General features: G+C 37.4%; 57 protein-coding genes, 2 tRNA genes, 1 other RNA gene and 2 pseudogenes (1 of these 62 running past the window's edge). 13 read left to right on the top strand and 49 right to left on the bottom strand.

What is annotated here, in order from left to right; translation table 11 throughout:
• The 3 genes in view from prmC to LMB57_RS03725 are tightly spaced (at most 21 nt apart) and all read right to left on the bottom strand, a layout consistent with a single transcriptional unit that may run on beyond the window.
• Nucleotides 1-638 carry the 5' portion of a peptide chain release factor N(5)-glutamine methyltransferase gene (prmC, locus tag LMB57_RS03735; RefSeq protein WP_229271168.1) on the bottom strand. 229 nt of this gene lie to the left of the window's left edge, so the window shows 638 of its 867 coding nt (coding positions 1-638); the start codon lies at nucleotides 636-638; its stop codon lies beyond the left edge, outside the window.
• Entirely contained in the window at nucleotides 631-1,713 is a 1,083-nt protein-coding gene (prfA, locus tag LMB57_RS03730) for a peptide chain release factor 1 (RefSeq protein WP_003676159.1), read from the bottom strand. The genes prmC and prfA overlap by 8 nt, the downstream gene beginning before the upstream one ends.
• Nucleotides 1,714-1,734: 21 nt before the next feature.
• Nucleotides 1,735-2,310 (bottom strand): thymidine kinase, encoded by a 576-nt coding sequence (locus tag LMB57_RS03725; protein ID WP_228341813.1) that lies wholly within the window; start codon nucleotides 2,308-2,310, stop codon nucleotides 1,735-1,737.
• Nucleotides 2,311-2,539: 229 nt separating this feature from the next.
• Here LMB57_RS03725 and LMB57_RS03720 point away from each other — a divergent pair, with 229 nt between their 5' ends.
• From LMB57_RS03720 to LMB57_RS03710, 3 genes are read left to right on the top strand one after another with little or no spacing between them, the layout of a single operon-like run.
• On the top strand, nucleotides 2,540-3,877 hold the full coding sequence (locus tag LMB57_RS03720; protein ID WP_229271169.1) for a Mur ligase family protein: 1,338 nt from the start codon (nucleotides 2,540-2,542) through the stop codon (nucleotides 3,875-3,877).
• On the top strand, nucleotides 3,877-4,584 hold the full coding sequence (locus tag LMB57_RS03715; RefSeq protein WP_229271170.1) for a type 1 glutamine amidotransferase: 708 nt from the start codon (nucleotides 3,877-3,879) through the stop codon (nucleotides 4,582-4,584). Before LMB57_RS03720 ends, LMB57_RS03715 begins: the two co-directional genes overlap by 1 nt.
• 15 nt (nucleotides 4,585-4,599) lie before the next feature.
• A complete protein-coding gene (locus LMB57_RS03710) occupies nucleotides 4,600-4,902 on the top strand; it encodes a hypothetical protein (RefSeq protein ID WP_229275846.1) in 303 nt (100 codons plus the stop codon).
• 62 nt (nucleotides 4,903-4,964) lie between these two features.
• On the opposite strand, the gene LMB57_RS03705 is transcribed toward LMB57_RS03710, so the two are convergent.
• From LMB57_RS03705 to LMB57_RS03685, 5 genes are all read right to left on the bottom strand, one after another.
• On the bottom strand, nucleotides 4,965-6,371 hold the full coding sequence (locus LMB57_RS03705; protein WP_324255224.1) for an amino acid permease: 1,407 nt from the start codon (nucleotides 6,369-6,371) through the stop codon (nucleotides 4,965-4,967).
• Between the two features lie 48 nt (nucleotides 6,372-6,419).
• The gene (locus LMB57_RS03700) at nucleotides 6,420-7,841 is read right to left on the bottom strand and encodes a basic amino acid/polyamine antiporter (protein ID WP_229271172.1); all 1,422 of its coding nucleotides are present in this window, start codon (nucleotides 7,839-7,841) and stop codon (nucleotides 6,420-6,422) included.
• 20 nt (nucleotides 7,842-7,861) lie between these two features.
• Nucleotides 7,862-8,323, bottom strand: a complete 462-nt coding sequence (locus tag LMB57_RS03695) for an arginine repressor (protein WP_113896700.1) — start codon at nucleotides 8,321-8,323, stop codon at nucleotides 7,862-7,864.
• 110 nt (nucleotides 8,324-8,433) lie between these two features.
• Nucleotides 8,434-9,666, bottom strand: coding sequence for an arginine deiminase (arcA, locus tag LMB57_RS03690; protein ID WP_066035444.1), 1,233 nt, complete (start codon nucleotides 9,664-9,666; stop codon nucleotides 8,434-8,436).
• A gap of 206 nt (nucleotides 9,667-9,872) precedes the next feature.
• Complete coding sequence (locus LMB57_RS03685; protein ID WP_229271173.1) at nucleotides 9,873-10,892, bottom strand: serine hydrolase domain-containing protein; 1,020 nt, start codon at nucleotides 10,890-10,892, stop codon at nucleotides 9,873-9,875.
• Between the two features lie 190 nt (nucleotides 10,893-11,082).
• On the opposite strand from LMB57_RS03685, the gene LMB57_RS03680 reads away from it, so the two are divergent.
• Nucleotides 11,083-11,682, top strand: coding sequence for a hypothetical protein (locus LMB57_RS03680; RefSeq protein WP_229271174.1), 600 nt, complete (start codon nucleotides 11,083-11,085; stop codon nucleotides 11,680-11,682).
• A gap of 79 nt (nucleotides 11,683-11,761) precedes the next feature.
• On the opposite strand, the gene LMB57_RS03675 is transcribed toward LMB57_RS03680, so the two are convergent.
• The 10 genes from LMB57_RS03675 to LMB57_RS03630 form a co-directional block, all read right to left on the bottom strand.
• Nucleotides 11,762-14,872 carry a mucin-binding protein gene (locus tag LMB57_RS03675; protein ID WP_229271175.1) on the bottom strand — a complete coding sequence of 1,037 codons (3,111 nt, stop codon included), beginning with the start codon at nucleotides 14,870-14,872 and terminating at the stop codon, nucleotides 11,762-11,764.
• A 274-nt stretch (nucleotides 14,873-15,146) separates the two neighbouring features.
• Nucleotides 15,147-16,007 (bottom strand): hypothetical protein, encoded by an 861-nt coding sequence (locus LMB57_RS03670; protein ID WP_229271176.1) that lies wholly within the window; start codon nucleotides 16,005-16,007, stop codon nucleotides 15,147-15,149.
• Nucleotides 16,008-16,152: 145 nt separating this feature from the next.
• Nucleotides 16,153-16,225 (bottom strand) — tRNA-Glu (locus tag LMB57_RS03665).
• Nucleotides 16,226-16,287: 62 nt separating this feature from the next.
• A complete protein-coding gene (locus LMB57_RS03660; protein WP_229271177.1) occupies nucleotides 16,288-16,536 on the bottom strand; it encodes a hypothetical protein in 249 nt (82 codons plus the stop codon).
• 230 nt (nucleotides 16,537-16,766) lie between these two features.
• Nucleotides 16,767-17,096: a hypothetical protein gene (locus LMB57_RS03655; RefSeq protein ID WP_229271178.1), complete on the bottom strand. Its 330-nt coding sequence runs from the start codon at nucleotides 17,094-17,096 to the stop codon at nucleotides 16,767-16,769.
• Between the two features lie 91 nt (nucleotides 17,097-17,187).
• Nucleotides 17,188-17,260: transfer RNA gene (locus LMB57_RS03650), tRNA-Gln, on the bottom strand.
• Between the two features lie 64 nt (nucleotides 17,261-17,324).
• A complete protein-coding gene (locus tag LMB57_RS03645; protein ID WP_229271179.1) occupies nucleotides 17,325-17,801 on the bottom strand; it encodes a DUF7679 family protein in 477 nt (158 codons plus the stop codon).
• A 116-nt stretch (nucleotides 17,802-17,917) separates the two neighbouring features.
• The gene (locus tag LMB57_RS03640) at nucleotides 17,918-19,855 is read right to left on the bottom strand and encodes a copper-translocating P-type ATPase (RefSeq protein ID WP_229271180.1); all 1,938 of its coding nucleotides are present in this window, start codon (nucleotides 19,853-19,855) and stop codon (nucleotides 17,918-17,920) included.
• On the bottom strand, nucleotides 19,855-20,142 hold the full coding sequence (locus LMB57_RS03635; RefSeq protein WP_229271181.1) for a cupredoxin domain-containing protein: 288 nt from the start codon (nucleotides 20,140-20,142) through the stop codon (nucleotides 19,855-19,857). The genes LMB57_RS03640 and LMB57_RS03635 overlap by 1 nt, the downstream gene beginning before the upstream one ends.
• A complete protein-coding gene (locus LMB57_RS03630; protein WP_229271182.1) occupies nucleotides 20,142-20,519 on the bottom strand; it encodes a cupredoxin domain-containing protein in 378 nt (125 codons plus the stop codon). The genes LMB57_RS03635 and LMB57_RS03630 overlap by 1 nt, the downstream gene beginning before the upstream one ends.
• A gap of 265 nt (nucleotides 20,520-20,784) precedes the next feature.
• Between LMB57_RS03630 and LMB57_RS03625 the strand changes: the two genes are divergently transcribed.
• Both LMB57_RS03625 and LMB57_RS03620 read left to right on the top strand, forming a co-directional pair.
• Nucleotides 20,785-21,366, top strand: a complete 582-nt coding sequence (locus LMB57_RS03625; protein WP_229271183.1) for a matrixin family metalloprotease — start codon at nucleotides 20,785-20,787, stop codon at nucleotides 21,364-21,366.
• Nucleotides 21,367-21,449: 83 nt separating this feature from the next.
• The gene (locus LMB57_RS03620; protein WP_229271184.1) at nucleotides 21,450-22,361 is read left to right on the top strand and encodes a DMT family transporter; all 912 of its coding nucleotides are present in this window, start codon (nucleotides 21,450-21,452) and stop codon (nucleotides 22,359-22,361) included.
• A 175-nt stretch (nucleotides 22,362-22,536) separates the two neighbouring features.
• Here the strand turns inward: LMB57_RS03620 and arcC are convergent, their stop codons facing one another.
• Nucleotides 22,537-23,469, bottom strand: a complete 933-nt coding sequence (gene arcC, locus LMB57_RS03615; protein ID WP_229271185.1) for a carbamate kinase — start codon at nucleotides 23,467-23,469, stop codon at nucleotides 22,537-22,539.
• A gap of 16 nt (nucleotides 23,470-23,485) precedes the next feature.
• Complete coding sequence (argF, locus tag LMB57_RS03610; protein WP_003670402.1) at nucleotides 23,486-24,493, bottom strand: ornithine carbamoyltransferase; 1,008 nt, start codon at nucleotides 24,491-24,493, stop codon at nucleotides 23,486-23,488.
• Nucleotides 24,494-24,748: 255 nt separating this feature from the next.
• On the opposite strand from argF, the gene LMB57_RS03605 reads away from it, so the two are divergent.
• Nucleotides 24,749-25,588: a DNA-binding domain-containing protein gene (locus LMB57_RS03605; RefSeq protein WP_019251320.1), complete on the top strand. Its 840-nt coding sequence runs from the start codon at nucleotides 24,749-24,751 to the stop codon at nucleotides 25,586-25,588.
• Between the two features lie 247 nt (nucleotides 25,589-25,835).
• Here LMB57_RS03605 and LMB57_RS03600 read toward each other — a convergent pair.
• Nucleotides 25,836-26,024 (bottom strand): annotated as a pseudogene (locus LMB57_RS03600) (FGGY family carbohydrate kinase); the annotation flags it as partial.
• A 144-nt stretch (nucleotides 26,025-26,168) separates the two neighbouring features.
• Here LMB57_RS03600 and LMB57_RS03595 point away from each other — a divergent pair.
• Nucleotides 26,169-26,468, top strand: a complete 300-nt coding sequence (locus LMB57_RS03595) for a hypothetical protein (RefSeq protein WP_229271186.1) — start codon at nucleotides 26,169-26,171, stop codon at nucleotides 26,466-26,468.
• A gap of 39 nt (nucleotides 26,469-26,507) precedes the next feature.
• On the opposite strand, the gene LMB57_RS03590 is transcribed toward LMB57_RS03595, so the two are convergent.
• Together LMB57_RS03590 and LMB57_RS03585 are read right to left on the bottom strand one after the other, a co-directional pair.
• Nucleotides 26,508-26,714, bottom strand: coding sequence for a hypothetical protein (locus LMB57_RS03590; protein WP_003667510.1), 207 nt, complete (start codon nucleotides 26,712-26,714; stop codon nucleotides 26,508-26,510).
• Between the two features lie 76 nt (nucleotides 26,715-26,790).
• The gene (locus LMB57_RS03585) at nucleotides 26,791-28,149 is read right to left on the bottom strand and encodes a glucose-6-phosphate isomerase (RefSeq protein WP_229271187.1); all 1,359 of its coding nucleotides are present in this window, start codon (nucleotides 28,147-28,149) and stop codon (nucleotides 26,791-26,793) included.
• A 180-nt stretch (nucleotides 28,150-28,329) separates the two neighbouring features.
• Here LMB57_RS03585 and LMB57_RS03580 point away from each other — a divergent pair, with 180 nt between their 5' ends.
• Nucleotides 28,330-28,944: a sugar O-acetyltransferase gene (locus LMB57_RS03580; RefSeq protein ID WP_229271188.1), complete on the top strand. Its 615-nt coding sequence runs from the start codon at nucleotides 28,330-28,332 to the stop codon at nucleotides 28,942-28,944.
• 69 nt (nucleotides 28,945-29,013) lie between these two features.
• Here LMB57_RS03580 and LMB57_RS03575 read toward each other — a convergent pair whose 3' ends face one another.
• The 17 genes from LMB57_RS03575 to murB all read right to left on the bottom strand — a co-directional run bounded on the left by LMB57_RS03575 (nucleotide 29,014) and on the right by murB (nucleotide 46,815).
• Nucleotides 29,014-29,874 (bottom strand): GRP family sugar transporter, encoded by an 861-nt coding sequence (locus LMB57_RS03575; protein ID WP_229271189.1) that lies wholly within the window; start codon nucleotides 29,872-29,874, stop codon nucleotides 29,014-29,016.
• 168 nt (nucleotides 29,875-30,042) lie between these two features.
• Entirely contained in the window at nucleotides 30,043-31,530 is a 1,488-nt protein-coding gene (locus LMB57_RS03570; protein WP_229271190.1) for a sensor histidine kinase, read from the bottom strand.
• A complete protein-coding gene (locus LMB57_RS03565) occupies nucleotides 31,530-32,249 on the bottom strand; it encodes a response regulator transcription factor (protein WP_229271191.1) in 720 nt (239 codons plus the stop codon). The genes LMB57_RS03570 and LMB57_RS03565 overlap by 1 nt, the downstream gene beginning before the upstream one ends.
• A gap of 144 nt (nucleotides 32,250-32,393) precedes the next feature.
• Nucleotides 32,394-32,767, bottom strand: a transfer-messenger RNA (tmRNA) gene (gene ssrA / locus LMB57_RS03560).
• 104 nt (nucleotides 32,768-32,871) lie between these two features.
• Nucleotides 32,872-33,489 (bottom strand): aggregation-promoting factor, encoded by a 618-nt coding sequence (apf, locus tag LMB57_RS03555; protein WP_153702693.1) that lies wholly within the window; start codon nucleotides 33,487-33,489, stop codon nucleotides 32,872-32,874.
• Nucleotides 33,490-33,811: 322 nt separating this feature from the next.
• On the bottom strand, nucleotides 33,812-34,618 hold the full coding sequence (locus LMB57_RS03550) for a Cof-type HAD-IIB family hydrolase (RefSeq protein ID WP_229271193.1): 807 nt from the start codon (nucleotides 34,616-34,618) through the stop codon (nucleotides 33,812-33,814).
• Nucleotides 34,619-34,621: 3 nt separating this feature from the next.
• Nucleotides 34,622-35,077: a MarR family winged helix-turn-helix transcriptional regulator gene (locus LMB57_RS03545; protein WP_229271194.1), complete on the bottom strand. Its 456-nt coding sequence runs from the start codon at nucleotides 35,075-35,077 to the stop codon at nucleotides 34,622-34,624.
• 10 nt (nucleotides 35,078-35,087) lie between these two features.
• The gene (locus tag LMB57_RS03540) at nucleotides 35,088-36,953 is read right to left on the bottom strand and encodes an acyltransferase family protein (RefSeq protein ID WP_229271196.1); all 1,866 of its coding nucleotides are present in this window, start codon (nucleotides 36,951-36,953) and stop codon (nucleotides 35,088-35,090) included.
• Between the two features lie 49 nt (nucleotides 36,954-37,002).
• A complete protein-coding gene (locus tag LMB57_RS03535) occupies nucleotides 37,003-37,314 on the bottom strand; it encodes a hypothetical protein (RefSeq protein ID WP_229271197.1) in 312 nt (103 codons plus the stop codon).
• Nucleotides 37,315-37,575: 261 nt separating this feature from the next.
• On the bottom strand, nucleotides 37,576-39,396 hold the full coding sequence (gene glmS, locus LMB57_RS03530) for a glutamine--fructose-6-phosphate transaminase (isomerizing) (protein WP_229271199.1): 1,821 nt from the start codon (nucleotides 39,394-39,396) through the stop codon (nucleotides 37,576-37,578).
• 207 nt (nucleotides 39,397-39,603) lie between these two features.
• Nucleotides 39,604-40,959 carry a phosphoglucosamine mutase gene (glmM, locus tag LMB57_RS03525; RefSeq protein WP_229271200.1) on the bottom strand — a complete coding sequence of 452 codons (1,356 nt, stop codon included), beginning with the start codon at nucleotides 40,957-40,959 and terminating at the stop codon, nucleotides 39,604-39,606.
• A gap of 28 nt (nucleotides 40,960-40,987) precedes the next feature.
• Entirely contained in the window at nucleotides 40,988-41,887 is a 900-nt protein-coding gene (locus tag LMB57_RS03520) for a CdaR family protein (protein WP_229271201.1), read from the bottom strand.
• Nucleotides 41,871-42,722, bottom strand: coding sequence for a diadenylate cyclase CdaA (gene cdaA / locus LMB57_RS03515; protein WP_229271202.1), 852 nt, complete (start codon nucleotides 42,720-42,722; stop codon nucleotides 41,871-41,873). The genes LMB57_RS03520 and cdaA overlap by 17 nt, the downstream gene beginning before the upstream one ends.
• Before the next feature lie 158 nt (nucleotides 42,723-42,880).
• On the bottom strand, nucleotides 42,881-44,236 hold the full coding sequence (fucP, locus tag LMB57_RS03510; protein WP_003667493.1) for an L-fucose:H+ symporter permease: 1,356 nt from the start codon (nucleotides 44,234-44,236) through the stop codon (nucleotides 42,881-42,883).
• 19 nt (nucleotides 44,237-44,255) lie between these two features.
• The gene (gene rbsD, locus LMB57_RS03505; RefSeq protein ID WP_229271203.1) at nucleotides 44,256-44,651 is read right to left on the bottom strand and encodes a D-ribose pyranase; all 396 of its coding nucleotides are present in this window, start codon (nucleotides 44,649-44,651) and stop codon (nucleotides 44,256-44,258) included.
• Between the two features lie 11 nt (nucleotides 44,652-44,662).
• Nucleotides 44,663-45,586 (bottom strand): ribokinase, encoded by a 924-nt coding sequence (gene rbsK / locus LMB57_RS03500; RefSeq protein WP_229271204.1) that lies wholly within the window; start codon nucleotides 45,584-45,586, stop codon nucleotides 44,663-44,665.
• Nucleotides 45,587-45,918: 332 nt separating this feature from the next.
• Complete coding sequence (gene murB / locus LMB57_RS03495) at nucleotides 45,919-46,815, bottom strand: UDP-N-acetylmuramate dehydrogenase (RefSeq protein ID WP_229271205.1); 897 nt, start codon at nucleotides 46,813-46,815, stop codon at nucleotides 45,919-45,921.
• Between the two features lie 124 nt (nucleotides 46,816-46,939).
• On the opposite strand from murB, the gene LMB57_RS03490 reads away from it, so the two are divergent.
• Both LMB57_RS03490 and LMB57_RS03485 read left to right on the top strand, forming a co-directional pair.
• A complete protein-coding gene (locus tag LMB57_RS03490; protein ID WP_229271206.1) occupies nucleotides 46,940-47,479 on the top strand; it encodes a 3'-5' exonuclease in 540 nt (179 codons plus the stop codon).
• An 11-nt stretch (nucleotides 47,480-47,490) separates the two neighbouring features.
• On the top strand, nucleotides 47,491-47,913 hold the full coding sequence (locus LMB57_RS03485) for a PAS domain-containing protein (protein ID WP_229271207.1): 423 nt from the start codon (nucleotides 47,491-47,493) through the stop codon (nucleotides 47,911-47,913).
• Between the two features lie 37 nt (nucleotides 47,914-47,950).
• Here the strand turns inward: LMB57_RS03485 and LMB57_RS03480 are convergent, their stop codons facing one another.
• From LMB57_RS03480 to LMB57_RS03465, 4 genes are all read right to left on the bottom strand, one after another.
• A complete protein-coding gene (locus tag LMB57_RS03480; RefSeq protein WP_229271208.1) occupies nucleotides 47,951-48,460 on the bottom strand; it encodes a GNAT family N-acetyltransferase in 510 nt (169 codons plus the stop codon).
• Nucleotides 48,460-48,918 carry a tRNA (adenosine(37)-N6)-threonylcarbamoyltransferase complex ATPase subunit type 1 TsaE gene (gene tsaE, locus LMB57_RS03475; protein WP_229271209.1) on the bottom strand — a complete coding sequence of 153 codons (459 nt, stop codon included), beginning with the start codon at nucleotides 48,916-48,918 and terminating at the stop codon, nucleotides 48,460-48,462. Before tsaE ends, LMB57_RS03480 begins: the two co-directional genes overlap by 1 nt.
• 147 nt (nucleotides 48,919-49,065) lie before the next feature.
• Entirely contained in the window at nucleotides 49,066-50,040 is a 975-nt protein-coding gene (gene pta / locus LMB57_RS03470; protein ID WP_229271210.1) for a phosphate acetyltransferase, read from the bottom strand.
• A gap of 60 nt (nucleotides 50,041-50,100) precedes the next feature.
• Entirely contained in the window at nucleotides 50,101-50,790 is a 690-nt protein-coding gene (locus LMB57_RS03465; RefSeq protein WP_003676241.1) for a uracil-DNA glycosylase, read from the bottom strand.
• A 150-nt stretch (nucleotides 50,791-50,940) separates the two neighbouring features.
• Here LMB57_RS03465 and LMB57_RS03460 point away from each other — a divergent pair, with 150 nt between their 5' ends.
• On the top strand, nucleotides 50,941-51,525 hold the full coding sequence (locus LMB57_RS03460; protein ID WP_229271211.1) for an LURP-one-related/scramblase family protein: 585 nt from the start codon (nucleotides 50,941-50,943) through the stop codon (nucleotides 51,523-51,525).
• Between the two features lie 56 nt (nucleotides 51,526-51,581).
• Here LMB57_RS03460 and smpB read toward each other — a convergent pair whose 3' ends face one another.
• The 5 genes from smpB to LMB57_RS03435 form a co-directional block, all read right to left on the bottom strand.
• On the bottom strand, nucleotides 51,582-52,055 hold the full coding sequence (gene smpB / locus LMB57_RS03455) for an SsrA-binding protein SmpB (RefSeq protein WP_229271212.1): 474 nt from the start codon (nucleotides 52,053-52,055) through the stop codon (nucleotides 51,582-51,584).
• Nucleotides 52,056-52,072: 17 nt separating this feature from the next.
• A complete protein-coding gene (gene rnr, locus LMB57_RS03450; protein ID WP_229271213.1) occupies nucleotides 52,073-54,478 on the bottom strand; it encodes a ribonuclease R in 2,406 nt (801 codons plus the stop codon).
• The gene (locus tag LMB57_RS03445; RefSeq protein ID WP_229271214.1) at nucleotides 54,465-55,241 is read right to left on the bottom strand and encodes an alpha/beta hydrolase; all 777 of its coding nucleotides are present in this window, start codon (nucleotides 55,239-55,241) and stop codon (nucleotides 54,465-54,467) included. The genes rnr and LMB57_RS03445 overlap by 14 nt, the downstream gene beginning before the upstream one ends.
• A 78-nt stretch (nucleotides 55,242-55,319) precedes the next feature.
• Nucleotides 55,320-55,559, bottom strand: a complete 240-nt coding sequence (gene secG, locus LMB57_RS03440) for a preprotein translocase subunit SecG (protein ID WP_003667480.1) — start codon at nucleotides 55,557-55,559, stop codon at nucleotides 55,320-55,322.
• A gap of 66 nt (nucleotides 55,560-55,625) precedes the next feature.
• Nucleotides 55,626-57,176 carry a ClC family H(+)/Cl(-) exchange transporter gene (locus tag LMB57_RS03435; protein WP_229271215.1) on the bottom strand — a complete coding sequence of 517 codons (1,551 nt, stop codon included), beginning with the start codon at nucleotides 57,174-57,176 and terminating at the stop codon, nucleotides 55,626-55,628.
• A 289-nt stretch (nucleotides 57,177-57,465) separates the two neighbouring features.
• Here LMB57_RS03435 and LMB57_RS03430 point away from each other — a divergent pair.
• A pseudogene (locus LMB57_RS03430) lies at nucleotides 57,466-57,671 on the top strand (ISL3 family transposase); the annotation flags it as partial.

The following is a 57,671-nucleotide window of genomic DNA, read 5'->3' as shown; positions in this document are numbered from 1 at the left end:
AATAAAGCCTGGGATGGTTCATTTTCAAGGACTGCTTGATCAATTTTATCAGTATCGTCTGGGTCAATATAAGGCGGATTAGTCACAATTAAATCATATTGCTGATCAATCTTTTCAAATAAATCACTTTTAATTAACGGTAACTCCAGATTAAACTTAGCCATATTTTCCTGAGCAACAGCAAGCGCAGTGGTTGAAATGTCACTTAAACTTACATTCCAGGCTGGCCGTTCAAGTGCAAGTGTAATGCCTATTACCCCACTCCCCGTTCCTAAATCAAGGACCTTTAATGGGCGAGCTGGCATTTCTTGCAATACCCAATCAATTAACTCTGCTGTCTCAGCTTCTGGAATCAAAACATTTTTATTAACCTTAAAAGTTCGTCCATAAAATGGGGCCTGCCCAACAATATATTGAGCAGGCTCATGATTAAGCAATCTTGTTATGGCATCCTTCCACCAGTCTACTTCGTCAGTTGGCATCTCATCACGATTATGTAAAAGTAAGTGAGTCGCATCCCAACCATGTGTTTGCTGAAGTAAAAACTGAGGGGCACTTGGATCAATATCTGTTCCTTGTAATTGTTCTTTTGCCCATCGCTGTGCCATAAAATAATTGGTCGGTACGAAACTACTCATTCCGTAATTGCTCCAACTTTTGTGTTTGGTCGGCAACAATCAATGCTTCAATAATTTCATCAAGGTCACCAGCCATAATCTTATCAAGCTTATTTAATGTTAACCCAATTCGGTGATCTGTTACCCGGTTTTGTGGGTAATTGTAGGTACGAATCCGTTCTGACCGATCACCTGTCCCAATCGCATCTTTCCGCTTTTGGTCATACGCGCTCTGTTCTTGTTGTTGGTAATAATCATAAACCCGTGACTTCAAAATCCGCATTGCCTTAGCCCGGTTCTGCTGTTGTGACCGTTCATCTTGCATTGCAACAACAATTCCTGTTGGTAAGTGGGTCATTCGAACAGCTGATGAAGTCTTGTTAACGTGCTGACCACCAGCACCACTTGAACGGTAAACATCAACCCGGATATCTTTAGGATCGATATCTACATCTACATCTTCAGCTTCTGGCATTACCCCAACAGTCGCTGTTGACGTATGAACACGGCCAGCAGATTCAGTAACAGGAACCCGTTGAACACGATGCGCACCGTTCTCAAACTTAAGCTTGGAATAAACTTTATCCCCAGTAATCATTAAGGCAATTTCCTTAAAGCCACCAACTTCAGTTTCATTTCGATCCACAACTTCTACTTTCCAGCCTTGCTTTTCAGCATAGCGAAGGTACATGTTATACAGATCAGCAGCAAATAGGCTTGCTTCATCCCCTCCGGCAGCTCCACGGATTTCCATGATAATATTTTTATCATCATTAGGGTCTTTAGGAATTAATAGAACTTCAAGCTCTTTTTCTAACTGCGCTTGTTCTTCCCGCGCTTCCGCTAACTCTTCCTTAGTTAAGGCTGTTAAGTCATCATCATTCGTTTCCCGTAATAGTTCTTCATCATCGCTAATCGTTTGTGTGACTTTTTTATATTGATTATATTTTTCAACTGTTTCACGTAAGCTTCCTTCTTCTTTTGAAAGCTTCATAAAACGTTGCGAGTCGGCAATTACTTCTGGATCACTGATTAATTCGTTTAATTCATCGTAACGATCAGCAACTGCTTGAAGTTTATCGAAAATTTCTTCCATTTCCATTCTTAATTATTCCTCCTATTGTTTTAATTTGGGATGAAAATAGTGCTTCCGGCATACTGGGTAATATGATTCATTTCCCCCTATCTGGACTTGTTCTCCCTCATATACTGGCTTGCCATTATGAATCCGTAAATTCATCGTAGCTTTATGAGGGCAGAACCAACAAATTGTCTTCATTTCTTCAATTTTGTCAGCATAGATTAGTAAATACTTTGAACCTTCAAATAATTCATTCCGAAAATCATTTTTTAGGCCAAAAGCCATTACCGGAATATTTAGCTCATCAACAATTTTGATTAATTGTAAGACATGCTCTTTCTTTAAAAACTGTGCTTCGTCGATCAATACACAATATATCTTACGGTCCATCTTATTAACGTAATCGTAAATGTTGGTATCATCCATAATTGGTTTTACCTTACGCTCTAGGCCGATCCGACTAGCAATGATGCCTCGACCAGAACGATCGTCAACACCACTCGTCATTAAGACAACCGGTTTCCCTTGTTCTTCATAGTTATGAGCAACCTTCAAAATATCGATTGACTTACCAGAATTCATCGCGCCATATTTAAAGAATAGTTGTGCCACTACAATTGCTCCTTTTTGTTTGCATAGTACTCTTCATTATATCCAAAAATTTGTGTCATTTAAATACTTCCACATTAGGAAAGAGTTTTTTACATTGAATAATTTTAATCTTATAATAATTTCAGTTTAATAACTTTCTTTTTGTTACCGTAAAGTTTAGAATTAAACGGTAATTTTAATCATCACTATTGTATCACTTACAATTGACACGAAAGGAATACATATATTCATGACAGTTCGAAGTTCATTTGCCGAATTTGCCGGGCGATCAAGTTATTGGTTCCTCCATACTTTTATGAACGGAGGAAGTTCCCTTCCAGGAAAATTAACCTTAAAGCTTGATCCAAATATTCTCCAAGCCTTTAGCAAAAAGTACGACCTTGTTATTGTAACAGGGACTAATGGGAAAACATTAACCACCGCATTAAGCGTACGAGTTTTACGGGAAAAGTATGACCAAGTTCTTACTAATCCAACTGGTTCCAACATGGAGCAGGGAATCGTAACCACCTTTATTACGGCTCCCCGTCCAAAGAAAAAAGGGCTGGCCGTCCTCGAAGTCGATGAAGCAAATGTAGTTAAAGTATGTAAATACATCACACCAATTGCCTTTGTCTTCACCAACATTTTCCGTGACCAAATGGATCGTTATGGTGAAATTTACACCACCTATAACAAGATCTTAAAGGGAATTAAATTAGCGCCGAAAGCAACCATCATTGCGAACGGAGATGAACAGCTATTTAATAGCAAAGACTTGCCTAATCCAATTATCTATTATGGCTTTAATCACGAAGAAAATGAACCATTTAATGCCCCAGCTAACACTGATGGTCTCCTTTGTCCTAAATGTCAACACATTCTAAAGTATCGAATGCGAACTTATGCAGGTTTAGGTAACTACTTCTGTCCAAATTGTGGTTTCCATCGTCCAGAATTAACGTATGCTGTTACTAAAATTGATAAACTTACCCCAACACACTCAACTTTTGAAATTGATGGGCAAAAATACACCATCGGAATTGGTGGGTTATATAACATCTATAATGCTCTTGCTGCATACTCTCTTGGCCGTTTTCTCGGCGTGAGCCAAGCACAAATTAAAGATGCTTTTGAATCAGACGAACGAGTATTTGGTCGCCAAGAAGTCATTAGTATCGATGGAAAACAGGTTACTTTGATCTTAGTTAAAAATCCAGTTGGCCTTAATCAAGTTTTAGATATGATTGAGACGGATGACAAGCCCTTTAGCTTTGCCTTTTTGCTAAATGCTAACTATGCTGATGGAATTGATACCAGCTGGATCTGGGACGGTGACTTTGAAAAACTTACCCAACATCAAATTCCACAATATATGACTGGAGGAGAACGCTATAAAGATATTACCACCAGATTAACAATGGCCGGCGTAAAAGATATGTGGCATGAACCAGACCTTACTCAGGTAATTGATAAAATTAAGGAAATGCCAACTGAACATGTCTATATTCTGGCAACATATACAGCCGTTCTGCAATTGCGGAAACAACTAGCAGAAAAGGGCTATATTAAAGGAGGAATGGACTAATGGCAAAATATCACTTACACCTCGCCCACCTCTACGGCGATTTATTAAATACTTACAGTGATGTCGGTAATATTATTGCCCTCCAATATTACGCTAAGCAAATGGATGCCGATATTGATGTAAAAGTCATTAGTATCGACAACGACTTTAATCCACAAGAGTTTGACTTAGCTCTTTTTGGCGGTGGTCAAGATTACGAACAACTTGTCGTTTCCAAAGATCTTCCAAACAAAAAAGCGGGGATTGACCAATTTATTAACGATGGCAAACCGCTTCTTGCTATTTGTGGAGGATACCAGCTTCTTGGTCACTACTATATTGGTGCTGATGGTGAAAAGATTCCGGGACTTGGAATCCTTGATCACTATACTTTAAGTCAGGATAATCACCGCTTCATTGGGGATATTACCATCAAAAATGAAGAAAGCAATCAAGAGTATCATGGCTTTGAAAACCACAATGGCCGCACATTCTTAGGAAAAGGTGAGCGTCCGCTTGGTAAAGTGATTTCTGGTAATGGGAATAACGGTGAAGACCATACTGAAGGAGCAATCTATAAAAACACTTATTGCTCTTATTTCCACGGTCCCATTCTTACAAGAAATGGTGAGATTGCTAAAAAGATTCTTTTAGCAGCTCTTGAACATAAGTATCCCGATGCCGACTTAAGCAGTCAAAAAGCACTAAAAATTAAGCCTACATTTTAATTAAGGTGACAAACAGTGGATCAAACTATAACATTTGTATTTACCATTATTTTTTTACTGGAAAGTTTTTGGGAAGTTCGTCTGTTCTCCCAACTTCAAGCACTAGCCATTCAAAATCCAACTAGGATCCCACCACGCTTTGTAAAAGTTATCCGTCTGGAGCGTCGTTGGAACTGGATATCCTGGATCTTAATCATCTTATTGTTTCTTACCTCATCGAATTTCACGATTTTATGGGTAAGTCTAATCACGTTGATTGAAACCTATGTTGTCTGGCGAATGGATAACATGAAAAGCAAAATGACTAGTGAAGACTAGGATGTAAAAAGGGATGAGATTGAAGGAAAGTAAATTCCTTCTAACCTCATCCCTTTTAATTTTTAAAAATTAATCTTGCCAGTAATAATCAACACAAGCGCAATTACAGCTGCTAAGGCGATAATCTTTGCTAACCATTTCTCTTTCTTACTCATTTTATTAGGAGCTCCGGCAAATAATGGTATTCCTAGTGCAAAAATAATCGCACTGGCAAATACATATTCAAGGCCCGAAGCAACTAACATATAGACAGAATAAAGGGAGGCTAACGTAGCAATAATCTTAAAGCCAAGGCCCATTTTTTCACTAATTGCTAATTTTAATCCATATAACGCAGAGAGCAAATAAGCAACTAAGGTCATCGTCGCAGCCAAAGTATATGCAATTGTATAGGCCATTTGAAGCTGTGGAAGCAGTAAAACAAGTAAACATACTTGCATAATAATTGTATATACAATTAATGCAAAACCAGGAACACCATGGCGGTTAACGATTTTAAATGCTCGCGGCATATCCCGATCATAACCGGTTACGTATGCAATTTCTGGCCCAATCATAAACCAACTCAATAACGCCCCTAATAGAGAGATCAGTAGACCAATTTTAATAATAAGACTTCCTACTATTCCTAATGCCGTATGACTAAGAGCTGCTGCCAGCGGAACCGAAGTCAGACTAAGTTCTTTAGCAGGTAGAATCCCCATTGGAATAATAGAGATTGAAATATAGAGAACTAATACAATTACAAAGCTAATAATCGTTGCTAATCCAACATCACGTGGTTGCTTTGCCCGGCGTGACATAGAAACAGCTGCTTCAATTCCAACAAAGCACCACACAATAGTACTCATTGCACCACTAATTTGGTCTTTAAAGGCTACGTGCGTTTGATTAACAGCAAGAATGCTTGTCCAATCAGGAACATTAAAAATATGTGGCTGAAATGCAAAAACACCAACAATAACAACTAATAGAAGCGGTAAGATCTTAATAATCGTAATGACGGCATTAAGAATACTTGCCTCACGGACACCAAACCATGTAATTGCGGTGTATCCCCACAGAATAATTGAACCTCCAATAAAGCACATTAATGGCGAAAGTTGATGCGTCCCAAGCATACTATTTAAGGTCTTAAAGAAGAGCGAGATAAAGGCAATATTACCAAAGACTGCTCCCATCCAATATCCCCAAAAGGAATTAAAACCAATATAGTTGCCAAAGCCTTCCTTTGCATAAGTATAAATCCCACCGTTCATCTCCGGTTTGATAATAGAGAGCTTGTAAAAGACTAATACTAACATCAAAATTCCGAATCCACCAATTAACCATGCAATTAATGCAGCCATTGGATTTGCTTTCAAAATCAAATCGGTTGGACTATTAAAAATCCCACCACCAATAATCGTTCCTACAATTAAGGTGATTAAGAGGAAGAGATTTAACTTCTTTTCCTTCACCTTAATCACCTCACTTATAAATATTCTTAAAATGTGGAATAATTATACATTATTTACCTAGCCAATGGCAATAGTTCCATTAACAACAAGCCAAATTGCAATGATACTTAAGATTAAAATCAACGCCATTGTCCACTTTTCAGCAGTTGTAACTTTACGATCATTTTCTTTACATGCTAAGTAGTAAATGTAGAATCCAGGAATAAAACTAATTGAAACTAATAATACTTCTTGCCATCCAGCAAGGAACATACATGCGAACATGAATGCAGCAGAAAGCAAACCAATTGTAAATTGTCCCCATTCTTGGTGTGCAGAACTGTATTTCATTTGGTAAAGTCCAACAAATAAGTATGAGAATAAAATTGCTGCACTACATAAGGAATATGCAAATTCATAGGCTTTATCAGTGAAAAGCAATGAGAACAAGAAGATGGTTTGCAATACGGCCGTAATCATCAAGGAAGCAGTTGGAGCCTTTTTAGCATTAACTTTTCCCCAGATCTTTGGCATTGCTTTATCATCGGCAACTAACATTGTTGTTTCGGCTGGAAGCATTGTCCAAGAAAGCCAGGAAACAATGGTTGAAATGATTAAACCAACATTGATTAAAATTGAGCCCCAATTACCAACTGTTGCTTGAAGAACATGACCAATAGCTGGTTGACCCATGCTAGCTAATTCTGCCCGAGTTAATGCACCATAAGGCAAAATCGAAATTAATACATAAATAACTACTAAAAGGCCAAAACTAATAAGAGAAGCTTCCCGAGCGGCTGTAAGTGACTTTGCCCGACTTGCCATAACTGAAGCACCTTCAACACCGATAAATACCCAAATTAGTGTCATAAGGGTACCTTTCATTTGTTCCCAGACAGAACCAGTTGCAGTACCGCGAGAGGCATTATTAGCAACCCGGCCCCAGAAATCTGCAGTGAACATGCCGGCCTTAAAGCATACAATCATCATAATAATAAAGATAACTAATGGTAAGACCTTGCAAATTGTTCCAATCATGTTAACAAAAGATGCGCTTTCAACACCATTATTAACTAGGATTGTTAATAGCCAACAAAAGACAACCGCAACTAGAATTGATGGTAAATTTTGTCCCCCTTTAAATGTCGGGAAAAAGGTACCAATCGAACTCATTAACATTGTAGCAAAGGCAATATTCCCTAACCAGGCCGATAGCCAGTAAGACCAGCCAGAAATAAATTCACCTAATGGCCCAAAACCAGCTTCTGCATAAGCAAAAATACCTGAAGTAAGATCTGGTCGCTTTTCAGATAGATTATTTAGTGAGAGAACCAGCATTAAAAAGCCGATTCCAACAAAGATCCAGGCTAATAGTGCAGGACCTGGGGCCGCTGCCGCTGCTACATCACTAGTAATACCAAATATCCCGGTACCGATACATGAACTTACAATTAAGGCGATTAATTCGCCTCTACCGATACCTTTCTTTTGTTCATCCATAAATATCCCTCCTATGCAGTTTATGAATGCATGTGTTGAATGATTAAATCATAGATCATTTTAGCATCATCATTATCTTTACTAATGATAATCAAGGTGTCGTTTCCAGCAAGTGTGCCCACAACTTCCGGAATATCAAGTTCATCAAACATTCCAGCTAAAATCGTCGCATAACTAGAATTTAGTGCAGTTTTAATTACGTTCATAAATTGAACAGTTTCAATTGTTCGCACATTATCATGAATCCCCTGATATAATCGCTCAAAATTATGTTCGGGTGTCACATGAAGTTGAACATAATGGGTATGACCATCGCCATCATTTGCTTTAACAATATTCAACGCATGAATATCTCTTGAAATTGTTGCTTGTGTTGTTTCGAAACCCGCCTCAGTTAACAACTTAAGCAATTCTTCTTGTGTCTCAATTTTACGATCATTAACCACTTGCTCAATATATTTTCTTCTTGCCTTTCGATCCATTCGTGTTCCCTTCTTATCATGTTAATTACACTAAAATGATACAAGAAAAAGCAGCAAAATTATACCCTTTCTAGATTACTCAGATAAATTTGCTGCTTTTATTAGCTTATTTATTTCTTGAGATCTTCACGAACAATTGGACATGACATGCACCGTGGACCACCACGACCCCGTGATAATTCGCTTGAACGAACCTCGTGAACGAGAATACCATGCTTACGCAGCAAATCGTTTGAGACATAGTTCCGATCATAAGTTACAACTACACCAGGGGCAATTGCTAGCGTGTTAGAACCGTCATTCCACTGTTCACGTGGGGCAATAATTGGGTCACCGCCACCAGTAGGAATCAAATCAATTTCCGGCTTATCAAGTGCCTTCTTCAAAATTTCTTTAAGATTTGTTTCATGGGTAATTGAAATTTCACCATTATTACCTGGGTGCATAATATATGCATCAACATGTCCACCATCACGTAAGATTGCTGGATGAACTGTAAATTGATCATAGTTAATCATTGTAAATACAGTATCAAGGTGCATCATTGCGTGATTGTGAGGAATATGGATAGCAATTACTGTATCATAATCAGACTTTTCGAAGAGACTTTCAGCTAATTCTGTAATAGCCTTTGCAGATGTTCGTTGAGAAATACCAATTGCTAATACATGATCACTGAGAACTAATTCGTCTCCACCTTCAATCCGGCCTTCAGGATAACGGTTTCGCCATACTTCAACACCCTTGTCAGCAAAACGCTTATTGTGCTTAATGATGTACTCAGTAAAGAGAGATTCACGTTGACGTGCCTTAAAAGTCATGCGATTAATGGTAATTCCATCCCCGATACATGCTTGTTGGTCACGAGTAAAGTATGCATTTGGCATTGGATCCATATAGAACGGGTAATCCTTGTCTTCTGCTAATTCTGCAAGAGAAGCATACTTAGTTTTAATCTCATCTTTACGTACACCGGCAATAATCTTATTAACCATGTCCTTAGTACTGAAACTAAGCAAGAATTCCTTTAAGCCGTCATGGATTGCTCCAGCAGCATAACCAGATTCAGCAATGATCTTTTCAAGGAATTCATCTTTGATATTATCATCTGCTAGTGCGTCTGTTAATAAATCTTCAAGATACAATACCTCAGCGCCGTTATCGCGTAACGTTTGGGCGAAAAGGTCATGTTCTTCTTGAGCGATCGGTAAGTATGGAATGTCATCTACGAGCATCCGGTGAAGAATTTCAGGATAAACATTTTCAATTTCCTTACCTGGTCGATGCAACATAACTGTCTTAAGCTTTCCAATTTCTGATGTAACGTGAATTGGACTTTGCATACAATATCACTCCTTTTTGAAGTATCACTTGACTACAACTACATCATATTAGTTTATGTAAACGTTGTCAAATGCCGTCAAATCAATATTTAGTGAATTATATAAAAAGAAGTTATTAATATAAATTATCAACAGTTTTTATACATTTTTCACCCATAAAGCGCATATTCTGTGAAAGCGGTTATTCAATTAATTGCATATAAATTTCACAAAGTTTTTTCTTTTTCTTTTAAATAAATTGCAAAAAGTTGATCACGAGCATCTAAATATTCTTGATTTTTAGCACTGGGATGAACACGATTTGTCAATACAATAAAACCTTGGTCAGTTTGACGATCTAACACCATCCAAGTTCCTGTAAACCCAGTGTGACTAATCAAAAGATGACGATCTTTAGCGTGAAACAGTTTCCATCCAAGAGAGCGACTATGTGGACCAGAAATTCGTGTTTGGTCTGTAAAAAGAAGCTTAGTTGTTTCAGAAGTAAGAAGGCCATTTAAATTATTTTCAATAAGCGCATGACTAAAAATCTCTAAATCTTTTAATGATGCAAAGAGGCCAGCACATCCACAATTTTCTCCCAAAATATACCCTTTAGGATCGTGAGTTTCTCCTCTAATTAAGCCCCGTTTTTCTTGTACTTCTGTTGGGACACAGTTAGCTGGTTGAGGCCTAAATGTCGCAGTTGGCATTTTTAATGGTTTAAGAACCTGTTCTGCAATAACCTTTTGAACTGGTTGATTATAAATTCGTTCGATAATCCATCCTAAATATAAATAGTTTACATCCGCATATTTGATTTGACGATTCAAACTATCCTCCACATGCATTTTCGTCAAAAAAGCCTTCTTTAGCTCAACGGCATCCAACTCATTACGATGTGGAATATAACCAGCAATCCCAGAAGTATGGGTAAGAAGATTGCGAATAGTTGGTCGGTCATCATTAAATTTTGGCAAAAACTTCTTTATCGGATCATCTAAAGCCAATGCTCCTTTCTGAATAAGCATGGCAATAACTGGAACTGTTCCTATTACTTTTGTTAATGAAGCAACATCATAGAGCATGTCGGGTTTTAATCTTTCAGTTTCAGGGTACACTTGAGCCATCCCTGTTACTTCTTTAATTGTATGTTGACGGTCAAAAATCAAATAGCTAACTCCCGGAACAATCCCTTCTTTAACCATTTGATGTAATTTGGTAATTGTTAAATCGTATTTATTCATCGTTTAATTCACTTCCTCAATAAAGTTTATTTTAACGTAACTCAGGCAAAGGAAAAATATCTAAGAAATTATTAAACATAATTGGTTGATTATGACAAATAAGTTAAAAATATTACAAAATCATTTCAAAAGACGGTATAATATAGTTATAAGAATTTTATAAAAAAGAGAAGTTGAGGGGGTCATTAAAATGATGAAGATGACAAATAAAGTTTTAGCAAGTTCGTTAGTAATTTTAGCCGCCCTAGGACTAGCCGGGTGTACGAATAGTGCAGCAGCTCCAACAAAAACATCTACTTCCGCGACAAAAGTAAGTCAACAAACAGGCAAGAAGGCAGTCTCCTCTACTAGTAGCGAAAAAGCAAAGGATCAAGCCTCCACATCTACTAGTGTACAATCTACTTCTTCAATAAATACAAACCCAACAATTGCAAGTTCAAAGGCCACAGCAGCTAACAGTTCAGAAAAGCCAACTAATCAAACGATAAAAGCTCCTAGTTCATCCATAACTAGTAGTTCTAGCAGCCAATTAGCAACTACTAATTCCACTTCCTCATCACAAAACGATCAACAAGTCCTAACGAGTTTTGTCAAGACAAGTGGCGTTCAACAAGATGGCAATCATTATTACATGACTAAGAATAATCAAAATAATAATTATCAAATTGAAGTTCGCAATAATCAAGGCGGCGATCCAAATGTAGCTCATCTTACTGGTACCTATCAATATGATCCCGCTACAAATCAAATCCATGAAATGAACCCAATCACTGGCAATTATGATAATTAATATTTTTAACTCAAAAAGGAGTACAGAAGAAATTTACCATTAGTGGTTTATTCCTTCTGTACTCCTTTATTAATTTCATTTATTTAAAATAGCCTTTAAATGCAGCAAAGATTCCCCTTTTATCTCCAGTTGTATCATCATCGATCGACTTAATTTGTTCAATTGATGATTCCGTCTTACTATTACCATGAGGAGTCACTGCCATTAATTTCTTTAAGGTAATAGTATAGGTTTGTGTCCCGGCTGCAAAATGATGATCAGCTGGAAAACTATTCTCATCAAGGACATAGCCCTCATCCTCAAATGATTTAATTTGAAGAGTTGGATCATAGTTAAATTCTTCACCGGTTACCCCAGTAAGCTCCTCGGATGTTAATTCTGCACCAGTTTGGTCAATAAATTTAACTAGAATTTTAGCTGGTTGTGGAGTGTAACTGATCTTTTCATTTCGAGCGCTCGCATTTTCATCAACCTGTTCAGCAGGAATAGCAGGTGCATCATACCCCGCGATGGGTGCTGGAATATATTCAGGGATCACTCCCTTGCTCCATGCTTGCCAAATATCGCTCCCAAGCACCTCGTCATGAACACCAAAACGAGTAACAATTGCTTCTTGAGTTACAACTTGTTGGGTTTTATCAGGCATAGTAATCTGAATAGTTCGCGTTACATGATGCTCCTTCTTTAGAGGAGTAGTTTGGTGTGTAAGATAAACATAATATTGTTGTTCTGGACTACCAGCAAAGTACTCCCCCTTTAATGCCCCTTTGTCAGCCTTAAACAATTCATACCCGGCATCTGCAAAATCCCATAGTTCATTACTATACGTTTGTCCTTCTGTAACATTTAATCTTTGGGTCTGATTATCAATAATCCGCCCAGAAGAAGGTTTGACAATTGGTAATCGATTATCAGGGACATCAACATAAAAAACAGTAATTTGTTGGGTTTGTAGATCTTGTTTACTAACAATAATCTTGTATTCTTTTTCTTGATCACCGTCTTCAGCCATTAAGCGGGCATTTTGCGGTAGTTCATTGTCAATAATCACATAACCTTCATCAGCAAGCCGATCCGTTTCAACCGTTGGTTTATGACTGATCAAATCGCCAGCAAGTCCAGAAATTATTTGTTCATCAATTTCATTTCCAGCTTCATCGACGTATTTAATCTTGACACTAACTTGCTTGGGATGGTAGATAACGTTAATATTGCTATCTTTTGAAGTTAATGAAATTGCTTCAGCATCAACATTTTTACCCGTATATCCGGGAATACGTGGTGCGGCAACTGCGGGGAGAGTAGCTTTACTCCAATCACTCCATGTTTTTTCATCGGTTGTGTTATCTATAATTCCAAAACGCTGAATTTTTCCAGTTTGCTTAATGACCTGCTTAGAGCCATCTGGCATATTAAAAGTAATAGTTCTGGTTACTTGGTGATCTTCATCGATTTTTTCAATTTTATGAATAAGATAAACATAGTAATCTTTAGTTGGCTGTCCACCCACATATGTTCCTAATTTAGCGCCTTGTTCATATTTATAAATCTCAAAACCATTTTCTTCACCCCAGAGTTGGTTATGATAATCTTCATCACCTTTACCGGTAAAAGTTTGGGTTTGATTTTCGAGAATTTTTCCGTCACTTGGTTGTAAATCATCTTTGGCTTTATCGGGGATATTAATCAAGTCAACATAGTAAACATTAATTGTCTGTTTATTTTCAACTATCCTTACCTTTGCTGGTGAGGTGATTAACATATCATTATCCTCACTCCCGTTAAGAAAATAACCAATAATAACATTATAATCACCAGGTGTTGCACCTACTAATTCAGAATCATCAACAATAAATGTTTGCTCAGGACTAACCGGAAGCTCCTCATTAGTTGAAGAGAGACCACAAACTTTTTCAATTCCGCCAAATGAAGTCCAATCATCTTTTGCCTCTGCCTTAAGAGTAAATGATTTAGTAATAAGGAGTTGATGAATAACGACATAGGGAACAAAGTCAAAGCTTTCAAAATCAAGATAAGTAGGTTGAACCATGAATGCGGAAGCACCCATTAACTTTCGTCCTGTTATATCAACATTTACTGAAAAGCCCTTTTCCTGAATTGCACTTTGAATAGTGGCCAGCTTAAAGAAGTATTGACCGCCCTGCCACATTACCTTATCCCCATCAACGTCAAATGAAACATCATTATTAAAGTTACTGATTGCATACGGTACTTCACCCAACGTTGGCATCATTGCTTGAACATCTTCTGAAAATACTTGATCACCATCTTCAGTCCGGTTAAGTGCCATAAATGGGATATTTTGATAGGCATCATGAGCAAAAATAGGCGTACTTAAGCGGAAGTTTAATTGTGACGTTGTGTGCTTATTAACTGTTAAATCGTAAAAGGCATATTCATTTAAATTAAATTGCTCTTGAGTATTAATGTTTTCTAGATTTGTAATCTTAAAAGGAAATTCAACACGGTAAGAACTGTTTGGCAATAAAGAACCAAATACCATAACCGCTGTTACCTTTTCCCAACTAAAATCATCACGCTGCTTAAGAGTATCAATCGTCGAATACTCTCCTTCGTGTCCTTGATAACTATAGGTAATATCAAATCCAGGAATTACATTTCCCTTTTCATCCTTATATTCAAGGCCGTCAAATTCATTAATCCGCGCCCCATCAAGTACAATTTGTGCTGTACCTTGCTTCACTTCAAATGTAGGCAGCGTATAGACAACTTCAACTGATTTGGTAGTTTCTGTATTATTTTTCAAATGACCATATCCACTAAAGTCAGTAGCTGCGCGATAATTAACTAATGATGCCGTTTCACTCATTGAATTACGACTTACAATCGAACGACCTTTATCCTGACTATCACTATTAGTTGCCTGTAAGTAAGTCCCATGCATTAAGCCACCTAAATCATCAATTAGTTGATATTCACCTAATGCTGGATTATTTTTTATTACCGGTTCTTGGCCGTTCAATTTTTGTTGTTGAGCCGCAAAATTGGGCGCTGCTTTAAGCATTTTTTCCAATAATGGCGTTCTATTGAGTGAAGCAACGCTTGAAGCAGATTCCCCCCCTAATTTTACTTGTCCGCCAACAGTTTCAACTGGGGCAAGCTCAACACCAAGTACCTCATTTTTTTTGATCTCATCTGTATCAAGCATCTTTTTTTCTCCCCCTTAAAGACTTTTATAATTCGATAACTATTATTTAGTAATGAGTATAATATACTTCATTCTTATTTCAATACTGATAAATTATTTAGTAATATCTTTTTTAATATTTTTCGCTTTTCATCCTTGATATATCAATAATTTTTCGCCGTTGATGATAATAGAAAAAGAACAAAAGAATAATTTTTCATATGAAAAAATTATCTTTTGTTCCTTTAAAAATAGTTTATTCTTTTATCATTAGATATTTGATTATGATTAGAAATTAATATTGCGGACTATCACCATCGTTTTCTTGACTATAGGCAGGAGTACTTGGTTCTTGCGCAGGAGCAGTTGGCGTACTGCTACCAGAGGTCCTATTTCCACCGCCATTGCCACTATATCGTGGACGAGAAGTATTGTAGTTTCTTGAGCTTCCTCCATTATTCGATGAAGCTGCTGTCGTGCTGCTTGAACTTGCGCTGTTACTTTGCACCGTGGAAGCAGTCGAGCTTGAAGACGAGGAAACTGTACTACTACTTGCTGAGGAAGCGACTGAAGAAGAACTAGAACTTACTGAACTGCTACTTGATGAACTTTCTTGGGTATTATCATTGTCCTTAACCTTTAACTGCTTAGTTACCTTTTGATCACCACGTTCTGCAATAATATCATAAGTGCCCGCTACATCAAATGTATAAGTATGGTTAACTAATGATTCGCCCTTACTTGCTTTGAACATCTTAACAATCTCTTTGCTCTTATGTCCCCGGATTGTCAAAGTAGTTTGTGGAGAAACCTTAAACTTAACTTTCGCTTCTCCATTATCATTTAAAGTAACTTTCCGATCAAACTGAACTGAGACTTTTCCCAAATTATCACTGTCAGAAGCAGTATATTCAACATTTTCGGTCTTATCAGTTTGGGCTGGCTTTGCTTCTTGGCGATGTGAATGAATGCTACCAAAAATTATTCCCCCAACACAAATTACCAAGATAGCGACCAACGTCCAGTTAAAAAAGACACGGCCCCCACTTACGAAATTATTACCGTTGCGGTTTTTCCGTAACTGAGAAAAATATTGAGCAGCTAAAATAATAATCACAATAACTGCTAATACTATCATTAAATTCATTACTCGCATAATTAACTCACCAAATCCATCCTATTCTTTTTCTATCTACATAAATCCATCATAGCATCAATTAAGCCTTTTCTTAACGCTTTTACTAAATTTGTAATATAAATAAAAAAGTCTGTTACTAAATGAGTAACAGACTCAATCATATTCACCCGCACGGGGATCGAACCCGTAACTCCGCCTTGAGAGGGCGACGTCTTAACCAATTTGACCAGCGGGCAATAACGTACAAGTAAAAGTATACGTTAATTTCAATTTTTCGTCAACTTAAAATCAAATTAATTTAATATTCATTTTCAATGTCAAGTAAAATTGACTCAGTTGCAGTAGCATCAGTTGGTGTGCTTAAAGCGTCCATCAGAAATGCCAGGGCTAGTGGAATTACCAAAAGCGATACACTAAAATCTGCAAATACCGTTCCGACAATTACTAAAAGAACAGCCATTTCAAGGATTTGTCGTAATCTTTTTCCAATCAGATTAATTCTCGTTGCTTGCCCCTCAAAATAAATCAACGGAGCTACTATATACATAAATATCTCTGTGTGGAAGGGAGCAATATGACCATTCAAAAAAAGGAACTAAGCCAATAATTAAGCCGACGAAAAGCCTAACATAATCAATTCAGAAGTGCAGAAAGAAGCTGGAAAGAATACTACTTAAAACTGCCGCTACCATTAAAGTAATCGTTGAAACCAGCACTCCAAAACTCTTCCTTTATAGCAAATAAGCTTTGGCACCTTTTGTCGCAGCTTAAATTGTGTTATTCAAATGATAATTCTAATAAATATACTTTCTTTTCTGGAATATGACAGGTCGTTGCCCAAACATCATGGTAATTTTTCTTCGTTCCATTGGTCATTAAAAAATAACTATCAAGAAGATCACCATTCTTTGCCACAAAATCATTTGACAAACGATTGACCATAAAACGATCAACCGGAAAATAAAATGAAGCATCAGCTATTTTTAAGGAGTCAGCAAAAAGAATCAGAACCGTATTAGTATAACGTGGTCTAATACTTTTGATTAACGATGGATGATGCTTTAGTTTTGTTAAAACATAATAAATTGAATCAGAATTACTAGCCATATTCGTCCCCTCACTTGACTGTAATTATAACAAATAACTTTCTTATCAACAAAAGACCTGCTAGATTAGCTAGCAGGTCTTTTGTTAGAAGTTGGGCATACTGGTCTCGAACCAGTAAATTATGGATTCAGAGTCCACTGCCTTACCAGTTTGGCGAATGCCCAATAAAATAAACTTACAACGATATATACTATACATGGAAGTGACTTAATAGTCAACTCTTTTTTATCATTTCTCTTCAGCACGTAATCGTTGGTATTGACGGGCGCAACGCCATTTTGTAATCAAATCGATAACAGGATGTTTTTTAGAGTCACACCAATAATCAACATCGGCCCAAATTTGCTTTTGCGTCCATTTGTCATAATCATGATGTAAGAAATTATAGTTTTTTAAGACTGACTGCTTTTTCCAGATGGTTGCCATTATAAATTGACTTCGTGTCCGTTGCACAGTTTTTTTAACCTGTGCCGGATCAACTGCTTCCACCCCTAGTACTTTTGCCGTTCCAATTGGCGGAATGGGCTGACCACTTGGCAAATATGGAGCTAAGGGAACATTGATCAATGCATCAAGAATGACTTCTTGCCAATCTTCTCGTGTCTCATAACGATGCATTAACCCCTGCTCAACATCATTAGCGATTAAATAATCGCACGTTTTTCCCCAGCTTAGTTGAGTATGAACTAAAAATGCTGTTGCCATTTTAAATACTCCTCCATCATTTTTATTAATATTTTACCGCAAAACCCTTTCACTTTGTGCAAAATATAACAAAAAAGAAGCTAAGGATTATATTTCTTAACTCCTTATCATCTTATTTAAACTTGAACAACATGCTCTCCCGCAATCTTAGTTTTATTTAACAGCAAAGAAGAACTAACAACAGAGACAGAACTAAAGGCCATTGCTAGGCCGGCAAGCTCAGGACTAAGAGTAAAGCCCACAAATGCAAATAATCCTGCAGCGATTGGAATACCAATGACATTGTAAATGAGCGCCCAGAAAAGATTTAATTTAATCCTGTTAAAGGTCTTCTTAGAAATATCAAGTGCCCGGACAACTCCTCGCAAATCATTTTGAACGAGAACAATTCCACCAGAGTCAATTGCGATATCGGTTCCAGATCCCATCGCAATTCCAACATCAGCTGTCGACAAAGCAGGGGCATCATTAATTCCATCACCAACAAAGGCAACTTTCTTACCATTGTCTTGAAGTTTTTTAATTTGTTGAGCTTTGTCATTTGGCATCACTTCAGCAATTACCCTATCGATACCGACTTCATCAGCTATTGCTTGAGCTACCCGTTTATTATCACCAGTTAACATCACAGTCATTAATCCACGTGCTTTTAACTCCGTAATTGCATCTTTGGAACTCGACTTCGGAACATCTTGAATGGCAACTAAGCCGATTACTTCCCCATCAAGACCAACATAAACAACTGTTTTAGCTTCATTCTGTAATTTTTCCGCACGTGATGCCATTTCCCGGGAAATATTTACATCAACCAGAAGCCGATTGCTACCAACAAATGCTACTTGCCCATTATAATCTGCACGCACACCCTTACCTTCAATTGCTTTAAATTTATCTACCTTTACTGGTGAGGTCCCTTTATCTTTCGCCTTTTGAAGGATTGCGGATGCCAATGGATGCTCAGACGATTCCTCAAGACTAGCAGCTATTGTTAATACTTTTTTAGCATCGCCAACAATATCAGTTACAACTGGTTTGCCGACCGTAATTGTCCCTGTTTTATCAAACACAACAGTATCAATATTACTTACTTCTTGAAGGACTTCACCATTCTTAATAAGGACACCCATCTTAGCACTTCTTGCAGTACCAACCATTAATGCTGTTGGAGTTGCTAAACCTAATGCGCACGGACAAGCAATAACAATTACTGAAACAGCAAATAATAATGCTTGAACAAATGTTGCGCCAACAAAGGAATACCAAATCATAAATGTCAAAATAGCAATAATCATTACTGCTGGGACAAACACATTTGAAATCTTATCTGTTAAGTTCTGGATAGGAGCATGACTGGTTTGCGCTTTTTTTACTAGGTCAACAATTTGGGCAAGCATTGTATCCGCTCCAACCTTTGTGGCTTTAAAAGTAATCGTCCCATTATTATTAATTGTTGAACCAACAACAGTATCGCCAACTTTTTTCATTACCGGCATACTTTCACCAGTAACCATCGACTCATCCAGAGAAGTTACCCCTTCCAGAATTGTTCCGTCTACAGGTACTTTTTCACCCGGCTTGACCCGAATAAGGTCGCCAACTTGAACTTGATCGAGTGGTACTTTGACAAATTTGCCATCTTTTAAGACTTCAGCATCTTTTGCTTGAAGTCCCATCAACTTACCAAGAGCATTGGAAGCATTGTTATGCATTTTCTCTTCCATCGCATCCCCCAGTAAAACAAAGACAGTAACAAAGGCAGCACTTTCAAAATAAACTGCCCTATCAGTTATCATTGCAAAAATACTATAAAAATAAGCGACAGCTGTTCCTGTAGCGACTAGGGTATTCATATTTGCACTATGTTTTTTAAATGCAGCGATCGCACTTTTCCAATATGGAAATGCTGAAATTGCCATAATAATAGTAGTAGTAATTAATGCTATCCAATTATAGGCAGGCATCATCCAGTGAAAAGGCATCGCAAACATTTGTATTAACATCGGAACTGATAATACAAATGAAATCCAAAATCGCTGAATGTTTGTAAGCTTCATTACTTTACAACAACCTTTCCATGAAACATATCCATTCCACAAGCATAGTTATAAGTTCCCGGCTTGTCAGTTGGAATATCAACAGTAACTTCTTTTTTACCGTCTAGCTTCTCATCAATACCAAGTTCCTTAAATACGACTTCATTCATACACCCCATATTATCAGAGGGGATAAATTTTAATTGCGCTGGCTTTCCTTGTTTGAAAGTAACCATTTCTGGTTTGTAGCCATGATTTTCTGCATTAACAACAACTTTTTTAGTTTGATCTTTTGAAAAAATACTCATTATTTAACAATCACCTTTCCATGAAACATATCCATTCCACAAGCAAAATTAAAAGTCTGGGCTTTATCTGTTGGAATATTAATCGTCGTAATCTTTTGCTTTGTTAAGTCCTTATTAACTCCTAGCTGTTCAAATACTACATGTGATAAACAAGCCGTCGAGTCATGCATATCAAAGTTAACTTGAGCCGGAATTCCCTTTTTCAAGATAACTGTTGATGGAGAATAACCACCATTAACGACAATCGTTGCAGTTTGTTCATCATTAACAATAGTTGATTTTCCCGCCGCCTCTGTATGCTTTCCGAAGAACCACCAAACAATAAATGCAATCAAAAGCAGGGCAATAATTATAACGGCAATTCTCAATATTTCCACCTTCTTTTAGTTTACAACTGTAATCATATTATAGGTACAGCATACTATCAAAGTTTACAGTTGTCAACAATAAAGAAAAATATTAAATAATGGACGTTTTACTCTTTTTTAATTAGAATTTGAATATTAGGGGGTGTGACCGATTAAGAAGTCCAATTTCTTATTAACCTTATTTTATTTATTACTCTTTGGCGGAATTATTTGGTTTTATCAAAATAATTCTACCTTTCAAGAACAATTTAATATTGGCATTCATAATGCTCAGGTGCTTACTCAATCGTGGCTACACCGAATAACCGGTAAAGAGATTACAACCCCAACTAAACAAAACGCTGACCAGCAAACTGGAACACGAGATACACCTGCTGATGCACGCTGGGAACAAAACTCTGCAACGATCTATATTAATATCAGCAATCCAGTATTAAAGAATGCAACAGAAACCGCAATTACCCAATGGAATAGCACGAAGGCATTCACATTTAAAATCGTTAATGATAAGAATGCAAATATTAGTGTTTCCGCTGTTAACGATCCAAACAACGGGGCAGCAGGGCTCACCAATACAAGTATGAATTCCGCAACTGGATATTATCTGCACGCAACAGTAGAGCTAAATTCTTATTACCTATTAAATCCTGCCTTTGGCTACTCACAAGAACGAATCGTAAATACTGCTGAGCATGAATTAGGGCATGCAATTGGTCTACAGCACACGAACAAGATTTCTGTGATGCAGCCAGCTGGATCATATTATCCCATTCAATCACGAGACATACAGGCTGTGAAGGCTTTATATTCACGAACTCCACAACCAATCATCACTGAAGATAATTCCAACAGATAGTCATAATTAAAAGGACGAGCTCACGCTTCACAAAATTGGTATGGTAAAATAAAGTAGCAAATCTAATTGGAAAGAGTATTTTTATGTCAAATAAAAAAGTTTTAGGTACAGCGATGATTATTACCGCCTGTACCTTTTGGGGTATTTCAGGGCTTTTTGCGAAAGCTCTTTTTAATGTTAGTAGTTCGATTACATCGATGTGGTTAACGCAGGTTCGAATGGTTTCAGCTGGAATTATTTTAGTCTTATTAAGTCAAATTCGTGGCGAGCATCCCTTTCAAATTTTTAAGGACCTTCATTCTGCATGGATTATCTTTGCATATGGTGTTTTTGGGTTAGTTCCAGTTCAGTATGCTTATTTTATGGCTGTCCAATATGGGAATGCTTCGATCGCAACCATTCTTCAATTCATCGGTCCCTTTTTTATCATTGCTTATCAAGCTATGTTTCGACACTTGCCACCACGACGAATTGAAATTATTAGTGCAATTATCGCCTTTTTAGGGGTTTTTATTATCGCAACTCATGGTCAATTTAATCATTTAGCAATGACGCTTAGTGTTTTAATATGGGGACTAATTTCTGCGATTGGCGTTGCAACGAATACATTAATTCCACAAAATATGCTTCGCGAGGGTCGAGTTCCCTCGTTAATTATTACGGGGTGGGGTCTATTATTTGCCGGATTAACCTTAGTGCTTATTCATCCTAGTCAGCCACATATTCCAAATGTTCCCTCAGTTTGGTTATATGTGTTAGGTATTCTAGTAATTGGGACCCTAATTCCCTTTCAACTAGCTAATAATTCATTAAAATATATCGATGCAACTACATTTAGTTTAATGGACGCATTTGAACCTTTATCAGCGACAATTGGTTCAGTCTTGATTTTTCATTTACAAATGACGGGGGCAGACATTCTTGGGTCGATTTTAGTTATCGTTGCGGTGCTTGCGATTAATATTCGCATTCCACAGAAAAAAATTAAAGAGTAACTAAAAAAAGAAGGTAGGGACTGTGACATAAGTTAAGTTACTTTCATAAAAAGCAAATACGCAGTACAACAATGGCCTCCAACGTCCGGCAAAACCGAACATTGGAGGCCTATTGTTGCTTGCGGGGGCTCGAAAACGAAGTCACAAGCGACTTCTGTCTCGCTCCCTCTTCTTTTTAGTTATCACGAATAACTGTCCCGACTTTACCAGCGAGAGCGTCATCAAGACCATCTAAAGAAGTAATTAATGCTTCTCGTTCTGGATGACCTTCAACAAAGGAAAGACATGCTTCAATCTTAGGTAGCATACTACCAGCAGCAAATTGCCCTTCTTTCATGTATTTCTGAGCTTCTGTAACGTTTAATGTCTTAAGGGCTTTTTCATCTGGCTTTCCATAGTTAACATAAACATGATCAACGGCAGTTAAAATAATCAACTTATCGGCATCAATCTTGTCGGCTAACAATGCACTTGAACGGTCCTTATCAATAACCGCTGGAACTCCTTCAAGTCCCTTATCAGTGATGATTACAGGTACACCACCACCACCACCGGCAATAACAAGCTTGTCAGCATCAATCAATGTTTTAATGCTATCAAGTTCCATAATCTTCATTGGTAGTGGAGAAGGAACGACTTGACGATATCCACGTCCCGCATCTTCTTTAAAAGTGTAGCCCTTTTCTTTGGCAATTTCATCAGCTTGTTCTTTAGTGTAGAAGTCACCAACTGGCTTTGATGGATTTTCAAAAGCTGGATCGTTAGGGTCAACTGCAATTTGCGTTACAATTGTTGCCACACTCTTATTCATCCAACGGTGGTGTAATTCATTTTCTAAACTTTGTTGTAAATGGTAGCCAATATAACCTTGACTCATTGCACCACACTCTGGGAAAGGAAAAGCAGCAGTTTTGCCGTGTTCAGCAGCAAAATTCATCCCTAAATTAATGGCACCCACTTGTGGACCATTACCGTGACTAATAACCACTTGGTTTCCTGCAGCAATTAACCCAATTAATGAGGAAGCAGTATTTTTTACTAACTTTAATTGTTCTTCAGGTGATTTGCCTAATGCATTTCCCCCTAAAGCAACGACTACTTTAGCCATGGCAAATGCCTCCTAATTAGTTTTGTTCACCCAAAGTTGCAACCATTACAGCCTTGATAGTGTGCATCCGGTTTTCGGCTTCACGGAAGACAACTGAATGTTCACTTTCGAATACTTCGTCAGTAACTTCCATTTCCTTTAAGCCAAACTTCTTTTCAATTTCCTTACCAACTTCAGTATCGAGGTTGTGGAATGCAGGAAGACAGTGTTCAAAGAGAACATTAGGGTTTTCAGTAGCCTTCATAACATCCATTGTTACTTGGTAAGGCTTAAGAAGGTTAATCCGCTTTTCCCACATATCATCAGATTCACCCATTGATACCCAAACATCAGCATAGATTACGTCCATACCTTTGACACCTTCTTTGATGTCATTAGTAACAACAATCTTAGCACCAGTCTTGGCAGCAATTTCATTAGCCTTATCTAGGGTTTCCTTAGTTGGTTCCAATTCCTTAGGAGTAACAACGTGGTATTCCATCCCCATTACAGCGGCACCAAGCATTAATGCATTTGAAACATTGTCTTGACCGTCACCGACAAAGGCAAACTTGATATCCTTGTAAGGCTTCTTCAATACTTCGTGAGCTGTTAAGAAGTCAGCAAGTACTTGTGTTGGGTGGTCTTCGTCAGTCAAACCATTCCAAACCGGTACACCAGAGTACTTAGCTAAAATTTCAACATTGCGTTGTGAGAATCCACGGTATTCGATACCATCAAACATTCCACCAAGAACTCGTGCAGTATCCTTAACAGATTCTTTGTGACCGATGTGTGAACCTGATGGGCCAAGGTAAGTTACATGAGCTCCTTCATCCTTAGCACCAACTTCAAAAGAACAACGAGTACGAGTAGAACTCTTTTCAAAAATTAAAGCAATGTTCTTACCTTCAAGATTCTTACCTTCATAACCAGCATATTTTGCCTTCTTTAAATCTTCAGCAAGATCAAGCATATATTCCATTTCCCGAGTGTTAAAATCGGCAAGAGTTAAGAAACTACGATTACGTAAATTAAAAGCCATTTTTATTTCCTCCTAAGGTCTTAATACAAGTACTATAATAGGATGAAGTTTCACAATACTTCAAATAAATTCCATAAATAACAGAAAAAAATTCAACTATTTTTTTTGCAACAATTTCTTTATTCACAAGGATGTAAGCGGAAACAGCTACACATTTGTAAAACAGCAGCTCTATTGTCTATTATCTTCACAAAGAGTAAAATTAAATAGTGTTTCAAGATACTTCAAACAACATCAAGAAATCGGTGAAAATACATGAATTTTTATATTTTAGATAATGATAGTAAAATTATTCATTTATTATCCAATATTATTGAAAATGATTTCAACAATACCGTCGTCGGAACAACCTCTAATCCGCAACAGGCCTATGATGATGCAATGCGCCTAGGAATTGACATCATGTTTATTGATTATGCAATGCCAGCAATGGATGGAGTTCAACTTATTCAAAAAATTCAGGACAGTCATCATTATCCACACTTCATTATGACTGCTCAAGCAATTCTGCCTTCTGTAAAAACAAGTGCATATCAACATGGGATTGATTTTTTTATTGAAAAACCATTAAACATTGCAGAAGTTAAGTCCGTTATTAAACTAGCAGCACAAAATATTAATATGTCTAACCGCCTTCTTCAAGTTTTGGACCTTGTGAGTGGTGCTGCTACGAACAATAATACGGTTACGATTAGTGGAAAAAACAAGAAAAAAGAAAACGCCCAATCTATCTTACGTTTTCTCGGTATTACAGCTGGAAATGGCGCCCCTGCAATTAACAAACTTATTAATACAATGATTGAACGAGAGATTAGTTTTGATGAAGTTAATTTTGAAGAATTTTTCCAATGTGATGAACATGGTAAAAAGATAATTTTCCAACGAATTCGGCGCGATATAAAAACTGGTCTTAATAATCTCGCCCATATGTGTATGGATTATCCAGAAAACGATATTATTCTGGAATATGCAAATAACTTATATGAATATAAAAATGTCCACAATGAAATTTCATTTCTCAAAGGCGAACGTACTAATGGTGGTCAAGTGTCACTAAAACACTTCTTTAATGGATTGATTCAAGAAATAAATTAACAATAAAATAACGGAGAAAATGACCTTAAGACGGTTGTTTTCTCCGTTATTTACATTATCTAAGTTCTTGTAAAAAGGCTTCACACTTCTCTTCATCTACCCCTGCAGCAGTTAGCGATCGCAATGGCATATTCGCAGAAATCACTACCCATGCGGCATCAGCCATCATTGGTTTTAAAGCATCATATAAGCCAGATTGTTTAAGTGCTTCTTGAATTTTAGGATTATTACTATTCCAAACTTCGCCAATGTAGGTATCCGCTGTAATCGTTGTTCCACAAAGCCAATCTCGCGGGTCTTGTTCGCTGTAGCCAGGACGAGGCTGATGGAGATCATAGCCCTAGCTTTGTTGCGCAACAATCTTGCCATCACGATCCATCGCTGAAACCTTAACTGCACTTGTCCCTAGGTCGACCCCAATTACATATTCGTTCATTATAATTTCATTCCCTTCTTAACCAATTTTATTTTTAAGTATCTTTTTTCTTACCATTCTTCTCTTCATAATTTACAATCATCGAGTATAACTTAAATTATGTTATACTAACAATAATATTAATAATAAGAAAGGATGACCATTATGATTGCATATAAAAATTGTATTCCTAACGACCTTGACTACACAGTTGGTAAGGGTGGTAAAACAACAATTCGTGTTAATGGTAAGGATATTGTTCTCACTTTTAAAGATGTTCCCGCCAAAAATCCTAAATATATGAACATTAAAATATTTTCTGTTCCTAAACATGTAATGGCTTCAATCATAATTAATGCCTATCTTAAAGATGATACTAATAATTTAGATATAAATAAAAAGGTTAAAGAGAAATTAGCAAACTGTATTAATACAGCTGTAAGAAATCGTTTTGGTCTTATTTAATAAAAAGGAAGAAGGCATCGGTCCTTCTTTTTTATTAAATTATTTTAAATGTAAAATTTTAAATTCTAAATAACACCACAAGATAATTAGTAAAATACTATAAGCGGCAGAAAGCCATACTACATATTTTAAAAATGCCAAGATATGAAAAACAGTTAATATTTGCAGACAAATCGTTAAAACAATCCATACTACTAAATGATCTTTTACCCGATCCCGATGTTCAATTAATTCTTCTTTTTTCATAAAAATACTCCAGATAAAAGGAGAGAATAGCTATGTCGTAACAGCTATTCCCCTTCTTGATTATATTTAATTTATACTAATCATTCTTATCCATCTTAGCTCGTAATTCTTTACCAATTTCTTCATAGCCTGGCTTACCAAGCAATCCAAACATGTTAGTCTTATAAGCTTCAACACCCGGTTGGTTAAATGGATTAATACCGTTTAAGTAACCTGAAATTCCCATCGCAACCTCAAAGAAGTAAATAAGGTAACCTAACGTATATTCATCTTCTTGTGGGATATGAACAGTCATCACTGGTACTCCACCATCAGTATGAGCAGCAACCACTGCTTCATAAGCCTTGGTGTTAACGTAATCCATTGTCTTACCTTCCAAGTAGCCTAAACCATCAAGATTATCTGGCTCAGTTGGAATTTCCATGTCATAATTTGGCTTATCAAGCTTAACAACGGTTTCCATTAAGAAACGGCGACCTTCTTGGATGTATTGACCAAGTGAGTGAAGGTCGGTTGTGAAGTTAGCTGAAGAAGGATATATTCCTTTTTGATCTTTTCCTTCTGATTCCCCAGCTAATTGTTTCCACCATTCCGCAAACATCCGCATGTTAGGCTCGTAGTTTTCGAGTAATTCTGTTTCATAGCCCTTACGATAAAGAATGTTCCGGTAAGCAGCGTATTGGTAGGCTTCGTTCTTGGTTAGATCAGGATCAACATAATCCTTTTCCGCTTGTGCAGCTCCTTCCATCAGCTTATCAATGTCCGCACCAGAAGCAGCGATTGGCAAAAGACCTACCGCAGAAAGAACTGAATAACGTCCTCCAACCCCATCAGGAATAACAAAGGTTTCATAGCCATGAGCATCTGCTTCAGTCTTTAAGGCACCCTTAGCCTTATCAGTAGTAGCATAAATCCGCTTATTAGCTTCATTTTCACCATACTTCTTAATTAAAAGGTCCTTAAAGATTCGGAAGGCAATTGATGGTTCAGTGGTTGTTCCTGACTTTGAAACAACATTGATGGAAAAGTCTTTATCACCAATTAATTGGATCAAGTCGTGAACATAGGTTGAACTCAAGGAGTTACCAGCAAAGACGACCAATGGAGCTTTCCGGTCTTTTGCCTTTTGAGCTTGATAGAAAGTATTGTGTAAGAAGTCGATCGCCATTTGGGCACCAAGGTAAGAACCACCAATTCCAATAACAACTAAGACATCTGAATCACGTTGAATCTTATCAGCGGCCTTTTTAATACGAGTAAATTCTTCTTTGTCATATTCGGTTGGTAAATGGAGCCAATCACGGAAGTCGGCACCAGCACCAGTTCCATTCCGTAATTCATCATTAGCGGCGTTAACCATTGCTTGCATTTCGCCAAGTTCGTTTTCATGAACAAATTGCTTTAATGCGCTACTGTCAAATTTAATGTGTGTCATTCCAATAGCTTCTTTCTATTTTTATTTTTTAGACATTTAAATGATAGCGGATAATGAAGTCGGTTTCAATCAGAACTAGCAAATTTTTCTCATTAATGAAAATTGACAATTTAAGGTTAATTAAGCATACTGGAAACACGCAGCGTATCCGCTTACATAATTTGAAAGGAAGAATTATTCATGGATAAAAATACTGAAAATATGTTAGCTGGAAAGTCTTATCGTCCTGGAACACCGGAACTGAATAAGTTTTCTCACCTTGCTCATCGTCTTTGTCGTGACTATAACTTAACAACTGATGAAGATACTGTTGAACGAGGAATGATTATTGATCGCCTATTTCCTCATCATGCTGACGGAATATATCTTCAAGGACCTATTCATATTGATTACGGTCGGTTTACTAAAATAGGTAAGAATTTCTATGCTAATTTTAACTTTACCATTTTAGATACATGTCCTGTTACTATTGGAGATAATGTAATGTGCGGCCCAAACGTCTCGATCATTACAGCCATGCATCCTCTCATGTATCAGCAACGTAATATTCGTCAACAAGCAGACGGTCAGTTCGATGACGTTGAATATGGCAAACCAGTTACAATTGGCGATAACTGTTGGCTTGCAAGCAATGTAACAGTTTGTCCAGGCGTAACAATCGGCAATGGTTGCGTTATCGGAGCAGGTACTGTCGTTACTAAAGATATTCCTGATAACTCCCTTGTTCTTGGTGTCCCAGGCAAAGTAATTCGTCCTATTACTGAAAAAGACCGCTTGGAAAATTTCCCTTATTAAATAATAATTCATACATTAAAAGACCTTCATCAAAAATCCGATGAAGGTCTTTTTTAGTTTTAATATAATTTAAGCAAAAATAGTTAAAATACTTCCGGCAACAATAAAGATGATTCCGGCAATTGTAAATGACATTTCCCGCCGAGTCTTGTGTTCATGAAGAACTAAGATACCACCAATTGTTGCAATAATAACGTTCATTTGCGTGAAGACAAAGGCTGTATTAATTCCTAATGCTCGTCCAGCAAAGATATAAGCTAAAGCAGCAATCCCCCAAGAAATACCACCCCAGATATTGAGGTATTGCTTCTTTTGCTTAAAGGAGTCAATATTTCCTGAACAAATAGCATAAATAACAGATCCAAGTAAAATACCAAGCATTTCTGGAAGGAAGATACCTAAAGAACTATCATTAGCAACCATTGGCATCTTTGGGAACGCTGAGTAAACCCAGTAACCAATAGAAGTAATTAATAGAAAAAGGAAATTCTGAACAGTAATTTTCTTTCCGCTGCTCTGATCAGTAACAGAGGTCATCAAAGCACCAACAATAACAATTGCTAAGGCGATGAAACCAATAGTAAGAGCACGTGCTCCACGCCATTCTCCAAAGATAATAACCCCAATCAAAGAATTACCAACTAATTGAAGTACTGTTGATAGGGGAATCGTATTTGAAACACCCATCCGCTTAAATGAAACAAATTGTCCAATTTGACCAATTGTCCATAAAGCACCACACAATACAGAGAACCAGAATCCAGTCGTTGTAACAGTTGGATGACCAATAATAAATGCAACCAACCCAACAATCGTAGCACCGGCACCAATACCAAACATTTGGTTAATCGTTGAACCACCAATCTTACCAGTGATCAGTGGCATAATTCCCCAACCAATCGCAGGGATTAAAGCAAGTAAGTAGTTCATAAAAAATTCTCTCCTATCAATCCGTAATATTATTACGAGATATAAGTGTATCATATGGTAAACGCTTCCACAAGCGCTTTCTTTAAATTTATTTGGATTATAAAAATTGATCTACAAAAAAGAAACGCTTCACTATCACAGTTAAAGCGTTTCACTTAAAACATTGGTTTACTTTTTATCTTTACTATTTGTAGGTTGAATATTGTGAGGAGCATATTCCCGATCAGGGAAAAAGATTGTAAATGTCGTCCCCTTGCCATACTGACTTTTTACGTCAATTTTTCCTCCATGAAGGAGAACTAACTGCCGCACAATCGCTAGCCCTAAGCCGGATTCCCCGTACTTAGTATTCATCCGTGAACGATCAGCCTTATAGTATCGTTCCCAGATATTTTCAAGCTGTTCGGGAGTCATCCCAATCCCGTTATCTTGAACTTCAAATTTACTTCCCTTTTCCACACGTCTTCCTCGAATATCAATAATTCCGTTATCAGTGAATTGGATAGCGTTTTGAATAATATTGAACATAATCTGCACAAACCGATCATAGTCTGCATATACTCGTAAATTCTTTTCTACATCCAAGTGCAAAATATCCTTCTTTTCTTTTGCCTTTTTCGCTAACTGCTCTCGTAAGTTTTCGAGTACTGCTGATGCATCAAATACTTTCCGTTCCATCGCAATTTGGTTAGTGCGAATCTTTTCATAATCCAAATTATCATTAACTAAACGAATTAAACGACGAGTATCGTTCTGCATTAATTGAATACTATGCTTTTTATCCTCTTCTGGAATCGCATCATACTGTAACCCTTCAAGAATTCCATTAATAGTTGTTAATGGCGTCCGCATTTCATGAGCTGCATTGGCCATAAATTGGCGTCTTCGCTCTTCTTGCCGGCGAATTTCTTGTTGTGATTCACGTAATGAAGCGGTCATTTGGTTAAAACTTCGACCAAGATCGGCCACTTCATCACGCCCATTATCGTCCACTTCAACATTGTAATTTCCTTGCGCAATTTGGTGAGTGGCCATTCGCAATCGATCAATTCGTTTGGTAATCGACCGTGCCAAGAAGTAGCTAACCGCAAGTGTTACAAGGCTAGCAGTCAGTAATGCCATTATTAAGTTAATCTTTATTTGATGCATATTTTGCTCAATCGTCGAGACAAAGGTTGCAATTGAAACTACCGCAATCATCTTCCCTTTATAGAAATATGGTCGTGAAACTTCGGTCATTCTTGGAGAGACACCCTTTGATACTCGTGAATTAATTTTAGGAGTAATTAGTTTAGTACAAACGGTTTCTCCCTTTTTTAACTTTTTCCAATCACTTTTACTCATACTCGGAGCAAAGCCGTTACTGGCAAAGATTTTCCGGTGAGTTGTATCATAAATTGCAAAGTGAACATTTTGACGTGTTAAAAGATTGGCATTGCTATTTAACGATTCTGTAGCAAACCCTTCAAAACTTTGGGTTGCCATATTGTAACGAATAGAATCCTGAATTAAACTATCAGAATAACTTTTCAATTGTTGCCACGTATTATGATACATAGTGTTATTAGTTACATTTATAAATGAAATACTAACAATCACCATTAGCGTCAGAATAATCGCAAAAAATGAAAGCATCAACCGATACATTAATTTCATTAGTCGTTACCCTCGTCATCAAACTTATAGCCGACCCCCCATACAGTCTTAATTACTTGAGGTCCAATATTTTCTAACTTTTGCCGTAACTTTTTAATATGAGCATCAACAGTTCGTTCATCACCATAATATTCATAATCCCATACTAATTGTAAAAGTTGTGAACGGGTGAATACTTGACGTGGTTTAGAAGCAAGTGTCTTTAATAAGTCAAATTCTTTAGGTGTCAAGTCGCCGACAAGTTTTCCGTATAAGAATACTTCTCTTGTCTTAGTATTCATCTTAAAGTTCTTTGTTTGAATATCGAATGTATCATCACTATCGGTATCTTGAACATCCTCAAGCTTGTTTAAATGTGTTCGCCGATAAAGAGCCTTGATCCGCGCAATCAAAGTAATTGTACTAAATGGTTTGGTTACATAATCATCAGCACCAATTTCTAATCCTAATACCTGATCACTTTCAGTATCACGAGCTGTTAACATAATTAAAGGAACTGTTGGTGATACGCGCCGAATATCAGCTGCTACTTGCATCCCATCCTTCTTAGGAAGATTAAGGTCTAGCAAAATAATATCCCATTTATGAGGATCAGCATTAAACTTTTCTTCTGCTTCAACGCCATCATAAGCAAATTCATATTGCCATTTTTCTTTCTTGAAAAACATTGCCATCATTTCACAGACAGAATGGTTATCCTCAATCATTAATATTTCCATTTAATTCATTCCTTTATATTTTATCTGAACACTATTTACTAATTTTTACATGGGAATCCCTTCTTATGAACCCCCACTAATTATCCTAATATTCTTAGCATTAAAAAAGACTGCCATAAACCAATGGCAGTCCTTATAGGCATATAGTGGAGATGACGGGAGTCGAACCCGTGTCCAAGCATATCGCCATTTCAATCTCTACGTTCGTATCTCAACTATTTAGATTTCACTAACCAAAACGCCGTTGATCAGGGCAAACATGGTTAGCTAGCTTGATTAATCTCTTCTTATTACTTCAAACGGGAGTAACAAGCGTAGTCCACTAATTATAAAACCCATTGCCGCATCATGGACGAACCCGGAATGGATCTACGCGCGCTACTTGTTAGGCAGCGTATGCGTAAGAGTTTGAATTATTGTTTGCAGTTATAATTTAAAACTGAGCGTTTTTACGAAGACGCAACCTTCGAAACGCAATTGAAACTCGACCTATACCTGTCGAATCCATAAACATCCCCATAAGAGATATCCTTATTATACCACATTTGTACAAAAAAGCGAGACTATGAAGATTACCTTCTTAGTCTCGCTTTTGCTTTGTCCTAATAATTCAATTTAAATTTTAGTACCAACCATTTGCTTGCCAGTGAGCCTGAGCATTTTGCCATGAACCGTAACGACTTGCAACATATTGGTCAGCAACCCGTTCTTGATTAGCTGCTGAGTAGTCACCGTTAAGGTATGATGCTGATAATTGGTACTTACCAATGTATTGACCGTTAGTAGCACCGTAGTTACCACCAGATTCACGAGCAGCAATCCAAGCCTTAGCAGCAGCTTCTGAACCTGAAGCATTTGAAGTATAGCTTTGGCTAGCTTGACTTTGAGCTTGTTGAGGTTGTGCTTGTGCAGCTTGTTGTTGAGTAGCTTGAGTATTGTTGTCAGCTACATTTGCATTAGCTGCGTTTTGAGCGTTGTATTCTTGAATTTCACCATCGCTCTTGATGATTAACTTTTGACCAACGTAAATCTTGTTAATATCTTGAATATTATTCTTCTTAGCAAGATCATTGACCATACTGTTGTCTTTTGCGAATTTGTAAGAAATACCTGAAAGTGTGTCACCACTTTGTACGGTGTAGATAGTGTCGGCATTAGCAGCAGTAGCCGTTGCACTAACACCTAAGGCCACTGCACCAAGAGTAGCAGATACTTTAGCAAAGTTTTTCTTAGAAATCATAAATTAAACAACCATCCTTTATTATTTAGCAAATTATCTTTTCCGTTTCAACACCCTATATATTACACTCTTAATATTACTAAGCTGTAACAGCACCATTTCTATTTACTACTCTCCGTTGGCTTTTTGTAATATTTTGTAATATAAGTTGTCAATTAATATGATTATAAAATTTGCAATCCCTTGTGCTAGTTAGCTTTTAGGGAGCCATAACTTTTATCGAAAATTCATTAAATAATAAATAAAAAAGAGTATTTTTTTAGCAAAAAATTCATATTTGCACCAAAAATACTCTTTATTTTACTTTTTATAACAATCTTTATTACAAAAGTGTTGCAAAATAACGTTCACAATACCTTGCAACTCCATCATTATCATTTGTATCTGTGATTGCTGTCGCCACTGCCTTAACGTTAGGAAGACCATTTTCCATTACAATTCCTTGAGCCGCGGCTTCGATCATTTCAAGATCATTATCAGCATCCCCAAATGTCATTAAATTACTAAAGTCATCACCAAAATGATCCAGTAAGGCCTTCAATCCAACCGCCTTATTTAATTTTTTAGGTAAGAATTCCATTATCATTGGTTGGGATTGAACTGCGTGATAATGTGCTTTAAGCTCAGCTGGAAGTTCTTTTATAAGAGGGGATAATTTTTCAGGTGTAATCGCCATTACAGCTTTACTATAAGTTGTTTCCGGCACATCGCTCATTGACAAAGATTGGAATTCAATATTCTTTAACACTGTCCGATAAATGGAGCCTGAATAATCATTCAATTCGTATACTCGTTCAAAGTCTAAAATATTGAGGGGAATCTTTTTCCTTTTAACATAAGAAAATAATGGCAGTAAATCACTCTTCTTCATTCCTAATTCAAAAAGATGTTCGCGCGATTCATTGTTAATAACTAGTCCGCCATTAAATGTAATTGTGTAATCGTCTGGATCAGTTAAGCCAAGCTGTTCAATATATGGCCAAATTGCATTGATAGGCCGACCCGTACAAAGCACTACCTTAATTCCCTCTTGATGTAATTGCTTTAGAACACATTCATTACGTTGACTAATTTCTTTATTACTATTTAATAGCGTATTATCTAGGTCTAACGCAACCATTTTAATCATTTTTTATTCCCTCTTTCGGATTTTTCCCTGAATTATTTGTTGATTAAAGTCTTCAAAAAGTGTTAAAAACTTATCAGCACGATCCTCACCATAAATTTGAACCCAATTGGCAAAGCGGTGATTAATCCTTTGCCAAATCTCACTTTCAGCATTTTTACCTTTTTTTGTTGCAACCAAAAACATCCGGCGTCGATCAGCTGGATCAGCTTTTTGTTCAACATATTTTTGCTGAAAAAGGACCTTTAATTGGCGAGAGACGGCACTCCTTGTTACTTGCCGTTGCTCGGCGATATCCATTAGTTTGATATTAGGATGGTTAATGATTTTTCGTAAAATCAAGAATTGTTCAAAAGATAAATTATATTCACTAGCCGGTTCGGAAATAAAGCTTTCGATGCCCTTTAAGCCTGTTAAGTAAATATTGATAGCTTTGTCTAATAATTGATCTTCGTGTGTCATTACTAATCTCCTATTTTTTTGTCAAAATCTCTTTTGCAATTAACCGTGCAAAATGATCATTTCCACTTGGTCCCATATGCACATTGTCACTTGCAAACCAATCAGGGTGCCCTTGACTTGCCTTATTCCAATCGACCACATGGATATTCTTATGTTTCTTTGCTAAATCTTTAATTTCGTTATTTACCGTTTGCTGCCATGGCTTTGTTGGGACATGGGCAGTTACCCAATAGATCTGGTGCCCAGAGCCAATCGCACTTAAAATATCGTCTAACGTATCTTGCGTCATAGGGCCGTTCGTTCCCAAATTCAAGACAACAATCTTATTTAAATGCCCATCTGCCTTTAATTGTTTGATAACATCAGGAGCGGCAGAACCTTGACGTCCAACTTGTGCATCAACATAGGCATTCGGCATTAATTTCTGAATACTATCTGCAGCATCGGCCATTACCGAATCACCAATAGCAGTCACTTTTAACTTTTGGGCAGCCTTTATTTGTGCAGGGGTTAAATCATACTGTTTCTGAAGCTTAGAAGTATTACCACTAGCTTCCGCAACATTATCCCCCTTTGCAATCTTCTTATTGTGTTCTTCAGCAGCCTGGTGGTTTTGCTCTATCCGTTGTTGAACCGCTGTTTTCTTTGGTGCACGGTTTGGTTGGCACAAACCGATAAATGCAATAACAACAACTAATACACTTACCATCATTTTAGCCCCGCTTTGCCAACTAAAGTGATGCGTTTCTAACACATGTTGAAGATCAGCCGGTAATTTTGACCACTGATACTGAGCAAATGGGCGTTCAATTAACCGGTAAGAAACTTCACTTACTACTAAAATAATAATGATTTCTACTAATGCATTGAGAAGTGGATGATTGCCGACTTTGATTAATCGTTCATAAAAGACCATAACGGGATATTGATAAACATAAATTCCATAAGAACGCTGACCAACCCAATGAAAGACAGGATTTGTAAACCATTTATTCATCCCCGCACCTGGGTGAATAATAGTAGCCATTAATATCATTCCAATAAAGCTATAGAGAAACATTCCCCCGCGGTAAGTAAAAGATGACTGTCCATTCAAAGAAAAAAAGCCAACAATGGTCAATACTGTTGCAATAATTCCTATAGTATTAAGTAAACGGCGACTATTTGCCTGTAAGTTAGGCCGAAGTCGATTTAATGGCCACGCAAGCCCTAACCACGATCCAAGCAAAAGTGAAAAGGCCCGTGTATCAGTTCCATAATAAACCCGATTGATATTCGCCGGGTCGTAAAGAACAGCCATTTCTATTGCTGACAATACAGCCAATATAAAAACTACCCGCCGTACATTCTGTAGCTTCTTAAAAACCACAAATAACAACGTAATAATCAGGGGCCACAGAAGATAAAATTGTGCTTCAACCCCTAATGTCCAAAGATGGGTAAAAGGTGAAACGCCACCAAATTGATCAAAGTAGGACTGCCCATGACTTATTTCCCACCAATTATATACCCACGTTAAATTAGTAACAATTACCGCCCGAATATTATGGAGTAATTCTCGTGCAAATAATGTAATATACGCTGTCGTTAAAATTAACATCGCAATTAATGTCGGATATAGTCTCCGAAATCTCTTTAGATAGAAATGTCCTAAACTAATATGACCGCCATATTTAAGTTGCCGACTAAACTGATAGGTTACAAAATATCCAGAGACTAATAGAAAAAGCGGCACTCCTAAATAACCACCCATCAAAATATTGGGCAATAGGTGGTAAATAATAACTCCTAAGACAGCTAATGTTCGTAAGCCGTCTATCCCTGTAACAAAATAGTGCGACTTCATCCCCTGTGATGGATTAAAATTTGGCTTCATTGCCTACCCTCCACATTTTTAGTACTACCAAATAACTCAGCTTCCTGGTTTATCCAATATGATTTTCTTTTAATATCGTTTGAACAACCTCTTCAATCTCTGCGGGACGTTTCCATTCTTCCCAATGATCCATTGCTTCGGTTTGCATCTTATAGTGAGTATTTATAAAGTGTTCATATTTAATAACATTTTTAGAATGAGGAATATTTAATTCTAAAATACGAACCTCTTTAATAAAATTCCGTTCAGCTGCTAATTCTGCACGGCCATTTTGAACCATATTACCAATTTCATAATATTTCGAGCCGTCATTACGGGTAATTTCTTCAATTAATGTTAACGTTTCGTGTTGTTCTTCCACGTTGTTCTTCCCCTTTCAATCCTTATTATTATAGCGAGTTTAAATAAAAAAATCACCGCCTAAAAGACGATGATCGGCATAAGAGAGAAAGAGAATTGATTAGAAGGTAATTACTTTATACCTTGCAACTATTATGATAGCGTTTCCATAAATGTAAGTCAACCCTTTTATTAAACAAATTCAAATAAAACATCAAATTACTTTTAAAAATAAAAAGAAGTTGAGAAACCAACTAAAGCATTTCTAACTTCTTTTATAATTTTATTGAACTGTAACAGATTTTGCGAGATTACGTGGCTTATCAACATCGAGTCCCTTACCAAGACTAGTGTAGTAAGCCAACAATTGGGCTGGAATTACGCTAAGAAGTGGCGTCAACACCTCATCTACATCTGGAAGAACGAATGTATCGTCTTCTTTTGCAAGGTGCCGTGAAACAATTGTAATTGCATTGGCGCCACGAGCCTGCGTTTCTTCAAGATTGCTCCGTGTTAAGCCAGCAGTCCGATCTTGGGTAATAATTCCAATTACTGGAGTCTGATCTTCAATTAAAGCAATTGTTCCATGCTTCAATTCACCAGATGCAAAACCTTCCGCTTGAACATATGAAATTTCCTTTAACTTCAAAGCAGCTTCAAGTGAAACTGACCAATCCATTCCCCGGCCAATGTAGAAGGCACTTGGAGATTTAGAGAGATAACGAGAGGCAATTTCTTCTACTTTCTTCTTGCTGTCAGTAATTGATTGCATACCATTAGCAACTAATCCTAATTGGTGCTTAACATCAAAGTCTTTAGCTGCTTGCTTATCCATGTAGACACCTAATGCTTGAGCAAGAATAGCTTCTACAGCAATTTGGGCAGTGTAGGCTTTTGTTGAAGCCACGGCAATCTCTGGCCCAGCGTAAAGTAATTCCGTATAAGTTGCTTCACGAGAAAGCGTTGACTTGTCAACATTAGTAATTGTTAAGCTTGGCCAGTTATGCTTATTAACATTAACAAGTACTTCCCGACTATCAGCCGTTTCCCCACTTTGACTTAAGAAGATAAAGAACGGCTTCTTAGAAAGAAGTGGTTGCTCGTAAGCAAATTCTGATGAAATATGAACAGATGTAGGAATTCCACAAAGTTTTTCAAAAATGCGCGCACCTACTAAGCCAGCGTGATAGCTTGTACCGGCACCAACAATGTAAAGGTGGTCGGCATTTGCCATATCTTTTAGCATCTCTTCATTAATTTGTGCTACATCATTATCACCAAAGTATTCTTGAACTAACTTCCGCATAACAGCTGGTTGTTCATCAATTTCCTTTAACATGTAGTATGGGTAGGCGCCTTTATCTGCGGCATTAGCATCCATATCAACCTTAAATGTTGACCGGTCAATCTCATTACCATCAAAGTTTTTAACAGTAACATGATCTGGCTTAACAATTACCAATTCGTGGTCACCGATTTCCATAAAGGTATTAGTTTCCTTAATCATTGACATTGCATCAGAACCAACCATGTTATAACCATCAGCAATACCGACTAGTAATGGACTCTTATTTTTAGCAACAAATAATGTATCTGGTTGTTCTTTATCCATCAATACAAACGCATATGAGGAATCAGGGCTGATTAAACGAAGAACCTTAAGGAGAGCTGCTTCTGTTGACATTCCAGATTCAACTACAAATTTATCAACTAATTGAACAATTACTTCTGTATCAGTTTGACTAACAAATTTAACGTCAGATAAGTATTCTTTCTTTAAATCAGCATAATTTTCAATTACACCGTTGTGAACTAAGTAGAACCGTTCGTCTTGAGAGTATTGAGGGTGAGCATTAGCTTCATTTGGTTCACCATGAGTAGCCCACCGGGTATGACCAATTCCGGCTAAACCATGAACTTCTTCCCCGAGGGCCGCTTCTAGATTGGCAATCCGCCCTGGTCGCTTTACAAGGTAATCATGTCCTTGTTGATCATTAACATAAACTCCTGCAGAGTCATATCCACGATATTCAAGACGCTTTAATCCATCAATTAGAATTGACAAACTCTTGTCAGTTCCTGTAACTCCAACAATTCCACACATAATTAAATTCCATCCTTTAAATAAAATTGGTATAGATAACTAGTGATTATCACTAAATCTAATCAACTGTATTGTATAGTACAGTTTTTAGATTATCTTGTCAATTATTTTATTAGATTGGTCTATATGGTTTAAAATTTGTTAAAAGATTAAAAAGTGGGGATAGAAGAATAAATTTCTTCTATCCCCACTTTTTAATTCATCACGTTATTCTACTTCTAGTTCCGCGCGGGCAACATCACCGATCCGTTCAACGTATTCATGAACTAATTCTGGTGTAGCTGCTTCAGCCATAATTCGCAAAAGAGGTTCTGTCCCACTAGGACGAACAAGCACCCGTCCATCCCCATTCATTTCTTTTTCGACTTGCGCAATGATTCCCTTTAATTTTTGATTCTCCATTGCAGTAGTTTTATCTGCTACTTTAATATTCAACAACTCTTGTGGATAAGTTGTTACATCATTTGCTAATTCAGCGAGTGTCTTCCCAGAGTCTTTAACTACAGACAAAAGTTGAAGTGCGGTAAGCATTCCATCCCCAGTGGTATTGTGATCTAAGAAAATAATATGTCCCGATTGTTCACCACCAAGGTTATAACCATTTTTCAGCATTTCTTCAACAACGTAACGGTCACCAACCTTAGTCTTAACACTCTTTAAGTTGTGTGCTTCTAAGGCTTTGTACATTCCCAAATTACTCATCACAGTGGTAACCACTGTATCTTTCTTAAGTAATCCTTTCTTATCCATGTACTTACCACAGATATACATAATCTTATCACCGTCAACAATATTTCCCTCATTATCAACAGCAATACAACGGTCACCATCACCATCAAATGCTACTCCAAGATCAGCATTATTTTCCACAACTGCTTTTTGGAGGCTCTCTGGGTGAGTTGATCCACACTTTAGGTTAGTATTTAAGCCATCTGGTTGATCATTAATTGGAATAAAGTCCACATTCATATCAGCAAAAAGATTAGAGATAAAACCACTTGTTGCACCATTAGCAGCATCAACTACTACTTTTAATCCTTCAAGATCATTTGAAACAGTTTGTTCCAAGAAGGAAGTGTATTTTAATGCTCCCTCATGATAATCAGCAACTGTTCCTAAGCCAGTATCAGATGGTCGTGGCAACGTATCTTCTTTAGCATCTAGTAATTGTTCAATTTCATATTCCAGTTCATCGGACAATTTAAATCCATTACCACCAAAATATTTAATCCCATTGTATTTAATTGGGTTATGACTAGCAGTAATCATAACTCCAGCATCAGCTTCTTGTGCCCGAACAAGGTAAGCAACCCCAGGAGTAGTGACTATACCTAGCCGTAAAACTTCAATACCAACGGATAATAATCCAGCAATCAATGCATTTTCGAGCATTTCACCTGAAATTCGTGTATCACGAGCAACTAATACTTGAGGTTGTTTCCGTTCTGAATGCCGAGTAAGAACATATCCGCCTGCACGACCAACACGGAATGCCAATTCTGGACTTAAATCTTGATTTGCAACACCACGAACTCCATCAGTTCCAAAATATTTTAACTTCATTTCACTTCTCCTCTATGTATTATCTTTATTATTGATTTCGACTATTTGAACTTGAATCTTCATTGCTTATGCTACTTGAAGATTGAGATGTTTCAGATGAAGAATCTGAAGAGTCATTTCGCGATGTTGCTCTCGAACTGCTCTTTACTTCTTCACTCTCCTCACTACCACTGCTACTTGATGAACTATCACTCGAACTACTGCTCTGTGAGCCCGCAGAAATAGGAATAGAAACATTAGTAGTAGTTGGTGAAATCACAACATTAAGCGTCTGACCATTTCGATCAATTGCTTGTAACGTTACCTGTCGTGCAATATTATCCTTTGCATTGTGCGGAATTGCTACAAAAGCAACAATTCGGTTTACTTTATTAACTTCATCTCGTGAACCAGTAACTTGGACAGTCTGAATATCGCTATGTGGACGTCCAAGTTTATTGCCATTATCCAAATCTCTAGTGCTCAAACGAATAGTTACTTTCATTGTAATTGTCTTGCGTGGCTGAATATTAACATTAATATATTGTGGATCAATTTTAGAAGTTAATTCTGAGTTTAACCCACTCGTTTTTAACTTTACTCGGTGTTTACCAGGAGTCAAGTCAGACAAATCCGCATACACCTTAAAATTTTGAGTATTAGAGGTGGTTGTAACCAATGCGGAAGGCCCGGTTACCTTAACCTTAACATATTGAGGATACCCGCTGACAATATACTTATTATTATCAATTGTTACATCAAGAGGCATTCGAAGGGTAATTGATTTATTTGACATTAATGCACTACTCTGGTTATTATTCCGAGTATTTTGACGAAGGAAGCCGCTTTTGCTCCCATTTACATACATGAATAAAAAGAGTGCTAAGATTAATGAAATAATTCGCAAAAACCATTTCCGGCGAAAGAAGCCTTTAGTGTCTTTGCCCATGTCGGCCACCTCCTTTACGTTGAAACTTAGCATAAAGTTCTGTTACCAAGTTTTCGTGTTGAGGCTCATGCGTATACAATTGAGCACGCAAGAACTTTAGGTATTCATCACGCGACATGTTTCGAATTAATTCATTATCCTTCGTAATTGAAACTTCACCGGTTTCTTCTGAGATAACAATCGTCAATGCATCTGTCACTTCACTAATTCCAACTGCCGCCCGATGACGTGTTCCTAATTCTTTAGGAATCAATTTACTATCAGACAAAGGAAGATAGGCAGCCGCTACTGCAATTCGATTATTTTTTATAATCACTGCTCCATCATGTAAAGGCGTATTAGGAATAAAAGTATTAATAAGCAACGCACCCGAAATATCAGCATCGAGAGGAATACCAGTTTCAATATACTCTTCTAGACCAGTTTTCATTTGAATACTCATTAAAGCACCAATTCTTCGCTTTGACATGTACTGAATCGCTTGGTCTAATTGCTTAATCATATCTTCTTCTTTCTCATTTGCTGTTTGATTATGAGTGAAGAATGTTCCTCGACCAAGGTGTTCCAATCCGCGCCGAATTTCAGGCTGGAAGATAATAACAATTGCAATAACACCCCAGTTGATAATCTGGTCCATTACCCACGAAACAGTACTCAAGCCAACATACCAACTGACAATCTTAACCAAGATAATGATCAGAATACCACGAAATAGTTGGACAGCTCTTGTACCACGAATTAACATTAATAACTCGTAGATTAAGAACCAAATTACTAAGATATCAATTAAGTGAATCAGATTCTGCCATGTTAGAAGCGAAATTATAAATTGCATCGCATTCACCATCCTCTAAATCACGTTCATATTATATCATTTCATTTCGTGTTTAGCTTAATCTAGAAAAAATTACTTTAAAGTTTTGGAAATAAATAAAGGCTCAGCTGATTAAATAACTGCTGGGCCCTTAATATTAAATTATTTCCCGGGAAATTTTAGTGTTCTTGAACTTCATTTGGATGCGCCTTTTCCCAACGATGCTCTGTCCAGAAGTAAATAGTGATAAGTGCAAAACAGATTGCTGGAACGATGAATGATAACTGCATTGAACCAGTTAAGTCTGATACCCGTCCTTGAATCGTTGGAACAATTGCACCACCAATTAAGGACATAACGATAAATGCACCACCAGTTTCGGTGTACTTCTTTTCGTGAATTTGATCAAGAGTATGAGCATAGATCGTTGGCCATTCTGGTCCAAAGAAGAAACTAGTTGCGATTGCCGCAATTACCGCTGTAATGTTAGGAACAGTAAAGGTAATTACCAATGAAATTGTTCCAAGTAATGAGAACCAAGTCAATACCTTAGTAATTGAATAGCGGTCAAGGAACCAGTTTGCAACTAATTTACCAAAGAACCAAGCAATGTAACTGTAAATCATGAAAGTTGAAGCGGCTGCATCAGAAATATGAGAATCGAGCCGCAATGCTAACCGAATAGTAAATGACCATACAGTCGTTTGCATACCAGCATAAATAAACTGACAGAGAACCCCTTTCATATACCGCTTATTGTGGAATAAGTAGTTGAAAGTTTCACCAAGAGATGGTTGATCTTCCTTAGTTTCAGAGCCAGTTGAGAATGCCTTAGCACGAGGCATCTTAGTAACTGCTAAAACAATAAAGATAATGATTAAAACAATCAAGATGTACTTATAAGGCTGCAAGGTTAATTGAAGCAAGTGTTCATTGTAGGCTTCTGCTTCAGATTTTGACATCTTAGCAACTTTGTCCGCAATATTTCCACCTTCACCAAAAATAAGGTACTTACCAAGAACGATTCCCATGATATCACCAAGAGGAATCAAAACATTAGCAACGTTCAACCGTTTGTTAGCAGTTTCTTTGGGTCCAAACATCGTTGCATATGTATCACAACTAGTCTCAAGAAAACTCAAACCAATAGCAATAGCAAAAATAGCAACTAAAAACATACTATAAGTAGCAACATGTGAAGCTGGGAAAAACATTCCACAACCAATAATATAAAATAATAGCCCAATAAGAATTGCTAACTTATATGAGGTCTTCTTAATAAGAATTGATGCTGGAATTGCCATTAAGAAATAGCCACCGTAAAAGGCACTTTGCACAAAGGCCGTCGCAGTATCATTTAAGGTAAAAACCGTCTTAAATTGTGTAATCAAAATATCATTAAGACTGGCCGCTGCTCCCCATAATGGGAAGATCAAACATAAAATAACAAACTGGAACATTGGTGTCCGACTTAAATAACCGTCTGAAAGTTGAACCCAACTTTGTCCATTTTCTTTTTTTACTTCATTTTCCATAAAAAACTAACCCCTAATATTAAAATGTTACGCCTGATTCAAGGATAATGTTTGAGTATGGCGTCATTTCCCCTGTCCGAATAAAGGCATGCGTCTTAGCAAGACTCTTCTTAAGCTCACTATGAGGCATAAATGCAACCTCAACATCTGGTAATGCCTTCTGAATATTTTCAAGTTGTTCTGGATTTTGATCCTTGATTTCTTCAGCTAAGTAAATCTTTTGAACCTTCATTTCCTTGAGAACATTATTTAATACATCCATAAAGCTTGGCAATTCCTTATCAACAGCCAAATCAATCTTCTTAGTACCAAATGGAACGGGCATTCCTGCATCACCAATTGATAACCAATCCATATGTCCCATATTAGCTACGACAGCTGAAACTTCTGAATTAATAATCCCTGTTTTCTTCATGACAATACTCCTTAATTTTCTGCTAATGCTTTTATAACCGCATCATGGTTTGGAATAGAAGGCATTGCGCCCATTTGTTGAACAGTCAAACTAGATGCTCGTTGTGCGTAGACAAGTGCCTTGTCAACATTTGATAAGTCTTTTTCTAATTGTGAACTTAATGCACCAAGGAATGTATCACCAGCTGCAGTAGTATCAACTGCCTTAACCTTAAATGCTGGAACTAATCCATGAGCTGTAGGTGTGGAGTAAAATACTCCTTTTGAGCCTAAAGTAATCAAAAGGTGCTTAACTCCCCGTTCACGGAAGTAATCAGCACTCTTTAACATTGATTCTTCATCAGTAATTTCAATGCCAGTTAGTAAGGCGCATTCACTTTCATTAGGCGTGATAACATCTGTATATTTTAATAACTCTGGTAAAATCTCATGAGCTGGTGCTGGATTTAAAAGAGTAGTAACACCGTGTTTTTTAGCTTGCTTAAATGCATCTAAAGCAACTTCTTGTGGTGTTTCAAATTGACTAATTAAAAAGTCAGCATTTTCTAAAACATCATCAATACCTGCAAGAACATCAGTGGTCATTGCTTGATTGGCACCGCCATATACCATAATGTCATTTTGGCCATTAGCATCTAAAGTAATCGCAGCACTACCAGTACCATGTAACTCATCAGTCATGATGTGATGTGTATCAATATGATCATCAGCCAATGATTCAAGCATGTAGGCTCCTTCTTTATCAGAGCCAACTGCCCCAATAAAGGCAGTCCTTGCACCAGAGCGGGCTGCTGCAACTGCTTGATTGGCACCTTTACCACCAGGAGCAGAACTCTTACTTACTGCTGAAATGGTTTCACCAGGTTGAGGGAAGCGATCAACATGATAAGTAGTATCAACGTTAATACTTCCTAAAACAACTACATTATTGCTCATAAATATACTCCTTACTTTGTGAATTTTTTCAAGAATGAGACTTAAACATCCTATCACATTTTGAAAGTGATTACAAAGCTGTTTTTATCAGCCAGTGAATCGGTATACTCCAAAACCCTTTGAAATCGCTTTTTGTCCAGAATAATAATTTTTCAATGAGCATTTTGTGAGATTTTTTCATAATTAACAAATAATAAGATCAATCAAATTACTTTTCTCCTTTTTGGCGGCACCTAACTATTAAACTAAATTCATTCATTACTTCACTATCTTTAAAATAATAAAAATGCAAGTTCATTAATAATCTTTTAATAAACTCGCACTTTATAATATTAATCTTGCCGACCGATGATCCTTACTTCGGTTTCAAGATCAACGCCAAATTTTTCTTTAACCGTCTTTTGAACATGGTGGATAACATTTACGTAGTCTGCTGCGGTTCCATGGTTAATATTAACGATAAATCCAGCATGCTTAGTCGAAACTTGCGCCCCCCCTGAAGTATATCCTTGCAATCCAGCATCATGAATCAACTTTCCGGCATAATATCCTTCTGGCCGTTTAAAAACACTTCCACAAGATGGTAGATCTAACGGTTGCTTAGCTTCTCGTCGTTCATTCAGGTCATCCATCCTTGCTTTGATATCATCATACTTGCCTGGTTTCAAAGCAAATGTAGCATCTAACACGACACCATTATTATCTTGAATACTGCTATGCCGATAACCAAAGTCCAATTCTTCATTGGTGAGGTGTTTGATTGTCCCATCAGGAAGCATTACGGTTGCCTCAGAAACAACATTTTTAGTTTCACCACCATATGCTCCGGCATTCATGAAGACAGCTCCGCCAATACTACCCGGAATACCAGCAGCAAATTCTAATCCAGTAAGCTCACCATCACGAGCCGCCTCGGTTGTTGCAATATAAGATGCCCCTGCCTGCGCCGTTACCTTATTATCATGAACTTCAATTTTATTAAGTCTTGTAAGAATAATAGTTAAATCGTCTATACCGCCATCGCCAACAATTAAATTACTAGCGTTTCCTAAAACCGTTAAGCCCATTTCATGCTTACGAACATAATCAACCAATTCTTTTACCTGGTCAATCGTTTCGGGAAAAGCCAACCAGTCAGCTGGACCTCCTGTTTTAGTATAGGTGTAATTCATTAATGGTTCATCTTGTTTAATTTCAATATCAGGAAATTCGTTCATCAAATTAGCCATTCTCTATTTCTTCCTTTTTTATATTTACTTTCAAGAGCTATTGTATCATTTTTCAAAAGTAAAAGTTTTGAAAAATGATTAGTTGATTGTAAAATAAAATTATCGACCTTTGCAAGGAGGATGTATGATGAATTTTATAGCAATGGACTTTGAGACTGCTAATGGTAAGCGTTACAGTGCATGTTCACTTGCACTCACAATCGTTCGGAATGGACAAATTGCCGATGAATTTTACACCCTAATTAATCCTCATACTAAATTCTTTTGGCGCAATACACAGATCCATGGCATCCATGAACGTGACGTCCAAAATGCGCCTGATTTTCCAGCCGTATGGGAGCATATCAACCAATTCTACACGCCTGATAAACTGGTTATTGCCCATAATAATCGGTTTGATAATAGTGTTTTAAAGAATACGCTAGAACATTACAATATCGAAGTCCCTGCCTACCAGACGCTCGATACCGTTGCTTCAAGTCGCCAGTTGATTCCAGGATTAACAAATTATAAACTTAATACTGTTTGTAACGCGTTAAATATTGACCTTCATCACCACCATAATGCTCTTGATGATGCTCAGGCTTGCGCTAATATTCTGCTTTATCAAAGCAAGCATTTTACCCCGCAACAGATTCAGCCCTTTATTAATTTAATCGGCTAAAGGAGAAAATCATGACAGATATTAATCTTAAAGGTGGAAAACTAAGTATTGAACAACTTAATACTATTTTTGAAACCATCCCCGTAGAATTCGATTTTATTGATGAAAATGATATCATTCGCTGGTCATCAGCTAATCGGCATCGTTTATTCCAGCGAACGGATACAGACCTAGGTAAACATGTGCTTGAGGTTCATCCCGGGCATAGTCAAGGCCATGTTAAGCAAGTACTGCACGATATGCATAGCGGAGACCGTGATTCAATTAGCATTATGATCAAGTATCATGGTCAACCTGTAAATATTGCCTTTTACGCCTTACGTGATGATCAAAATAAATACCTCGGATGTGTAGAGGTAACACAAGACGTTAGTAAACAGCAAACAAAGGGATCCCTCTGGCGAAACATCATGCAAGTACTACATAAAAAATAATCATCAATTATGTACAAAGAAAAGAGGAAATAATGGCTTACTTTTCCATTGTTTCCTCTTTTTTATTATCGTATTGCATTTGCAGAACATTACGGCCCTGCTCAACCGTTTTTCCTGTTGTAACAAAGTGTAATTGCTGATAAAGCTTAATTGCTGGAATATTATCCTCAAAAACTGTCAGGACCAAATTTTCTAAACTACTATAAGTATCAAACCAATATTCTGCTTCATCAACTAATAAACGACCGATTCCGTTTCGCCAATACTTTTTCCGTACCACGACTCCTAATTCACCGGTTGTCGGTTGGTGATCTAATACCATTACAGTAACCATCCCCACAATCTCTTCGTCAAGCATAGCAAGTAAAATAACACAATCATCAAATTGATTTATTAAATCGATATTTTTGGCTTCTGTCTTTTCACTAATCTCATTTAGATGCGGAACTAATACCGCATCACTTTCAGTTGCAGTTGCCCGTAAAAATTGCAAAATAGCTCCAGCATCCTCACTCGTTGCTAACTTTATCGAAATATCATCTGCCATTATTCCACCACGCTTTTTACAATCTGTTCAAAATGCTGTCCATGGGGTTCAAATTCCAGAATCCGAGTATTATCATCATCTGTTCGCTTAAAGTGAATAGCTAAAAAGTCAGCTGGCAATTCATCTGCAACAAATTCAGCCCATTCAACAACTGAAACTCCATCCCCATCAAAGTATTCTTCAAGTCCGAGATCTTCTGCTCCCCCATTTTCTAAGCGATATGCATCCATATGATATAAGGGGAGACGGCCATCTTGGTATTCATGAATAATTGTAAAAGTAGGACTTTTAATGATATCAGGAATTTCTAACCCTGCAGCTAATCCCTTAGTAAAAGTAGTCTTGCCTGCTCCTAAATCACCGTCTAAGACTAATACATCCCCGGCAACTAATTGCTGACCAATTTTCTTTCCAAGGGCAATTGTTGCGTCACGATTCGTTAACGTTAAGCTCTCCATAGTACTCTCTCCAAGTTTAAAATACTAGCCCTATTGTACCCATCTCGTGTTTAAAAAGCAAAGGGAGTGACTAGGCATCGTTTTGACAGTTTACACTTTAAAATAGTAAAGAGGTTGGATTAATTTCCAGCCTCTACTCATCAATGTCTATAATGCTTGTGCTGCGGTAATCATTGCAACCTTATAAGCATCATCCTCACTGCATCCCCGTGAAAGATCTGCAATCGGTGCGTTAAGTCCTTGAAGGATAGGACCAACTGCTGTAAAACCGCCAAATCGTTGTGCAATCTTGTAGCCAATATTACCTGCTTCTAGACTTGGGAAAATAAAGACATTGGCATGACCAGCAACTTTTGAATCGGGGGCTTTAAGTTCACCTACTGATGGAACAACAGCAGCATCAAATTGTAGTTCACCATCAGCTGGTAAGTCAGGGTCCAATTCATGAACTAGCTTAGCAGCATCCGCAACTTTGGTAACCATTTCGCCCTTAGCAGAACCCTTGGTTGAAAAACTAAGAAGTGCAACCTTAGGATCAATTTCAAATAGGCGAGCTGTTTCTGCACTTTGAATTGCCACTTCAGCCATTGTTGGAGCATCCAATTCAATATTAATTGCACAATCAGCGAAGATGTAGCGTTGATCTCCTTTAATCATAAGGAAAGCTCCACTAATTCGATGGGCACCGGGCTTAGTCTTAATGATCTGTAATGCAGGTCGAACAGTTGCCCCAGTTGAATGAATAGCACCAGAAACCATTCCATCAGCCTTTCCCATATAAACAAGCATTGTCCCAAAGTAGCTAACATCTTCAAGCATCTTTTGAATTTCTTCAGGAGTATTCTTTCCCTTACGCCGTTCCATTAATGAGTCAAACATTGCTTGCTTATCGTCTTCTGGATAAGTTGCTGGATCGATAATTTGAAGGCCAGCGAGATCGAAATCATTTTTACTTGCAACTTCTTTAATCGCTTCTTCATCACCAAGTAAAATTGGCTCTACTAAATTATCTTTCTTTAAGCGGACAGCAGCTCCTAAAATCCGCTTATCTTCACCTTCAGGGAAAACAATTGTCTTGTTTTGACCCTTAATCTTTGCAGCAATCTCATCAAATAATTCCATAATGCAAGTACCTCCTTATGGTCACTAAACATTTTAAAGTTGTGACTGCTAATCACATCTTTAACGATAATTTGGTTCGGCTGGCAGTTGCCAATCAATTGGCTGTTCTCCCATTGCCTGAAGTGCTTCGTTTGTTTTAGAAAATGGTCGAGACCCAAAGAATCCACGATTAGCAGATAATGGACTTGGGTGAGCAGATTCAAGAACGATATTTGTCTTTGTATTAATTAATTGTTTTTTATTTCGAGCAGCCCGTCCCCATAAGATGAACACAACTGGTTTAGGACGTTCAGATAAAGCATGGATCGCCGCATCTGTTAATTGTTCCCAGCCATGTCCACGGTGAGAATATGCTTGACCTGCTCGCACTGTCAAAACTGAATTTAATAAAAGAACACCTTGATCAGCCCACTTCTTCAAATAGCCATGATTTACCGGTGTACAACCTAAATCACTTTGCAATTCTTTGTAAATATTCTGTAATGAAGGTGGGACTGGGACCCCAGGCAGTACTGAAAAACTACACCCATGAGCTTGGTTTGGTCCATGGTAAGGATCTTGACCAAGGATAACAACTTTAACCTTACTAAAAGGAGTCCATTCAAATGCCTCGAAAATATGATGCATTTCTGGATAGATCGTTTGATGGGTATATTCTTCTTTTAGGAAATTATGCAATTGCGCATAATACGCACTTTCAAACTGGGGCTTTAAAACTTCCCACCAGTCGTTATGAATTAATTGTTTCACGATTATTAGCACCTCGCCTACTATTTTAGCATAATTAAACATCATCATGGGATAAATTGGAAGCGTTTTTTAACTTAGAAGTTTCTTCACCAAATTTGCTAAGAAGCTGGTAAAATAAAAGGTAGATTATCAAAGAATGGTGGTGGCAAAGTGCGACAATTATATATTCGCGATCGTTCAAGTGATTTACATGGAACGACCGTCATTCGCGATAAGAATGGTAAATCGTGCTATCTTCTTGTCGGTAAGTGGGGAATGAGGTACGATGCCCTATCATTATATGCAATTGATGGAGCCTTATTAGCTGAAGTAAAGCAATTAACTCTTGGATTATTACCCAAATTTGCATTATATGTTAATCGGCAACGCGTTGGAACAATCGGGAAGGGTCTTGGTTTTGTTCAACAGGTTATTTATATTCGCGGTATTAACTGGATCGTTGTTGGTTCGCCATTAACAAGCCGATACCGTGTTTTTTCCGGTAGTCACTTAGTTTTTTCAATCCAGCCTGTTAAACTGTCAAGCGGATATTGTCATGAATTAAAGATAAATAAAAAAGAAGATGAACCTTTAGCAATTCTAATCGCTAGCATTCTCAACCATTGGGCTCGACGAAGCGAACAAGAACCATTACTAGCACGGTTGATGAAACGTTTCCCTACTCTTAATACCAGTATGTCATTTTCCATTAGCAATCAGTTAAACTTTAACTGTAAAGGACGCAGAAACAAATAGATTTTAAAGAGAAAGCCTAGGAGAAAACCATAAATTTTCTCCTAGGCTTTTTCGTTTTAATAATGTTTCATAACTCGTTCAATTTCACGGTTTTGTTCACGACGCTTAATTGCTTCACGTTTATCGTATTGGTGTTTACCTTTAGCTAGTCCTAATAAAACTTTTGCATAGCCATGTTTAATATACATTTTTAATGGAATAAGCGTAACTCCCTTATCCTGTAAGGCTCCTACAAGCTTATTAATTTCCTTTTTGTGCAATAGCAACTTACGATTTCTTAATGGATCTTGATTGAAGTAAGTCCCATTATCATACTCACTAATATGCACATTCATTAACCAAGCTTCACCATTACGAACTTGGGCAAATCCGTCTTTCAAATTAACCCGGTGAGCACGAACTGATTTTATCTCGGTTCCTGTTAAGACTAACCCTGCTTCAACAGTATCCGTTACAAAATAATCATGACGTGCTTTTTTATTTTGTGCAATTAAATTGTCATTATTTTCTTGATGGGATTTTTTTGTCATAATATCCCTCCCCGCTCTTAATGGTGGCGACGAACGCCTTCATGATCACGTGAATTATTGTGGTGACGAGTTTGTCCTCGATTTATTTGACGATTATTTTGATGTCCATTTTCTTGGTGAGTTCGACGCCATTTTCCTTGAGTATTACGGTAATGGTTACCGCTAGTATTCTCATGACGGGACTTATTATTGGCACGTCCCTTGCGACCACGACCTCGACCCCGATACTCATCATTACGCGGAACCCGAATCTTTGTCTTTGGTGCTTCCTCAGGGTTAACAATTTCAAAATCAACTTCACGAAGATCTTTATCTGCCCGAACTAACTTAACCTTAATAGGTTGTCCCATTTGGAAAATTCGATGAGATTTTCGCCCAATCAAGGCCATGTGTTTTTCTGAATATTCATAATAATCATCATTCATGACGCTAATATGAACTAACCCTTCAACTGTATTTGGCAATTCGACAAACAAACCAAACTTCATTACTGAACTTACGACAGCATCAAATGTTTCGCCAACATGGTCTTCCATGTATTCGGCTTTCTTCATACTATCAACATCACGCTCTGTATCAATTCCCCGACGTTCGGTAACCGAAGTATGTTCAGCAATTTCTGGAAGCTTGTCACGCCAATGATCCTTAGCTGGTTCGTTTTTACCATGTTCTTCGTACCACTTAATCAAACGGTGAACTGTATCATCTGGGTATCGCCGAATTGGTGAAGTAAAGTGGGTATAGTATTTAGCGCCCAAACCAAAGTGACCTAGTTCTTCATCAGAATATTTAGCTTGTTGCATACTACGTAACATCATCACTTGAACCATTTGCTCTTCAGGAGTACCAGCCACATCCTTTAATACTTTTTGAAGCATCCCTGGTTTAACATTCTTAATATCACCATGAACATCAATTCCAAACACAGCTAAAAAGTCCACAAATGACTTAATCCGTTCACTATCTGGTGTTTCATGGATCCGGTAAAGGAATGGGACATGTTCCTTAAAGTAGTGTTCAGCAACCGTTTCATTAGCAGCTAACATAAAGGATTCAATCATCCGTTCCGAAAGTCCCCGATCCCGTAGTTGAATATCTGTTGGGTGCCCCTTTTCATCCACAATAATCTTTGCTTCAGGAGCTTCAAAGTCAATAGCACCACGTTTTTTCCGATTCTTAAGCAGTAATTTGTGAATCTCACCCATTGTTTCAAACATTGGAACGAGATCTTCGTATTGCTTCATCGTTTTAGCATCATGAGACTCTAGAATCTTATTAACTGCTTTATAAGTCATTCGAGCATGTGATTTCATAACACTTTGGAAGATTCGGTGATTAACAATTTTCCCTTGTTCATCAATTTCCATTTCGCAACTCATAGCAAGACGTTCTTCATTCGGATTTAAAGAGCAAATTCCATTAGAAAGCCGCTTAGGAAGCATTGGAACTACCCGATCAGTTAGATAAACAGATGTACCACGCTTAAATGCTTCTTGATCAAGCGGTGTACCTGGCTTTACATAGTGAGTAACATCAGCAATATGAACCCCAAGGTGGTAGTGCCCATTATCCATCTTCCAAGCTACCACCGCATCATCCAAGTCTTTTGATTCAATTGCATCAATGGTAACAAGTGGTTGGTCAGTAATATCCACCCGACCCTTTTTTTCTTCTGGGAGAACATGAAGCGGAATCTTATTAGCTTGTTCCATCACTTCTTTAGGGAATTCATGAGGGACGTCGTGAGCATAGATTACTGACATAATATCAATACCCGGCTCATCCTTATCACCAATCACTTCAGTAACGGCACCCGTCATTACTTCCGGTGCCTCATCACTAGGATAAGTCTCAACAGTAGCTGTTACTACTTGGCCGTCAAGTGGTTTTAATCCCTTGTCCGTTACATAGAAATGATACTGCGATAATTTCTTATCTTTAAGCAAAATTTCACCAATGTAATCATCGCCGATAGTCGCTTGCTTAAATTCACCAACTACATTTTCATATTTATGTTCAACAATCCGGGTTACTTGACCTTCTGGACCCTGATCACTACCTGCTTTTGCTGGACGTAATACTTTAACTTCTACCTGGTCCCCATTTAATGCATGCAAAGTGTGATCAGGATTAATATACATGTCTGGAAGATCCGGGTCATAGTCTACAAAACCAAATCCCTTATCATTACCATGGAAAGTTCCAATAAGTGGTTGCTGTTTAATAACTGCTTCGAATTCACCACGATCAGTTACTTGAACCTTTTTCTCTCTTTCCAATTGAGCAAGAGATTGAACAATCGGTGTAAACTGCTCAGCATCGTCCATCCCTAATTGATGAGCAAGTTTTTCTGCTGAGTAACTCACACCTGCATTATCTGTTAAATGTGTTAATATTTTTTCTTTTAAATTATTTGTTGTCATTAGAAGACACCTCGAATAAATTTTGTAAATATTTTTCTACATCGGCAAATAGTTGACGATGAGCGGTATTAACTGTTAATAAGTGAGTAGCGGTTGGGTAGTAATGATAATCAACTGCAACCCCATTCTCCTGTAATTTTGTTTTTAATTGCAGTCCAGACGCTGGATCAATCATTTCATCTGCGCCTCCTTGTGCAATAAAGAATGGCTGATGAATCTGATCTAATTGGTCACAAATTTGATGCGCCATTGTTTGAATTTGTGCTAGTTGTTTGGGGAGTCGTTCAGTCAATTTAGCAACCTTTTCCTTAGTAATTAATGGGTTGATTTTTTGCTGACGATAATACTTTGCCGCAATCTTAGGGAAGTATTCCGGAACATTCGATTGTCCCCAGGTGGTAATTGGGGATGCAAAAACACCACCGCCTAATAATTGCGGATCATTCTCAAGAGCTCTTGTTGCAAGTAAACCGCCGAGCGATAAACCAAAAATTGCAATTTGATCAACTCCAGCATCTCGTAAACGAAAAATTGCCATCCGGGTATCATCCCACCAATCATCTGGACCATTGCTTTCCAGCACCTTTTGCGGATCACCACCATGACCATGCAAAAGCGGTGCGAAGACTGTATATCCTTGCCAATTGAGTTGACGTCCCAGCATTCGAACATCATTCGTATTTCCTGTATATGCATGAAGCAAAATAACTCCACGACGTCCACTATGGGGAAAGAAAAAAGACTCACCAGTATACGTTATCACTACATCATCCCCTGCACTCCAACCGTAGCGTCAAAAAAGCCCCCTGGAATCACAATAATTTCAGGAGGCACTTTAAATTTAATGTGACGAAACGTAAATCATCGCTAATGCCAGAATAAAGAAGAGTGCTCCACAAATTGTTGTAACAATCTGCATAACAGCTTCAAATCCCCGCGCTTTACGACGTGAGAATAAGTCACCCGCACCACCTGTCAAAGCTGACATTGCATCATTATCGTTTTTTGCTGGCTGCATCATTACACAAGCAATTAATACAACGCAATCAATTAAGAATAAAGTCATTAATGTGTTATACAAGGATTTTTCCTCCTAATACTTTCACGCTTTTATCTTAATTATCATATCATATTTATTGTTCTATTGCTATCCTTGTGCATAATGCGCAGCCCGACTTATCTCATGGTAAGCTTGTCTAGTAGTTGCTGAATTAGCCCGTAAGATTAACGTATCACCCGCTTGCAGCTTTGTTTGACCATTCGGAATGATCTTTTCTTCCCCCCGATAGACAACCATCACAATACAATCAGTTGGCCATGGGAAATCTTTAATTTTACAACCATCCAACTGGGCGCCAGCATAAATGGTAATCGACATCGTAACATCCTCTTTATGGCGTGCTGGTTGCGGATTATTTCCAATAAAGGCGTTAAACATTGCTGTATATACCGGTTCACCGTGTAACGCGTCCACAACAAGATAAGCTACTACTGCTACCAAGGCTAATGGCATTAAATGTGCAAGTGAGCCAACCATTTCAGTAATTAATAAAATAGCAGTAAACGGCGCTTTGCTAATACATGCAAAGTAACCTGCCATTCCATAGATAATAAAATTAGGTAAATATCGAACTGGCATTAATCCCAAACAAACCATTAATGCACAATAGACTGCGCCTAAAATAGCACCAAGAGTTAAAATTGGCAAGAATATCCCACCTGGTAATTGCGAACCATAACTAATCATTGAAAATACAAAACGAAGGATAAAAAGCCCAACAAAAAGTGCTAAAGAAAATGGTAAGGAACGTAAAATAATAATTAATTCATTTCCTCCACCCAATGTGATTGGAAAATACCAAGCAATGGGAATAACCAGCAAAAATGGAATAATTGGATAAGCAATAGGAGATAGTTTAGGAATTCGTGCCGTCCAACTATTCAAATGCAAAATAATAATTTGATAAAGACGCCCTAAAATACCTAATAAAATACCAAGTGCAATTAGGTGCCAATAAAGATTATTAGGAAGCATATGATTATAAGGAACATTCAAAACTGGTCGTAAACCAAAAAACTGCATTGAAACCATATTAGAACAAAGTGAACTCACAAATGTTGCCAACCAAATTACTGGTGAAAAATTATGATACACTTCTTCTAAAATAAAGATAGTCGCAGCGATCGGCGCATTAAAGGCTGCGGATAGTCCTGCTGCTGCTCCACTTGCGATCCCTATTTGGCGATTAAGATGCCCCACTTTGGCCTTTTCCTCTACTCCTTGACCAATTGTTGCGCCAAGCTGAATTGACGGTCCCTCACGTCCGAGATATAATCCGGATCCAATAGCGAAAATCCCGCCGAGAAATTTCCGCCATAACACTGGCCACCATTTTTCATCAAACTGGTTAGTTAACTGACCTTCAACCTGCGGAATTCCCGATCCTTTTATATCAGGATAAGATTGGGCTAACCATCCCAGCAATAATGCTAAAATAATCGATCCAATCGTCCATGGTATTAACCATAATGGATGAGAATGAAAATATGCAAAACTTGTTGTTACTAATCGTAAAAAGTGTTGAATTATGAGTCTAAATACACTAACTACTAAACCCGTCAAGATTCCAATAATGATCGCTCGAATTAGTTGGTTAAACTGACTATATCGATGAAATGCCTCTTTTCTACTCTCCATTAGCCTTCTCCAATTTATTAAAATTCTACATGTCATTGTACTACATGAGCTTAGTGAGACGAAATTAATTTTAAAATAAAATAGGACCGTGACATAAGTTAGGTTACTTTCAGAAAAGATAAACAGCGCAGTACAACAATAGGCCTCCAACACTCGGTAAAAAGGGTATACACTTTCTGGTATGGATAGAGATTCCATGCCAGATTTTTTTATACAAAAAAGAGGACATTTGCTGTTCCCTCGTTATACAATCAATTCACCACAAAAATCATGAAAGAAGGTTAAACAAATGTCCCATAATGATTCTATCTTAAATATTCTTGGAATTAAAGATAAAAATATTAAAATCATTTCTGTTGAAGAAGCTGAACATAACGATGATTCTGTTAAAGAGTATATAACGCTAATAACAGCTACTCTTTCTTATCCGATTAATCGTTGTCGTAACTGTGGCTTTCCCACAGTTAATAAGGATGGCTTTCGCAAAACTCATGT

This window comes from Limosilactobacillus secundus, assembly GCF_020784695.1.
GTDB classification, from domain to species: domain Bacteria; phylum Bacillota; class Bacilli; order Lactobacillales; family Lactobacillaceae; genus Limosilactobacillus; species Limosilactobacillus reuteri_F.
Note: the sequence above shows the minus strand (reverse complement) of the source record. Positions and strands in the feature narration are given on the sequence as shown.

Bases quoted from the DNA above. Each gene is read 5' to 3' on its own strand.
- LMB57_RS03620 (WP_229271184.1), top strand. From the start codon at position 21,450: ATGTCAAATAAAAAAGTTTTAGGTACAGCGATGATTATTACCGCCTGT.
- LMB57_RS03570 (WP_229271190.1), bottom strand. From the start codon at position 31,530: ATGAAATTAATGTATCGGTTGATGCTTTCATTTTTTGCGATTATTCTG.
- LMB57_RS03590 (WP_003667510.1), bottom strand. From the start codon at position 26,714: ATGAAAAAAGAAGAATTAATTGAACATCGGGATCGGGTAAAAGATCAT.
- LMB57_RS03485 (WP_229271207.1), top strand. From the start codon at position 47,491: ATGACAGATATTAATCTTAAAGGTGGAAAACTAAGTATTGAACAACTT.
- LMB57_RS03545 (WP_229271194.1), bottom strand. From the start codon at position 35,077: ATGACACACGAAGATCAATTATTAGACAAAGCTATCAATATTTACTTA.
- LMB57_RS03675 (WP_229271175.1), bottom strand. From the start codon at position 14,872: ATGCTTGATACAGATGAGATCAAAAAAAATGAGGTACTTGGTGTTGAG.
- LMB57_RS03550 (WP_229271193.1), bottom strand. From the start codon at position 34,618: ATGATTAAAATGGTTGCGTTAGACCTAGATAATACGCTATTAAATAGT.
- rbsD (WP_229271203.1), bottom strand. From the start codon at position 44,651: ATGAAGAAAACAGGGATTATTAATTCAGAAGTTTCAGCTGTCGTAGCT.
- LMB57_RS03585 (WP_229271187.1), bottom strand. From the start codon at position 28,149: ATGACACACATTAAATTTGACAGTAGCGCATTAAAGCAATTTGTTCAT.
- prfA (WP_003676159.1), bottom strand. From the start codon at position 1,713: ATGGAAGAAATTTTCGATAAACTTCAAGCAGTTGCTGATCGTTACGAT.
- LMB57_RS03715 (WP_229271170.1), top strand. From the start codon at position 3,877: ATGGCAAAATATCACTTACACCTCGCCCACCTCTACGGCGATTTATTA.
- arcA (WP_066035444.1), bottom strand. From the start codon at position 9,666: ATGCAAAGTCCAATTCACGTTACATCAGAAATTGGAAAGCTTAAGACA.
- rnr (WP_229271213.1), bottom strand. From the start codon at position 54,478: ATGACAACAAATAATTTAAAAGAAAAAATATTAACACATTTAACAGAT.
- apf (WP_153702693.1), bottom strand. From the start codon at position 33,489: ATGATTTCTAAGAAAAACTTTGCTAAAGTATCTGCTACTCTTGGTGCA.
- LMB57_RS03435 (WP_229271215.1), bottom strand. From the start codon at position 57,176: ATGGAGAGTAGAAAAGAGGCATTTCATCGATATAGTCAGTTTAACCAA.
- tsaE (WP_229271209.1), bottom strand. From the start codon at position 48,918: ATGGAGAGCTTAACGTTAACGAATCGTGACGCAACAATTGCCCTTGGA.
- LMB57_RS03655 (WP_229271178.1), bottom strand. From the start codon at position 17,096: ATGGCTAGTAATTCTGATTCAATTTATTATGTTTTAACAAAACTAAAG.
- LMB57_RS03645 (WP_229271179.1), bottom strand. From the start codon at position 17,801: ATGGCAACAGCATTTTTAGTTCATACTCAACTAAGCTGGGGAAAAACG.
- LMB57_RS03640 (WP_229271180.1), bottom strand. From the start codon at position 19,855: ATGAAGCTTACAAACATTCAGCGATTTTGGATTTCATTTGTATTATCA.
- LMB57_RS03685 (WP_229271173.1), bottom strand. From the start codon at position 10,892: ATGAATAAATACGATTTAACAATTACCAAATTACATCAAATGGTTAAA.
- fucP (WP_003667493.1), bottom strand. From the start codon at position 44,236: ATGGAAAATGAAGTAAAAAAAGAAAATGGACAAAGTTGGGTTCAACTT.
- LMB57_RS03580 (WP_229271188.1), top strand. From the start codon at position 28,330: ATGGATAAAAATACTGAAAATATGTTAGCTGGAAAGTCTTATCGTCCT.
- glmM (WP_229271200.1), bottom strand. From the start codon at position 40,959: ATGAAGTTAAAATATTTTGGAACTGATGGAGTTCGTGGTGTTGCAAAT.
- LMB57_RS03575 (WP_229271189.1), bottom strand. From the start codon at position 29,874: ATGAACTACTTACTTGCTTTAATCCCTGCGATTGGTTGGGGAATTATG.
- LMB57_RS03700 (WP_229271172.1), bottom strand. From the start codon at position 7,841: ATGGATGAACAAAAGAAAGGTATCGGTAGAGGCGAATTAATCGCCTTA.
- LMB57_RS03480 (WP_229271208.1), bottom strand. From the start codon at position 48,460: ATGGCAGATGATATTTCGATAAAGTTAGCAACGAGTGAGGATGCTGGA.
- LMB57_RS03595 (WP_229271186.1), top strand. From the start codon at position 26,169: ATGATTGCATATAAAAATTGTATTCCTAACGACCTTGACTACACAGTT.
- LMB57_RS03660 (WP_229271177.1), bottom strand. From the start codon at position 16,536: ATGTATATAGTAGCTCCGTTGATTTATTTTGAGGGGCAAGCAACGAGA.
- rbsK (WP_229271204.1), bottom strand. From the start codon at position 45,586: ATGAGCAATAATGTAGTTGTTTTAGGAAGTATTAACGTTGATACTACT.
- LMB57_RS03540 (WP_229271196.1), bottom strand. From the start codon at position 36,953: ATGAAGCCAAATTTTAATCCATCACAGGGGATGAAGTCGCACTATTTT.
- LMB57_RS03680 (WP_229271174.1), top strand. From the start codon at position 11,083: ATGATGAAGATGACAAATAAAGTTTTAGCAAGTTCGTTAGTAATTTTA.
- LMB57_RS03720 (WP_229271169.1), top strand. From the start codon at position 2,540: ATGACAGTTCGAAGTTCATTTGCCGAATTTGCCGGGCGATCAAGTTAT.
- cdaA (WP_229271202.1), bottom strand. From the start codon at position 42,722: ATGCAATTTATAATTTCGCTTCTAACATGGCAGAATCTGATTCACTTA.
- LMB57_RS03635 (WP_229271181.1), bottom strand. From the start codon at position 20,142: ATGAGTATTTTTTCAAAAGATCAAACTAAAAAAGTTGTTGTTAATGCA.
- arcC (WP_229271185.1), bottom strand. From the start codon at position 23,469: ATGGCTAAAGTAGTCGTTGCTTTAGGGGGAAATGCATTAGGCAAATCA.
- glmS (WP_229271199.1), bottom strand. From the start codon at position 39,396: ATGTGTGGAATTGTTGGAGTTACAGGAACTGACAAGAGTTTGTCAATT.
- pta (WP_229271210.1), bottom strand. From the start codon at position 50,040: ATGGAATTATTTGATGAGATTGCTGCAAAGATTAAGGGTCAAAACAAG.
- LMB57_RS03565 (WP_229271191.1), bottom strand. From the start codon at position 32,249: ATGGAAATATTAATGATTGAGGATAACCATTCTGTCTGTGAAATGATG.
- LMB57_RS03695 (WP_113896700.1), bottom strand. From the start codon at position 8,323: ATGGATCGAAAGGCAAGAAGAAAATATATTGAGCAAGTGGTTAATGAT.
- argF (WP_003670402.1), bottom strand. From the start codon at position 24,493: ATGGCTTTTAATTTACGTAATCGTAGTTTCTTAACTCTTGCCGATTTT.
- smpB (WP_229271212.1), bottom strand. From the start codon at position 52,055: ATGACAAAAAAATCCCATCAAGAAAATAATGACAATTTAATTGCACAA.
- LMB57_RS03605 (WP_019251320.1), top strand. From the start codon at position 24,749: ATGAATTTTTATATTTTAGATAATGATAGTAAAATTATTCATTTATTA.
- LMB57_RS03670 (WP_229271176.1), bottom strand. From the start codon at position 16,007: ATGCGAGTAATGAATTTAATGATAGTATTAGCAGTTATTGTGATTATT.
- murB (WP_229271205.1), bottom strand. From the start codon at position 46,815: ATGGCTAATTTGATGAACGAATTTCCTGATATTGAAATTAAACAAGAT.
- LMB57_RS03520 (WP_229271201.1), bottom strand. From the start codon at position 41,887: ATGGGCAAAGACACTAAAGGCTTCTTTCGCCGGAAATGGTTTTTGCGA.
- LMB57_RS03490 (WP_229271206.1), top strand. From the start codon at position 46,940: ATGATGAATTTTATAGCAATGGACTTTGAGACTGCTAATGGTAAGCGT.